The sequence below is a fragment of the Cypionkella sp. TWP1-2-1b2 genome, from assembly GCF_049896245.1.
In the GTDB taxonomy this organism is placed as follows: Bacteria; Pseudomonadota; Alphaproteobacteria; order Rhodobacterales; family Rhodobacteraceae; genus Cypionkella.
Genome location: NZ_JAFCTX010000032.1, coordinates 1 through 52,586, shown reverse-complemented (window position 1 = coordinate 52,586; position 52,586 = coordinate 1). Strand labels below are relative to the sequence as shown.

At 60.3% G+C, this 52,586-nt stretch carries 51 protein-coding genes and 1 tRNA gene; 34 read left to right on the top strand and 18 right to left on the bottom strand.

What is annotated here, in order from left to right; translation table 11 throughout:
- Window positions 1–118: 118 nt before the first annotated feature.
- Window positions 119–562 (top strand): TSUP family transporter, encoded by a 444-nt coding sequence (locus ACP7AP_RS18245; RefSeq protein ID WP_426036385.1) that lies wholly within the window; start codon window positions 119–121, stop codon window positions 560–562.
- Window positions 563–704: 142 nt separating this feature from the next.
- Here the strand turns inward: ACP7AP_RS18245 and ACP7AP_RS18240 are convergent, their stop codons facing one another.
- Entirely contained in the window at window positions 705–2,657 is a 1,953-nt protein-coding gene (locus ACP7AP_RS18240; RefSeq protein ID WP_426036383.1) for a lytic transglycosylase domain-containing protein, read from the bottom strand.
- A 174-nt stretch (window positions 2,658–2,831) separates the two neighbouring features.
- Between ACP7AP_RS18240 and dapA the strand changes: the two genes are divergently transcribed.
- The 7 genes from dapA (at window position 2,832) to ACP7AP_RS18205 (ending at window position 8,633) form a co-directional block, all read left to right on the top strand.
- Complete coding sequence (dapA, locus tag ACP7AP_RS18235; RefSeq protein ID WP_426036381.1) at window positions 2,832–3,704, top strand: 4-hydroxy-tetrahydrodipicolinate synthase; 873 nt, start codon at window positions 2,832–2,834, stop codon at window positions 3,702–3,704.
- 103 nt (window positions 3,705–3,807) lie between these two features.
- A complete protein-coding gene (locus ACP7AP_RS18230; RefSeq protein WP_426036379.1) occupies window positions 3,808–4,668 on the top strand; it encodes a DMT family transporter in 861 nt (286 codons plus the stop codon).
- 204 nt (window positions 4,669–4,872) lie between these two features.
- A complete protein-coding gene (locus tag ACP7AP_RS18225; protein ID WP_426036377.1) occupies window positions 4,873–5,463 on the top strand; it encodes a Hint domain-containing protein in 591 nt (196 codons plus the stop codon).
- A 103-nt stretch (window positions 5,464–5,566) separates the two neighbouring features.
- Entirely contained in the window at window positions 5,567–6,052 is a 486-nt protein-coding gene (gene smpB / locus ACP7AP_RS18220) for an SsrA-binding protein SmpB (RefSeq protein WP_426036375.1), read from the top strand.
- Between the two features lie 137 nt (window positions 6,053–6,189).
- On the top strand, window positions 6,190–6,483 hold the full coding sequence (locus tag ACP7AP_RS18215) for a hypothetical protein (protein WP_426036373.1): 294 nt from the start codon (window positions 6,190–6,192) through the stop codon (window positions 6,481–6,483).
- Between the two features lie 107 nt (window positions 6,484–6,590).
- Window positions 6,591–7,451, top strand: a complete 861-nt coding sequence (gene sseA / locus ACP7AP_RS18210; protein WP_426036371.1) for a 3-mercaptopyruvate sulfurtransferase — start codon at window positions 6,591–6,593, stop codon at window positions 7,449–7,451.
- Window positions 7,452–7,454: 3 nt separating this feature from the next.
- A complete protein-coding gene (locus ACP7AP_RS18205) occupies window positions 7,455–8,633 on the top strand; it encodes an aromatic amino acid transaminase (protein WP_426036369.1) in 1,179 nt (392 codons plus the stop codon).
- A gap of 140 nt (window positions 8,634–8,773) precedes the next feature.
- Here ACP7AP_RS18205 and ACP7AP_RS18200 read toward each other — a convergent pair whose 3' ends face one another.
- Both ACP7AP_RS18200 and ACP7AP_RS18195 read right to left on the bottom strand, forming a co-directional pair.
- Complete coding sequence (locus ACP7AP_RS18200; RefSeq protein WP_426036367.1) at window positions 8,774–10,186, bottom strand: ammonium transporter; 1,413 nt, start codon at window positions 10,184–10,186, stop codon at window positions 8,774–8,776.
- Between the two features lie 13 nt (window positions 10,187–10,199).
- A complete protein-coding gene (locus tag ACP7AP_RS18195; RefSeq protein WP_054008213.1) occupies window positions 10,200–10,538 on the bottom strand; it encodes a P-II family nitrogen regulator in 339 nt (112 codons plus the stop codon).
- A gap of 252 nt (window positions 10,539–10,790) precedes the next feature.
- On the opposite strand from ACP7AP_RS18195, the gene ACP7AP_RS18190 reads away from it, so the two are divergent.
- Window positions 10,791–13,007, top strand: coding sequence for a transglycosylase domain-containing protein (locus ACP7AP_RS18190; protein ID WP_426036364.1), 2,217 nt, complete (start codon window positions 10,791–10,793; stop codon window positions 13,005–13,007).
- A gap of 390 nt (window positions 13,008–13,397) precedes the next feature.
- Here ACP7AP_RS18190 and ACP7AP_RS18185 read toward each other — a convergent pair whose 3' ends face one another.
- A complete protein-coding gene (locus tag ACP7AP_RS18185) occupies window positions 13,398–13,988 on the bottom strand; it encodes an MlaC/ttg2D family ABC transporter substrate-binding protein (RefSeq protein ID WP_426036387.1) in 591 nt (196 codons plus the stop codon).
- 10 nt (window positions 13,989–13,998) lie between these two features.
- Window positions 13,999–14,676 (bottom strand): MlaA family lipoprotein, encoded by a 678-nt coding sequence (locus tag ACP7AP_RS18180; protein WP_426036362.1) that lies wholly within the window; start codon window positions 14,674–14,676, stop codon window positions 13,999–14,001.
- A 294-nt stretch (window positions 14,677–14,970) separates the two neighbouring features.
- Here ACP7AP_RS18180 and ACP7AP_RS18175 point away from each other — a divergent pair, with 294 nt between their 5' ends.
- From ACP7AP_RS18175 to ACP7AP_RS18150, 6 genes are all read left to right on the top strand, one after another.
- Window positions 14,971–16,707: a type I secretion system permease/ATPase gene (locus tag ACP7AP_RS18175; protein WP_426036360.1), complete on the top strand. Its 1,737-nt coding sequence runs from the start codon at window positions 14,971–14,973 to the stop codon at window positions 16,705–16,707.
- Window positions 16,704–18,074 (top strand): HlyD family type I secretion periplasmic adaptor subunit, encoded by a 1,371-nt coding sequence (locus tag ACP7AP_RS18170; protein WP_426036358.1) that lies wholly within the window; start codon window positions 16,704–16,706, stop codon window positions 18,072–18,074. Before ACP7AP_RS18175 ends, ACP7AP_RS18170 begins: the two co-directional genes overlap by 4 nt.
- Before the next feature lie 257 nt (window positions 18,075–18,331).
- The gene (locus ACP7AP_RS18165; protein ID WP_426036356.1) at window positions 18,332–18,793 is read left to right on the top strand and encodes a RidA family protein; all 462 of its coding nucleotides are present in this window, start codon (window positions 18,332–18,334) and stop codon (window positions 18,791–18,793) included.
- On the top strand, window positions 18,793–19,563 hold the full coding sequence (locus tag ACP7AP_RS18160) for a glycerophosphodiester phosphodiesterase family protein (RefSeq protein WP_426036354.1): 771 nt from the start codon (window positions 18,793–18,795) through the stop codon (window positions 19,561–19,563). The genes ACP7AP_RS18165 and ACP7AP_RS18160 overlap by 1 nt, the downstream gene beginning before the upstream one ends.
- 94 nt (window positions 19,564–19,657) lie before the next feature.
- Window positions 19,658–20,806: a GNAT family N-acetyltransferase gene (locus ACP7AP_RS18155; RefSeq protein WP_426036352.1), complete on the top strand. Its 1,149-nt coding sequence runs from the start codon at window positions 19,658–19,660 to the stop codon at window positions 20,804–20,806.
- An 11-nt stretch (window positions 20,807–20,817) separates the two neighbouring features.
- A complete protein-coding gene (locus tag ACP7AP_RS18150) occupies window positions 20,818–21,183 on the top strand; it encodes a 4a-hydroxytetrahydrobiopterin dehydratase (protein ID WP_370651143.1) in 366 nt (121 codons plus the stop codon).
- Window positions 21,184–21,234: 51 nt separating this feature from the next.
- Here the strand turns inward: ACP7AP_RS18150 and ACP7AP_RS18145 are convergent, their stop codons facing one another.
- Window positions 21,235–21,723 carry a peroxiredoxin gene (locus ACP7AP_RS18145; protein WP_426036350.1) on the bottom strand — a complete coding sequence of 163 codons (489 nt, stop codon included), beginning with the start codon at window positions 21,721–21,723 and terminating at the stop codon, window positions 21,235–21,237.
- 78 nt (window positions 21,724–21,801) lie between these two features.
- Here ACP7AP_RS18145 and ACP7AP_RS18140 point away from each other — a divergent pair, with 78 nt between their 5' ends.
- From ACP7AP_RS18140 to ACP7AP_RS18130, 3 genes are read left to right on the top strand one after another with little or no spacing between them, the layout of a single operon-like run.
- Complete coding sequence (locus ACP7AP_RS18140) at window positions 21,802–23,010, top strand: NAD(P)/FAD-dependent oxidoreductase (protein ID WP_426036348.1); 1,209 nt, start codon at window positions 21,802–21,804, stop codon at window positions 23,008–23,010.
- Window positions 23,007–23,564, top strand: a complete 558-nt coding sequence (gene rsmD / locus ACP7AP_RS18135; RefSeq protein WP_426036346.1) for a 16S rRNA (guanine(966)-N(2))-methyltransferase RsmD — start codon at window positions 23,007–23,009, stop codon at window positions 23,562–23,564. The genes ACP7AP_RS18140 and rsmD overlap by 4 nt, the downstream gene beginning before the upstream one ends.
- Window positions 23,561–24,199: an HAD family hydrolase gene (locus ACP7AP_RS18130; protein WP_426036344.1), complete on the top strand. Its 639-nt coding sequence runs from the start codon at window positions 23,561–23,563 to the stop codon at window positions 24,197–24,199. Before rsmD ends, ACP7AP_RS18130 begins: the two co-directional genes overlap by 4 nt.
- A gap of 8 nt (window positions 24,200–24,207) precedes the next feature.
- On the opposite strand, the gene map is transcribed toward ACP7AP_RS18130, so the two are convergent.
- Window positions 24,208–25,017 carry a type I methionyl aminopeptidase gene (gene map / locus ACP7AP_RS18125; RefSeq protein WP_426036342.1) on the bottom strand — a complete coding sequence of 270 codons (810 nt, stop codon included), beginning with the start codon at window positions 25,015–25,017 and terminating at the stop codon, window positions 24,208–24,210.
- A 175-nt stretch (window positions 25,018–25,192) separates the two neighbouring features.
- Between map and ACP7AP_RS18120 the strand changes: the two genes are divergently transcribed.
- The 3 genes from ACP7AP_RS18120 to ACP7AP_RS18110 are packed head-to-tail and all read left to right on the top strand — an operon-like array spanning window position 25,193 to window position 27,635.
- A complete protein-coding gene (locus ACP7AP_RS18120) occupies window positions 25,193–25,912 on the top strand; it encodes a competence/damage-inducible protein A (RefSeq protein WP_426036340.1) in 720 nt (239 codons plus the stop codon).
- Window positions 25,909–26,616: a GNAT family N-acetyltransferase gene (locus ACP7AP_RS18115; RefSeq protein WP_426036338.1), complete on the top strand. Its 708-nt coding sequence runs from the start codon at window positions 25,909–25,911 to the stop codon at window positions 26,614–26,616. The genes ACP7AP_RS18120 and ACP7AP_RS18115 overlap by 4 nt, the downstream gene beginning before the upstream one ends.
- A 20-nt stretch (window positions 26,617–26,636) precedes the next feature.
- Window positions 26,637–27,635 (top strand): OmpA family protein, encoded by a 999-nt coding sequence (locus ACP7AP_RS18110; protein ID WP_426036336.1) that lies wholly within the window; start codon window positions 26,637–26,639, stop codon window positions 27,633–27,635.
- Between the two features lie 44 nt (window positions 27,636–27,679).
- On the opposite strand, the gene ACP7AP_RS18105 is transcribed toward ACP7AP_RS18110, so the two are convergent.
- From ACP7AP_RS18105 to ACP7AP_RS18095, 3 genes are all read right to left on the bottom strand, one after another.
- Window positions 27,680–28,585 (bottom strand): LysR family transcriptional regulator, encoded by a 906-nt coding sequence (locus tag ACP7AP_RS18105; RefSeq protein ID WP_426036334.1) that lies wholly within the window; start codon window positions 28,583–28,585, stop codon window positions 27,680–27,682.
- 154 nt (window positions 28,586–28,739) lie between these two features.
- Window positions 28,740–29,825 carry a sensor histidine kinase gene (locus ACP7AP_RS18100; protein ID WP_426036332.1) on the bottom strand — a complete coding sequence of 362 codons (1,086 nt, stop codon included), beginning with the start codon at window positions 29,823–29,825 and terminating at the stop codon, window positions 28,740–28,742.
- Between the two features lie 245 nt (window positions 29,826–30,070).
- Complete coding sequence (locus ACP7AP_RS18095) at window positions 30,071–30,244, bottom strand: DUF1328 domain-containing protein (protein WP_426036330.1); 174 nt, start codon at window positions 30,242–30,244, stop codon at window positions 30,071–30,073.
- Between the two features lie 367 nt (window positions 30,245–30,611).
- Between ACP7AP_RS18095 and ACP7AP_RS18090 the strand changes: the two genes are divergently transcribed.
- Together ACP7AP_RS18090 and ACP7AP_RS18085 are read left to right on the top strand one after the other, a co-directional pair.
- Window positions 30,612–31,139, top strand: coding sequence for a hypothetical protein (locus ACP7AP_RS18090; RefSeq protein ID WP_426036328.1), 528 nt, complete (start codon window positions 30,612–30,614; stop codon window positions 31,137–31,139).
- Window positions 31,140–31,193: 54 nt separating this feature from the next.
- A complete protein-coding gene (locus tag ACP7AP_RS18085) occupies window positions 31,194–31,997 on the top strand; it encodes a hypothetical protein (RefSeq protein WP_426036326.1) in 804 nt (267 codons plus the stop codon).
- 178 nt (window positions 31,998–32,175) lie between these two features.
- Here ACP7AP_RS18085 and ACP7AP_RS18080 read toward each other — a convergent pair whose 3' ends face one another.
- Genes ACP7AP_RS18080 through ACP7AP_RS18070 form a run of 3 tightly spaced genes read right to left on the bottom strand, consistent with a single transcriptional unit; the run spans window position 32,176 to window position 34,666 of the window.
- Window positions 32,176–33,915 carry a sensor histidine kinase gene (locus tag ACP7AP_RS18080; RefSeq protein ID WP_426036324.1) on the bottom strand — a complete coding sequence of 580 codons (1,740 nt, stop codon included), beginning with the start codon at window positions 33,913–33,915 and terminating at the stop codon, window positions 32,176–32,178.
- Window positions 33,912–34,487: an RNA polymerase sigma factor gene (locus tag ACP7AP_RS18075; protein ID WP_426036322.1), complete on the bottom strand. Its 576-nt coding sequence runs from the start codon at window positions 34,485–34,487 to the stop codon at window positions 33,912–33,914. The genes ACP7AP_RS18080 and ACP7AP_RS18075 overlap by 4 nt, the downstream gene beginning before the upstream one ends.
- Entirely contained in the window at window positions 34,484–34,666 is a 183-nt protein-coding gene (locus tag ACP7AP_RS18070) for a NepR family anti-sigma factor (protein ID WP_426036320.1), read from the bottom strand. Before ACP7AP_RS18070 ends, ACP7AP_RS18075 begins: the two co-directional genes overlap by 4 nt.
- A gap of 84 nt (window positions 34,667–34,750) precedes the next feature.
- Here ACP7AP_RS18070 and ACP7AP_RS18065 point away from each other — a divergent pair, with 84 nt between their 5' ends.
- On the top strand, window positions 34,751–35,572 hold the full coding sequence (locus ACP7AP_RS18065) for a response regulator (protein ID WP_426036318.1): 822 nt from the start codon (window positions 34,751–34,753) through the stop codon (window positions 35,570–35,572).
- Between the two features lie 47 nt (window positions 35,573–35,619).
- Here ACP7AP_RS18065 and ACP7AP_RS18060 read toward each other — a convergent pair whose 3' ends face one another.
- Window positions 35,620–36,390 carry an FkbM family methyltransferase gene (locus tag ACP7AP_RS18060; RefSeq protein WP_426036316.1) on the bottom strand — a complete coding sequence of 257 codons (771 nt, stop codon included), beginning with the start codon at window positions 36,388–36,390 and terminating at the stop codon, window positions 35,620–35,622.
- Between the two features lie 241 nt (window positions 36,391–36,631).
- On the opposite strand from ACP7AP_RS18060, the gene rpsT reads away from it, so the two are divergent.
- From rpsT to gyrB, 7 genes are all read left to right on the top strand, one after another.
- Window positions 36,632–36,907: a 30S ribosomal protein S20 gene (gene rpsT / locus ACP7AP_RS18055; RefSeq protein WP_426036314.1), complete on the top strand. Its 276-nt coding sequence runs from the start codon at window positions 36,632–36,634 to the stop codon at window positions 36,905–36,907.
- A gap of 637 nt (window positions 36,908–37,544) precedes the next feature.
- Entirely contained in the window at window positions 37,545–38,915 is a 1,371-nt protein-coding gene (gene dnaA / locus ACP7AP_RS18050) for a chromosomal replication initiator protein DnaA (protein WP_426036312.1), read from the top strand.
- Between the two features lie 122 nt (window positions 38,916–39,037).
- Entirely contained in the window at window positions 39,038–40,156 is a 1,119-nt protein-coding gene (gene dnaN, locus ACP7AP_RS18045; RefSeq protein WP_426036310.1) for a DNA polymerase III subunit beta, read from the top strand.
- Between the two features lie 91 nt (window positions 40,157–40,247).
- Entirely contained in the window at window positions 40,248–40,916 is a 669-nt protein-coding gene (locus tag ACP7AP_RS18040) for an NYN domain-containing protein (RefSeq protein ID WP_426036308.1), read from the top strand.
- On the top strand, window positions 40,900–42,012 hold the full coding sequence (gene recF, locus ACP7AP_RS18035; protein ID WP_426036306.1) for a DNA replication/repair protein RecF: 1,113 nt from the start codon (window positions 40,900–40,902) through the stop codon (window positions 42,010–42,012). Before ACP7AP_RS18040 ends, recF begins: the two co-directional genes overlap by 17 nt.
- Window positions 42,013–42,031: 19 nt before the next feature.
- Entirely contained in the window at window positions 42,032–42,658 is a 627-nt protein-coding gene (locus tag ACP7AP_RS18030) for a LysE family translocator (RefSeq protein ID WP_426036304.1), read from the top strand.
- Between the two features lie 74 nt (window positions 42,659–42,732).
- Window positions 42,733–45,183 carry a DNA topoisomerase (ATP-hydrolyzing) subunit B gene (gene gyrB, locus ACP7AP_RS18025; RefSeq protein ID WP_426036302.1) on the top strand — a complete coding sequence of 817 codons (2,451 nt, stop codon included), beginning with the start codon at window positions 42,733–42,735 and terminating at the stop codon, window positions 45,181–45,183.
- 42 nt (window positions 45,184–45,225) lie between these two features.
- Here gyrB and ACP7AP_RS18020 read toward each other — a convergent pair whose 3' ends face one another.
- Complete coding sequence (locus ACP7AP_RS18020; RefSeq protein WP_426036300.1) at window positions 45,226–45,786, bottom strand: dimethylsulfonioproprionate lyase family protein; 561 nt, start codon at window positions 45,784–45,786, stop codon at window positions 45,226–45,228.
- Between the two features lie 40 nt (window positions 45,787–45,826).
- Window positions 45,827–45,903 (bottom strand) — tRNA-Arg (locus ACP7AP_RS18015).
- A gap of 335 nt (window positions 45,904–46,238) precedes the next feature.
- Here ACP7AP_RS18015 and ACP7AP_RS18010 point away from each other — a divergent pair.
- Window positions 46,239–47,270, top strand: a complete 1,032-nt coding sequence (locus ACP7AP_RS18010) for a LacI family DNA-binding transcriptional regulator (protein ID WP_426036298.1) — start codon at window positions 46,239–46,241, stop codon at window positions 47,268–47,270.
- 138 nt (window positions 47,271–47,408) lie between these two features.
- Here the strand turns inward: ACP7AP_RS18010 and ACP7AP_RS18005 are convergent, their stop codons facing one another.
- Window positions 47,409–47,678 (bottom strand): hypothetical protein, encoded by a 270-nt coding sequence (locus tag ACP7AP_RS18005; protein WP_426036296.1) that lies wholly within the window; start codon window positions 47,676–47,678, stop codon window positions 47,409–47,411.
- A gap of 201 nt (window positions 47,679–47,879) precedes the next feature.
- Between ACP7AP_RS18005 and ACP7AP_RS18000 the strand changes: the two genes are divergently transcribed.
- Window positions 47,880–48,446, top strand: coding sequence for a glutathione peroxidase (locus ACP7AP_RS18000; protein WP_426036294.1), 567 nt, complete (start codon window positions 47,880–47,882; stop codon window positions 48,444–48,446).
- 69 nt (window positions 48,447–48,515) lie between these two features.
- On the opposite strand, the gene ACP7AP_RS17995 is transcribed toward ACP7AP_RS18000, so the two are convergent.
- Window positions 48,516–50,516 (bottom strand): FAD-dependent oxidoreductase, encoded by a 2,001-nt coding sequence (locus tag ACP7AP_RS17995; protein WP_426036292.1) that lies wholly within the window; start codon window positions 50,514–50,516, stop codon window positions 48,516–48,518.
- A gap of 231 nt (window positions 50,517–50,747) precedes the next feature.
- On the opposite strand from ACP7AP_RS17995, the gene ACP7AP_RS17990 reads away from it, so the two are divergent.
- Window positions 50,748–52,400 carry a glycoside hydrolase family 3 N-terminal domain-containing protein gene (locus ACP7AP_RS17990; RefSeq protein ID WP_426036290.1) on the top strand — a complete coding sequence of 551 codons (1,653 nt, stop codon included), beginning with the start codon at window positions 50,748–50,750 and terminating at the stop codon, window positions 52,398–52,400.
- Window positions 52,401–52,586 lie beyond the last annotated feature (186 nt).

The following is a 52,586-nucleotide window of genomic DNA, read 5'->3' as shown; positions in this document are numbered from 1 at the left end:
AACGTACCAAGCCCTCTGGACCGCCGTCGGTGCAGTCTGCGATCTATTCCATAGCCAGGAATGCAGAAACTACTTCAAAGCCGCAGGATATGGTCCCGATTGAAGGTGACTTGCTCTAATGCTGGGCATCGCGGCTGTGTTGGTTTTCGGCCATGACACAACCACAAGCCAACCGCTTCTGATCGGTGCGGCGCAAGCCGTTTCAGGTGTGATCTTGGGCTTTGGGATCGGCATTGTCGCCGCATTGATGGGGGTAGCGGGCGGAGAACTGCTGATCCCCACGCTCGTTTTGCTGTTCGGGGTCGATGTAAAATTGGCCGGCTCGCTCTCCCTTGCAGTCAGCTTGCCAACGATGCTTGTGGGTTTTGCGCGCTACAGCCGCGATCAAAGTTTCACCGTATTGCGGCGCAATATGGTCTTTGTCGCTGTCATGGCACTGGGTTCGATTTTAGGCACTTTTATCGGCGGGCATCTGCTGGGTGTAGTGCCAAGCACCCTCTTGCTACCTGCGCTTGCGATTATCTTGCTGATTTCATCCATCAAGATTTGGCGCCATACATAGCTCCTCACCTGATTCGCTCAAATGGTTAATAACCCCCACCACGCCAATAATATGGCCCCATCCCATACCAAAAATGGCCGCTTTCTGGTCCCTTAACAATTCGGAAATCGGCCAATGAACCAAGCGCTCTCAACCCCACGCCTCACCGCCCCGTCAATTCCGCCGAAATCCGCACCGGCCCCGCCACGCCTTTCAGCTTGGCGCGGTAGATCACCACCCCCTCCGCCACCCGCATCACATAGGTGCGGGTTTCGGCAAACGGGATCATCTCGACCCAATCCACCACATCGACGCTATCCTTGCGCGGATCGCCAAACTGCGTGATCCATTTCCGTGGCCGCCCCGGCCCGGCATTATAGCCCGAGGCCACCAGCGCCACCGAAGGCCCGAATTCCTCAATCATATGGCTGAGATAGATCGACCCCATCCGCACATTGAACGATGGATCAGCGGTCAATCGTCCCGCCGAAGAAGTCTCCCCCAACCCCTTCGCCACATGCTCGGCGGTCGCGGGCATCACCTGCATCAACCCCCGCGCCCCGGCCTTGCTTTGCGCAGCAGGATCAAACTCACTCTCCCGCCGCGAAATCGACAACGCCAAGGCGCGGCTGACCGCCAAGCCATCCGGCACCATCGCGGGCATCGGATAATAAGCGCGCGGCAAGATCACCCCCCGCTCTGCCGCCTGCTTGGCCACCAGCAAAGCGATATGCGGCTCATCAATCCGCAACGCCAGATCGGCCAACTGCTGCAACCCCTTGGCATCCAAGCCCTCGGCCACCTGCAAGAAAAACCGCTTCGCCGTCGTGCGATCCCCCGCCTCGGCCAAAGCCATCCCCGCCGCCAAAACCGAAGACCCAGCAAATCCCGAAGTCCGCCACGCCGCGTTCGGCTCGCCCACATTCACCAAACCCGGATCAAGCGGCAACCCGATCTTCTCAGACGCCAGCATCCCATAATACGCCGTCTGATTGCGCGCCGCCCGCGCATAGGCCGCATCCGCCCCGGCGCGGTCGCCCTTGGCCTCCAGCGCCCGACCCATCCAATATTCCGCCCGCGCAACAGAGATCGGCGTCGCCACGGCTTCCTTCAAATGCGTGAAATGCTTGATCGCCACTTCCGGATCGCCTAATTTCCGCAGCGCGATAAACCCAGCCAGAAACTCCAGATCAACATAGTCACTGCCCTTGCTCATCTGATGGTTCGCCGCCACCCGCAACGCCAGCTTCGGCTCGCCCTGCCGCAGCAAAACCCGCGCCAAATCCGCACGCCGCTTGCCCCAAGCCTCGAGGTCACCCAGACTGGCCGCCGACTTGCTGCGCTCTAATATCAGCGTCGCGGCATCATCATACCGATCCGCCCGCATCCGGTAGGTGAAGCGCTCATAGGCCAGCCCCGGATCGCCCAGCAGGGATTTCGGCACCGCATCGACCAAATCCACCGCCGCCGCATTGTCCGCCCGCAACGCCATCCGCGCCACCGCCAAGGCGCGCCAGTCTTTTGAGACCCGCGGCAGCATCCGCTCGGCCTCGGCCTTTCGCCCGCCGTCCCACAGGATGCGGTCCAGCCGCACCTCATGCGCCACCGCCAAGGGGGCTCCCATGATGCCCAACATCGCCGTCTCATCTACCGCTTCAAACTTCAGCGTGGTCCAAGCCCGAAACGCCTCCGCCTCGGCCCCGTCAGATCGCCCCAAGGCGACCAGCGCCGTGACCAAAGCCACCGACCCCGCCCCGGTCTTCGGCTTGTCGCGGCCAAAATACGCCACCACCCGCGCAGGGTCCGTCGAGCGCGCCACCGCGACCTCGCCCTTTTCGCGCAGCAATGCCAACCCCGGCCAATCCGGCCTGCGGGCAATAAACCCCTCGTAGTCGCCCAAGCGGCCCTGACCGTCGCGCAGCCATTGCCACAGGATCACATCACCACCGATGGCCCCCGCCCCCTGCGCCGCCGTCAACGCAGCAGGCCAATCCTTGGCCTCTGCCGCTTTCAACGCGCTTGAGAACGACGCGGCCTGATCGGCCCGCGCCATAGGAGACATCACCAGTGCAACGCCGATTATGATCGCTTTTGCGATCTTCCTTATTCTGCTCATCGCCGGATTTTGCCCTATGCCCCGGATTCCCACAACCCAAAACCCCGTGAGCCCAGCAATTCGCCGCCTACGCCCCAGCCTTCACCCATACTTGGCAAAACGCCGCTCCCCGGTTAGGTAGGCAGCGCTTACACAACGGCGATTCCTGATCGCCCCCCAGAGGAGACGCGCACCATGATCAAAGGGTCCATTCCCGCACTGGTTACGCCGTTCAAGAACGGTGAACTTGATCTGGTGACGCTGAAGAAGCTGGTCGAGTGGCATATCACCGAGGGCTCGACGGGCCTTGTCCCAGTCGGCACCACCGGCGAAAGCCCGACGCTTTCACACGAAGAACACCAGAAAGTCATCGAAGTGGTGGTGCAAACCGCCGCTGGCCGGGTGCCGGTGATCGCGGGGGCCGGGTCGAACAATACTTCGGAGGGCATCTCGCTGATCCGCTTCGCCGAGAAAGTCGGCGCGGATGCAGCCCTTGTGGTGACGCCCTATTACAACCGCCCGACCCAAGCCGGGCTGGTGGCGCATTACACCGCCTTGCATGATGCGTGCCAACTGCCGATCATCATCTACAATATCCCCGGCCGCTCGGTCGTTGATATGTCGCCCGACACCATGGGCACATTGGCGAAACTGCCGCGCATCATCGGGGTGAAAGACGCCACCGGCAAAATCGAGCGTGTCTCGATGCAGCGCGCCACCTGTGGTGCCGATTTCATCCAACTGTCGGGCGAAGACGCCACCGCTTTGGGCTTCAACGCCCACGGCGGCATTGGCTGTATCAGCGTGACGGCCAACGTCGCCCCCCGCCTCTGCGCGGACTTCCAAGCGGCGACGCTGGCAGGCGACTACACCAAGGCCTTGGCCTACCAAGACAAACTAATGCCGCTGCATGAGGCGATCTTCCTTGAGCCCGGTCTGGTCGGCGCAAAATACGGCCTGTCGCTGCTCGGCCTTTGTGCCGAAGACGTCCGCCTGCCGCTGGTTGGCCTGACCGATCCCACCAAAGCCCGCGTCAAATCCGCAATGCAGCACGCGGGCCTGATCTAACGCTTTCATCTTGGCTTAAATATCCCAGCCGGAGGCACCTGAGGCCAGCCCCCGGAGCCTCCGGCGGGAGTATTTAAAAAAGAGCAAATCCCAGAAAGTCCCGATGACCCCCAACCTGCGCGGCAGCCTTTACATGACCGCCTCGATGGCGGGCTTCGCGGCAGAGGACAGTTTCCTGAAAGCCGCCAGCCAGTCCATTCCGGTGGGCGAGGCGATTTTGATCATGGGGCTGATCGGGATTGCCGTCTTCGCAGCCCTCGCAATGCGGGCCGGCGATCCACCGATCCCGCGCGCAATGTTCACCGGCACAATGGCGCTGCGATCAGGCTTTGAGATCACCGGGCGGCTGTTCTATGCTCTCGCCATCGCGCTGACACCGATTTCCGTCGCCTCGGCGATCCTGCAAGCCACTCCCTTGGTGGTGGTGCTGGGCGCCGCTGTGATCTTTGGCAAAACCGTCGGGCTGAAACGCTGGCTGCTGATCCTGCTCGGCTTTATCGGCGTGCTGATTATCCTGCGCCCCGGCCCGTCCGGCTTCTCGGCCCTGTCCCTGCTCGCCCTCGTCGCCATGCTAGGCTTCGCAGGCCGCGACCTTGCCACCCGCGCAGCACCCCCGGCGCTGTCAAACGCACAACTCGGTGTCACCGGATTCATCATGCTGACACTATCCGGCGTGATCATCACCGTCGTCACTGGCAAGGCCGTCCTGCCCACCCCGCCAACCCTTGGCCTGATCGCCGGAGCAGCTGCTTTCGGCATCGCCGCCTATGCCGCGCTGACGACCGCGATGCGCAGTGGCGAGATCGCCGTGGTCACGCCGTTCCGCTACACCCGGCTGTTGTTCGCCATGGTCCTCGGCGTCACGGTGTTTGGCGAGCACCCCGACACCGCCACCTTGACCGGCGCTGCGATCATCGTCGCCTGTGGCGTGATCATCCTCGGCCAGAACCGCCGAATCAGCTAAATCTGCCCCGAATTGTTGCTTAACAAACCCCTAATGCGTCGCCGATCCCGGTGATTCAGTCGCGACTCCGCGATTATTGTTTCGCCAAACGCCACAATGACAAACCCTTGCCGCACGCGTGTCGAAAAAATGGCGAAATTCCGGTGCTTATTGGGCCGCAATCAGACACCTCCGCCACAGATCTTAACGCAAAGGGCTAACACCATGTTCATGCAAGACATTTCCCGCAGCGCCTCCGCCATCTTCCCGGTGGAAACCCTGCTTTCTCCTGTCATCACCGGCATCGTTGCGGGCACTTTGGTGGAAACCACTGCGGGTTGGCAGCCGATTGAGGCGCTGCGCATCGGCGATTGTGTTCAAACTTTGGACGGCGGGCTGGCGAAGATCCTGCATCTCGACCGCCGCGCCCTGCAGCCCGAGCTGGTAACCACACTACTGATGCTGCCCGGCGGCCAGTATGACGCCTGTTCCGATCTGCTGCTGCTGCCCCGCCAGCACCTGCTGATCGACACGCTGGACGATGCCGAAATCGACGGCGCACCCTTTGTGCTGATCCCAGCGCTGGCGCTGTTGCATGGCCCCGCCCGCCGCCATCGCACGGCGCAACCCACCCAGATCGTCACACCGCTTTTTGCCAGCGAGGAAGTGATCTACGCCAACTCCGGCGTCTTGCTGCATTGCCCCGGCCTGTTGGATGGTGCGAACCGCTACCCCGAAGACAGTTTCTTCCCCCGTCTTGACGCCCCCCGCGCCCGCGCCTTTCTTGCCCGCCGCGCCGAACGCCTTGTGGCCTGAGTGCTGCGGTGGCGGGCAAACCGTCGCTTCGCCACCACGCGGCACAAACTTCGCCGCCCGAAAGCTGGACTCTGCCGCGCCTAACCCCTATTTCCAGCGCATTATGGTAGAAAAATCAGACCCAAACTCCAAACTGATCGCCGAAAATCGGCGCGCCCGCTTCGATTTTGCCATCGAATGGGATCTGGAGGCTGGCATCATGCTGCACGGCTCCGAGGTGAAATCCCTGCGCAAGGGCGGCTCGAATATCGCCGAAAGCTATGCCTCGGTTGAGGGTGGCGAGTTGTGGTTGATCAACGGTTATATTGCGCCCTACCTGCAAGCGGTGATGTTCCCGCATGACGAACGCCGCCGCCGCAAGCTGTTGGTAAACAAGAAGGAACTGTCGCGCCTGTGGAATGCAGTCGGTCGTGAAGGCATGACTATCGTGCCGTTGAAAATGTATTTCAACGAGCGCGGCATGGTGAAGCTGAAGCTCGGCGTCGCCAAGGGCAAAAAGCTGGCCGACAAGCGCGCAAGCTCGGCCAAGCGCGATTGGGATCGGCAAAAATCACGCATTATGAAAGAAGGCATGAAGGCAAAACTTTAGCACTTTGCTGAAAACATTGCCTAAATGCCTAGATTGAGGCATAATTCTCCCTATCCGGTCCTAGATCTCCGGGTCCAGAAATGGCCGGGAAATGTCACGACGCAACGGCGGGCATCATGTAGGGAAGGAATGAGTATATGGATATGGCCTTTATCATCCAGCTGATCGCAGGCGCACTGGGTGGCAACGCGGCAGGCGCGGTGCTGAAAAACCTGAACCTCGGTACGTTGGGCAACTCAATCGTCGGGATTGTCGGCGGCGGTCTGGGCGGCACGATCCTGTCAATGCTGGGCGGCGCAGGGGCAACTGCGGCGGCCACCGGTGCCACCGACATGACGTCGATCATCACCTCAGTGCTTTCGGGCGGCGTCGGCGGCGGTGTGCTGATGGCGATTGTCGGCGCGGTCAAAAATGCGATGGCGAAAAGCTAATATTCTTGCGCGGGCGTGCCAATGCGCGCCCGCGCTCTCTTGTCTGGCAGCCTGCTTGGGTTTAACTGCATCGGCATCCCCGCCGATTTCGCAGCCCGAGGCCCCAGATGACCCCATCCCCCGCCGATGATCCGAAAACTTTGGTCAGCACCGCTTGGCTGGCCGCGCACCGCGCCGACCCTGATCTGCGGCTGATTGACGCCAGCTGGTATCTGCCCGACGCAGGCCGCAACGCGAAGGCCGAGTATCTGACCGCCCATATCCCCGGCGCGCGGTTCTTCGACATTGACGAGATCACCGATCACCGCTCGGCCCTGCCGCATATGGCCCCACCGCCCGAGAAGTTCATCTCGCGGCTGCGCGCCATGGGCATTGGCGACGGCCATCAGGTGGTGATCTATGACGGCTCCGGCCTGTTCTCGGCCGCCCGGGTGTGGTGGACCTTCCGGCTGATGGGCAAGACCGATGTGGCCGTGCTGGACGGTGGCCTGCCGAAATGGCGGGCTGAGGGGCGTGAGATCGAAGACATGCCGCCCATCGTGCGCGACCGCCACATGACCGTCAGCCGCCAGAACCACCTGGTGAAAGATGTGACGCAAGTGGCACATGCCGCCAAGCTGGGCGAGGCCGAAATCATCGACGCCCGTGGCGCACCCCGCTTCAAAGGCGAAGTGCCAGAGCCGCGCCCCGGTCTGCGTTCCGGTCATATTCCGGGTGCCAAAAACGTGCCCTACAGCACGCTGTTGAACCCCGATGGCACGATGAAATCTCCCGCCGATCTGCGCGCGGTGTTCGAAGCCGCAGGCGTGAACCTTAACAAACCCGCGATCACCTCTTGTGGCTCGGGTGTAACCGCCGCGATCCTCAGCCTTGCACTGGAACGCATCGGCCATCGCAACCATGCGCTGTATGACGGCTCTTGGGCCGAATGGGGCATGTATGACGACCTCGCGGTCGAAAAAGGATAAGCTATGTTAGAAGCCTTGAACCCGCAGCCGCAGGACAAAATCCTGCAACTGATCCAACTGTATAAAGACGATCCGCGCGAGGGTAAAATCGACCTCGGTGTCGGCGTTTACAACGACGCCACCGGCCTGACCCCGGTGATGCGCGCGGTGAAGGCTGCCGAAAAGCAACTTTGGGAAACCGAGACCACCAAGACCTATACCGGCCTTGCAGGCGAGCCCGCCTATAACGCCGCCATGGTCAAAATGATCCTCGGTGAGGGCTACACCGACCGTGCCGCTTCCGTCGCTACTCCGGGTGGCACCGGCGCGATCCGCCAGGCGCTGGAGCTGATCAAACTGGCCTCGCCCAATGCAACCGTCTGGCTGTCAAACCCGACTTGGCCGAACCATCCTTCGATCATCAAATACCTCGGCATGAAGCTGGCCGACTACCGCTATTTCGACGCCGAAACCCGTGGCATCGACTTCGCCGGACTGATGGAAGACCTCAAAGGTGTTAACGCAGGCGACGCCGTCCTACTGCACGGCTGCTGCCACAACCCAACCGGCGCGAACCTGAACGCCGATCAATGGGCTGAAGTCGCGAAACTGCTGCTGGCCAAGGGCGCTATCCCGTTCGTTGACCTCGCCTACCAAGGCTTCGGTGATGGGCTGGAAGAAGACGCCGCCGCGACAAGGATGATCGCCCAGACCTTCCCCGAAATCCTCATCGCCGCCTCCTGCAGCAAAAACTTCGGCATCTACCGCGAGCGCACGGGTATCCTGATCGCACTCGGCGACCCCGCCCGCAAGACCGTGACCCAAGGCAACCTCGCCTTCCTGAACCGTCAAAACTACAGCTTCCCGCCCGATCACGGCGCGCGTCTTGTGACGATGATCCTTGAAGACGACACCTTGCGCGCCGACTGGAAGGCCGAGCTCGAAGAAGTCCGCCTCAACATGCTGACCCTGCGGCAAAGCCTTGCCGATGAACTTCGCCGCGCCACCAATTCGGATCGGTTTGATTTCGTCGCCTCCCATCGCGGCATGTTCAGCCGGCTTGGGCTGACCGAAGCGCAGGTCAACATCCTGCGAGACCAGCACGGCATCTACATGGTTGGGGATTCCCGCATCAACATCGCTGGCCTGAACGCCAAAACCGTGCCGATCCTCGCCAAAGCCATCGCCCAACTTACCGCGTAACCGGAAAATTCAAATTTTCCGGCACGATTTTCGCTTCGAAAATCGCCCGCCAAATAGAAACGGCCCGCAGGGGGAATATCCTGCGGGCCGTTCGCTTATCAACACCCGGCGGGGAGGACCGCCGGACGTTGTCTTACGCTTTAGACGTTGTAAGCGCTTTCGCCATGCGAGGTCTGATCCAGACCTTGGCGTTCGTCATCGGCGGTCGGACGCAATCCGAACACCATGTCAATGCCTTTGAACAGGATGTACGAGACAATGCCTGACCAAAGCACGGTGACGGCAACAGCCTTGAACTGCGTGATAACCTGCGCAGTCATGTCATAAACACCCGGAACAGCTGGGAACACCGTGTAGTCGATCCAGCCCTGCCCACCCAACGATGGGTCAGCAACTATACCAGTAGCAATCGCGCCGATGATACCGCCGATGCCATGCACGCCGAACACGTCAAGGCTGTCGTCATACCTTAGCTTGGCCTTCACCGTCGAGACGAAGAAATAACATACTGGCGAAACCACCAGACCCAGCACAATCGACGTCATCGGTGTCGCGAAGCCCGAAGCCGGGGTGATCGCCACCAGACCGGCAACAGCACCCGTCACGGCACCCAGCAGGGACGCCCTGCCATGCTTCAGCTGTTCCACCAGCACCCAAGACAGCGCCGCAGCAGCCGTCGCCACGAAGGTGTTGATGAAGGCCAAAGCCGCGATGCCATTGGCTTCAAGGTTGGAACCCGCGTTAAAGCCAAACCAGCCGACCCACAGCAGGGATGCGCCGATCATCGTCATGGTCAACGAATGTGGCGCCATGTTTTCTTTGCCAAAGCCCACACGCTTGCCGATCACAAAGCAACCGACCAAGCCCGCGATACCAGCGTTGATATGTACAACCGTGCCACCAGCGAAGTCCAAAGTCCCCATGCCCCACAGCAGACCAGCATCAGCGGTGTTGTCGGACAAAAAGTCTGGTCCGCTCCAGTACCACACCATATGGGCGACCGGAAAATACACCAAGGTGACCCACAGCAGCGCAAACAGCATCAGGGGCCAGAACTTGATCCGCTCGGCGAAAGCGCCGACTATCAGGCCGGGGGTGATGCAGGCGAAGGTCATCTGGAAGATGACAAAGGTATATTCCGGCAGATAGACGTTGTTAGAGAAGGTCGCGGCGAAGGTGCCGGTGTTCACACCGGCCAGAAACGCCTTCGAGAAACCGCCGATATAGGGCGAGCCCCCGGTGAAGGTGATCGAATAGCCGTAGACCACCCAGACCACGGCCACCATGGCCACGATCATGAACACCTGCATCAGCACCGACAGCATATTCTTGGTGCGCACAAGCCCGCCATAGAACAGCCCAAGCGCCGGAATTGCCATCAGCAAAACCAGCGCCGAGGATACCAGCATCCAAGTGGTATCGCCCTTGTTGACCATTCCCGCCATTGCTGCGGCATCCGGCGCTTTGATTGGCCCCGCGGCCACCACTTCCTGCGCCAAAGCGGGCAAGGCCGCCATGATCGCTGCCGCAGTCAGTCCTAGTTTCTTCAGCATGTTCTGTCCCCTCTCACAGCGCATCGTCATCGACATCGCCGGTGCGCACCCTCAGGGCGCTTTCTACATTCAATACGAAAATCTTGCCGTCGCCGATCTTGCCAGTGCGGGCGGTTTTGGTGATCGCCTCCACCACCGCGTCGGCCAGCGCATCGGTCACCACGATTTCCAGCCGCATCTTTGGCACGAAGTTCACCGCATATTCTGCACCGCGGTAGATTTCGGTATGGCCCGACTGCATGCCGAAACCCTTGATTTCTGTCACCATCATCCCCTGCACGCCGATCGCGGTCAGCGCTTCGCGGACCTCGTCCAGCTTGTAGGGCTTGATGGCGGCTATGATCATTTTCACGATGCACCCCTTTGTTTCCCAAGGCCCTTGCCGACCCTCATGTGCGATCAGGCGGCCTTCGCATCTGCAGCACAAGTTTCAGATGGCGTAAAAATTGGGCGCAGGGGGTTAATGCCTACTATTTAATCACACGTCCGTACCTGCGATGTAAAATTAAGCGGCAAGGAACCGCGAATCGGCAGCACCGCCGCTTCGCATTTCCCAGTGAACCGAGTAGAGTGGTAAAAACCGCTTAAAAGGGCAAAAACAGGCATGGCGACATCGGGCAAAGGCGGCAAATCGCTGGTGGCAGACCGGCGATATATCGCGCAAAAAGCGGCTACCACAGGCGGGCGCGGCACCACGCCACCCCGCAAACCAGCGCCGCGCAAGGCCGCGCCGAAGCGTTCGGGTAACTTGCTGACCCGCTTCATCACGGGCATCTGGCGGATCATCTGGGGCACGTTCTGGCGCGTTGGCGCGGTCTGCGGCATGGTGCTGGCGGGCATCGTGTTCTATTTCTACCAGCAACTCCCCCCGGTGAACGCGCTGCTCGATGGTCGCGCCAAAGGCTCTGTCACACTGCTAGACCGCAACGACACCGTCTTCGCTTGGCGCGGTGAGACCTTTGGCGGCCAGATCACCGCCGACACCGTCTCACCCTACCTGCTGCACGCCGTCATCGCGACCGAAGACAAACGGTTTTACCAACATTTTGGCGTCAGCCCCCGCGGCATCGCCAGCGCCATCAGCATCAACCTTGCCGCGGGGCGCGGGCCGCTGGAGGGCAACGGCGGCTCGACCATCACCCAGCAGGTCGCGAAACTGCTTTGCCTCGGCGTGCCCTATGACCCGAAACAGTGGAAATCTGAGGCCGATTACGAGGCAGACTGTCGTGGCGGTGGCGTCAAGCGCAAGCTGAAAGAGATCCCCTATGCCATTGCGATGGAAGCGAAATACACCAAAGAAGAAATCCTGACGATCTATTTCAACCGCGCCTACTTAGGTGCCGGTGCAAGGGGTTTTGAGGCCGCAGCCCAGCGCTATTTCGGCACCTCTGCCAATGATCTGACCCCCGCCCAAGCGGCGATGCTGGCAGGCCTGTTGAAAGCCCCGTCGAAATATGCCCCCACCAACAACCTGAAACGTGCGCAAGACCGCGCCAATGTGATCATCGACCTGATGGCCGAACAGGGCTATCTGACAGCCGAAGAAGCCGCTGACGCCAAAGCCAATCCGGCACAGCTTTCCGACGCGGCGCAGACCAAATCGGGTGGGTTCTTCGCCGATTGGGTGATGGAAACCGCGCCAGATTTCCTGACCTCGACCACCACCGAAGACGTGATCATGCGCACCACGCTGGATCAGAAACTGCAAAAGGACGCCGAAGACGCCCTCGCTTGGGTGTTTGACAACAAGGTCGCCAAAGGCTCGAAAGCCCAAGCCGCGATTGTGGTGATGAGCGCGGACGGTGCCGTGCGCGCCATGGTTGGGGGGCGCAAAACCGAAAACGCAGGCGCGTTCAACCGCGCGACGCAAGCCCTGCGTCAAACCGGGTCTTCGTTCAAACCGTTCGTCTATGCCGCAGCACTTGATCTGGGCTGGTCGCCCTCGGATTATGTCGAAGACGTGCCGCTGACGCTGCATATCCCCGGCTCGGGGGCTTGGACACCTGACAACTACGACAAAAAGTTCAAAGGCCTGATCACCCTGACCCAAGCCTTGGAAGAAAGCCGCAATATTCCCGCCGTGCGGGTTTCCGAAGCCGTCGGGCGGGAGGCGGTTGCAAAGGTCGCCAAAGGCTTTGGCATCCTGAACGACATCGCCCCCGGTCCGGCACTGGCACTCGGGGCCTCGGAATCCACCCTGATCGAGATGACCGGAGCCTATGCAGGCATCCTCAACGGCGGCTCTGCGGTGACACCCTATGGTCTGGTCGAGCTTAAACTCAAGGGCGAGGAAGAAAGCCTGATGGGCGCGGGCGGCGGCATTGGCGAGCGGGTGATTTCCGAAAACGCCGCCAAACTGCTGACCTTCATGATGTTCAAAGCGGTCGAGAGCGGCACCGGCACGCGGGCACGCCTTGAGGGCCGCCCGGCGGCTGGCAAAACCGGCACCACCTCTGCGGCGCGCGATGCCTGGTTCATCGGCTTCACCGCCGATTATGTCACCGGGGTCTGGATCGGCTACGATGACAACACGCCCTTGAAAGGTGTCACCGGCGGCGGTCTGCCCGCCGAGATTTGGCATGAGGTGATGACCCGCGTCGAAGACGGCGTGCCTGTCAGCGAACTGCCGCTGATCGTGCCGGAATACCGCGCGCCACCAAATGCCGGCAATGCTTCAAACCAGCCGGTCGATCCGAACGCCGAGTTCCCGCAAGACCCTGCGGTGCAGCAACAACCTGCGGAACCCTCGGTGCCGTTGATGAACCCCAGCGATGATCAGGTTGAGGCATTGCTGAAAGACATCCTGAAAAGCGGAAATTAGAGCATTACCGCTTTCTGACACGTGAGCTAGGCCACGAAAATCTTTCCCAGCGGGGAATGACTTGTGTTTTCGGCGACGTTTTATAGTGTTTTCCACAACATGTTGTGGTTAAGTGGCTGCGCGTTTTCCATCGACGTGTCGGATCAGACCGTAGCACCGCTGTAAGACATGTTGAAAAATGGTGATGAACCGCCCCACGCCGCCCCGGACTTGATTTGGGGCCTCAAGGTACAAGCGCGACAGAAAAGGCCCCGGATCAAGTCCGGGGCGGCGTCGGATGGGTTGGTCGGGCAAAAGCATCAAACGATGGCAGCGCCATGAAAAGAGCGCCCTCGATAACCGGGGCGCTCTTTATTCTTTGCAAAAATCACCCGATCAGGAATCACCCGGTCAGGCGGTTTTCAGATCACCAATCAGCTTGTCGATATCGCCACCGCGCTTGTCCAGCATCGCGCCGATTTCGGTGCGCTCGGACGCCAGCATATTCACGCCTTCGATGATAATGTTGAAGAACAGGTTGCGGCCAGATTTATCCGACACATGCCAGCGCAGATCGAACGGCGCTTGGCCTTTCAGATGCGCCACCGAGATCACCTCGTAATAGCTTTTGATCGGGCGGGCATCGGTGACTTCAATCGAGCCGCCAATAAACTCACGGAACCGCGCGCCATATTTGCGGCTGATATAGGTCTGAAACGCCTTGGTGAGGCTGGCCATCTGCGCCGACGACGCCTTCTTGGCGGCCACGCCCAAAGCCGAACGCGCAATCGTCGGCACATCGGCATAGCGGCTGAAAATCCGCTCAAAATCGCCATACATCGCGGTCTGCGATTTGCCGCTGGCGATGGTGGTGTTGATCTCGGCCACCGCTTTGCCGATCATGTCCTTTGCATCATCCACCGTCAAAGCCAGCGACGGCAGCGGCAAAGCCAGCGCGACAGATCCCAAAGCAAAGCCAGCCGCAAAGCGACGACGTGACATCATGGAATGATTATTGTGCATAGGGGTCCTCAAAGCTTTCATCCGATGGGGCCTCGCCCAACGTGTAGTGTCGGTTTTGCAGATACAGCAGGCGCGCCTGCGCGTAGGGGTCTGCACTGTCATATAGGATCGAATCCACCGTATCGCTATGCCGTGCGCGTGATCCAACCTTATCAATCACCTTTGCGCCCGTCACATAGTCACTTTCCGGTGATTTGATCAGGAAGCGCAGCGGATTGATCGCGTAATCTACCGCGATGCCCACCGTGTCACGCTCGGTGGATGGCCCGATGATCGGCAACATCTGATATTTGCCCTCACCGACACCCCAGACATAAAGCGTCTCGCCAAAGTCGGTTTCCTGCGCAGGCAGGCCCAACGCTGTCGAGGGGTCAAACAACCCGCCGATCCCCGCTGTGGTGTTCACGCCAAAGCGCAGCGTATTTGCCGCCGCCCGCATCAACCGCCCCTGCAACACGTTGTTCACGATATCGCCGGGGGTATCCAAATTGTTGGCGAAATTATGCACTCCGGTCAGAACAGGCCCGCGCCCACTGCCCGCCACGCCCGATACCGGCTGCAAAACCACCTTGTCCACTGCAACGTTGAACGCAAACACCTTGCGGTTAAAGCCTTCCGCCGGATCGTTCACCGCATCCGATACCGGAGCTTTGGCACACCCTGCCACCGCGAGTGTTAATGCAATCCCAACACAACCCGCGCTAAATCGGCCGATTGTTTCAGAAAGAGATGGAATCACTTGCGCCATACTTCTACATTCCCGCCGAGGTTCACGCGTCTCACATAGATTTTGTCGGTGAAAGACAAGGGATAAGCGGCGCGGCGATTTAAGACAACGGCCAAACGTGGCCAAGCGGTGACGCTGGATGATTTCCGCCGAGCCTTTTGGTTATAAAAATGGGCTGCGGGACAAAAACAAGCTGCAAAGCGAAGCAGCCTGCGGGCAGGAACGGAGATGGCGATGAGCCAAACAGACAACCGTCGTGGTGAAGCAGAGCTTCACGCGGCACGGGCCGATCAACGCGGCCTATTGTGGGCCGTGGCTTTGTTCTCGGTCTTCGCCAACGCACTACAGCTTACCGGCTCGCTCTACATGCTGCAGGTCTATGACCGTGTGCTGGGATCGCGCTCTGTGGCCACCCTTGTCGCACTTTCTGTACTGGTGACCTTCCTGTTCCTCGCCCTTGGCATCCTCGACAACGTCCGCGCCCGGGTTATGGCGCGCATCGGTGCCAAAATGCAGGATCGGCTTGACCGCCGGGTGTTCTCCGCCGCGATGCGCCGCCTGACCCTGCAACCGAACGAGCCCACCGCCATCGCCGCCCAGCGCGACCTTGAAGCGATCCAGCGGCTTTGGGCGTCGCCTGTCTTGCTGGCCCTGTTCGACCTGCCGTTCATGCCGCTGTTTTTCATCGCGATTTACATCTTCCACCCCTATCTGTTCGCGCTTTCGCTGGTTGGCGGCATCATTCTTGTCATCGTCACCATTCTGAACCAGCGCCTCACCCTCGCCCCGCTGACCCGCACCAACAACCTCACCTTGGGGGCCGAGCGGATGTCTGATCTGATCAAGGGCGAATCCGAAACCGTGCAGGCGTTGGGCATGACCACCGCCACCTTCGACCGCTGGCAAAAAGCCCGCGGTGCAGCCCTCGCCGCCAGCATCAAGGCGGGCGACCTTGCGGGCAGCTTTGGCGGCATCAGCAAAACCTTCCGGGTGTTCCTGCAATCGGCGATGCTGGGCCTTGGCGCATACCTTGTGCTGCAAGGTGAGCTTTCCTCGGGCGCGATGATCGCAGGCTCGATCCTGATGGGCCGCGCCTTGTCACCGATCGAGCAAGTCATCGGCCAATGGGCCATCATCACCCGCGCGCAGGAAGCCAACCGCCGCCTGTCCGACCTGCTGACCAAGATGCCCGAAGAACCGCCGCGCACCGCCTTGCCGCATCCCAAGGCGGTTCTCGAAGCACAAAACCTTACCGTCATTCCGCCGGGCGAGCAGCAAGCCGTGCTGCGGGCGATCAACTTCCGGCTGGAACCCGGCCAAGCCCTTGGCGTGATCGGCCCGTCAGGCGCTGGCAAATCTACCCTCGCCCGCGCGTTGATCGGGGTGTGGAAGCCCGCAGGCGGCAAAGTCCGCCTCGATGGCGCAACCTTGGATCAGTACGACCCCGACATCCTCGGCAGCTATATAGGCTATCTGCCGCAGCGCATCACCTTGTTCGATGGCACGATTGCCGAAAACATCGCCCGCCTGCAAGACCACGCCGATGCCAGCAAAATCGTCGATGCCGCCAAACGCGCGGCGGCGCATGAGATGATCATCAAACTGCCCGAAGGCTATGACACCCGCATCAGCCAGATCGGCGGTCGGCTTTCGGGTGGCCAAATCCAGCGCATCGGCCTTGCGCGTGCTTTATACAACAACCCGGTGATCCTTGTGCTGGATGAGCCGAACTCTAACCTCGACAACGACGGCACCGTGGCACTCAACACCGCGATCCGCACCACCAAAGAGGCAGGCGGTGCCGTGCTGATCATGGCGCACCGCCCCGCCGCGATTCAGGAATGTGAACTGCTCCTCGTGCTGGAAGATGGCATGCGCCGCGCCTTCGGCCCCCGCGATGCCGTGCTGCGTGAGATGGTGAAAAACCACAGCCAGATCACCCAGGCGACAGCCCCCGGAGGCGTATCATGACCCAACTTCCCGCCGAACGCCCGCATGGCACAGAACTGCAAAAACCTGCCCCGAAAAACCCGCCCTCCAGTCTCGCCCCGGCTTGGTCCGCCCGCCGCCCGGTGATCATCGGCCTGACCACCGTGGCGCTTTTGGTGTTCGGCTTTGGTGGCTGGTCGCTGACCACAGAAATCGACGGCGCGATTGTGGCCAATGGCCAGCTTGAGGTTGAAAAGAACAAGCAGATCGTCAACCACCCTGATGGTGGCGTCGTCGCCGAAATCGCGGTGAAAGAGGCGCAAGCTGTGAAGGCTGGCGATTTGCTCATCCGCCTTGACGGCAACCTGCTGCAATCGGAACTCGCCATTGTCGAGGGTCAGTTATTTGAAATGCTGGCCCGCAAAGCCCGTCTGGAAGCCGAGCGTGACGACAAAGACGCGCCCAGCTTTACGGGTGAAATCTTCGAACTTGCCAAAACCCGCCCCGATGTCGCCGAACAAATCGAAGGCCAGCGCAACCTGTTCTTCGCCCGCAAAGAAAGCCTCGCGCGGCAAGGCGATCAACTGGGCAAACGCGCGGGCCAAATCACCTCGCAGATCCAAGGCGTTGATGCACAAATTGATGCGCTGAAACAACAACTTGCGCTGATCGAACAGGAACTGACCGCCCAGCAAACCCTGCTCGACAAGGGCCTTGCCCAATCCAGCCGCGTGCTGGAACTAGAGCGCAACAAGGCCTCGTTGCAAGGCAGCATGGGGGAGTTGATTTCCTCAAAGGCGCAAGCTGAGGGGCGCGGCACCGAGATTGATCTGGAAGTGTTGCGCTTGGCCGCCGTGCGCCGCGAAGAAGCCAGCACCCAGTTGCGCGACCTTGGACCGCAAGCGCTGGAACTGGTCGAGCGCCGCCGCGCTTTGATCGAACGCATCGCAAGGCTGGATATTCGCGCCCCGGTGTCGGGCCTTGTGCTGGGCCTGCAAGTCACCTCACCGCGTTCGGTTTTGCGCGCGGCGGAACCCGTGCTGTACATCATCCCGCAAGACCGCCCCTTGGTGATCACCGCGCAAATCCAGCCGATCCACATTGATGAGGTGCATGTCGGCCAACGCGTGCGGCTCGCCTTTCCGGCGTTTTCGGCCCGCACCACGCCCGAGATTTTCGGCCATGTTGCCACGATCTCGGCTGATGCTTTGGTCGATCAGCGCACCCAAGCCAGCTATTTCCGCGCCGAGATCCTGCTGGATGAGGGCGAGTTGGCCAAGCTGAAAACCCAAACTCTGCTGCCCGGTATGCCGGTGGAAGCCTTTATCGAGACCGGCGCACGCTCGCCGATGAGCTATCTTCTGAAGCCGTTCACCGATTACTTCAAACTGGCGTTCCGCGAGGGGTGATGAAAGCCGGGGAGGGCCAAGCCCCCCCCGGACCCTCCCTGCGCCCAGATTTCCACGCGCCCCGCCTGCCATCGGTTTTGCGCCCGCGCAAGTGCAAAAATCGAGGGCTACGGCCAATTCGTTAACAATCCCTTACCTTGGACATGTCAACCTATTGAAATATAAGGCTTCAAAAAGGTCCCGAGTTGGGACCAGCCAAGTCTTGCCCCCATGCCCTGCCCCGGATAGCCTGCGCCAAACCAGATCAGGAGCCGAACATGTCCAGCATCGAATCCCGCCTCGCCGCGCTTAACGTCACCCTCCCCGACGCCCCGGCCCCGGCGGCCAATTACGTGCCCTTCGTGCAGGTAGGCTCCCTCGTCCATATCTCCGGCCAGATCAGCCAAACCTCGGCTGGCCTGATCAAAGGCAAAATCGGCGCGGACGTGACGGTCGAAGCCGGGGCAGAAGCCGCCAAAGCCTGCGCCATCTCGCTGTTGGCGCAACTGAAGAAGGCCTGCGGCGGCGATCTTTCCCGTGTGGTCCGGGCGGTGAAACTGACAGGCTTCGTCAATTCCACCGCCGATTTCACCGACCAACCATGCGTCATCAACGGTGCCTCCGATTTCCTCGTCGCAGTCTTGGGTGACGCCGGCCGCCACGCCCGCTCCGCCGTTTCAGCCGCCTCGCTCCCCTTCGGCGTCGCGGTGGAAATCGAAGGCATCTTCGAGATCAACTGATGCGCGTCGCCCTGCCTGCGGCGTTCCTGACCGCCCCCCTCGCCCACCGCGCCTATCATGACCGTAGGTTGGGTCGCCCCGAAAACTCTCGGGGCGCGATTACGGCTGCGATTGCGGCAAGCTACGGCATCGAGATTGATCTGCAACTGTCCAGCGATGGCGTCGCGATGGTGTTCCATGATGAGGCGCTGGATCGCCTCACCACCAGCACCGGCCTGATCAAACACCACACCGCCACAGCCCTTGCCCAGATCAAACTGCGCGACAGCGACGAAACCATCCCGACCCTGGCCGAAATCCTCGCCCTCGTCGCAGGCCGCACCCCGCTGCTGATCGAGATCAAAGACCAGACCGATACCATGTCCGAAACTGACGGCCGCTTAGAATCCGCCACCGCCAGCCTGCTTGCAACCTACCAACGCCCCGCCGCCGTGATGTCGTTCAACCCGCATGCCATCGCCCATATCGCCCGCCTCGCCCCGCACATCCCACGCGGCCTGACCACCTCGGCCTATGACCCCACCGATTGGGCTCCACTCGCCGCAACAACCTGCGATCGGCTGCGCGGCATCCCCGATTACGACCGCACGCTTTCCAGCTTCATCAGCCACGAAGCTGCCGACCTCGCCCGCCCCCGCATCGCCGATCTGAAATCCCAAGCTGCCGCAATTTTGTGCTGGACGATCCGCAGCCCTGCGGCTGAGGCTGAAGCCCGCAAAATCGCGCAGAATATCACCTTCGAGGCTTACGCCGCCGCGCTGCCCGCTTGACGAAATCCGTCACCAACCCACCTTCTCATCGGCAGCAATACTCTCGGGGGTCTGGGGGGCAAACGGCCCCCAGCCTTACCGCAAACACAGGCGGATGATGCAAGCAGAGCTTCTCAACGGCATGTCTGACGTGACGGCGGCAGAGTGGGATGCGCTCGCCTGCCCCGAAGCGGGTCGCCCGCTTGACCCCTTCACCACGCATCGGTTTTTATCTGCGCTGGATCGCTCACATTCCACCGGCAAAGGCACCGGTTGGCAACCGCGCCCGCTGATCTTGCGCGATCAAACCGCCGTCGCCGCCCTGCCGCTTTACGTCAAATCGCACAGTCAGGGCGAGTATATCTTCGATCACGGCTGGGCGCAGGCACTGGAGCGCGCAGGCGGCAGTTATTACCCGAAACTGCAAGCCGCCGTGCCGTTTACGCCTGCTTCGGGGCGGCGGTTTCTGGGCGATGCCGCCTTACGCGAAACCCTGCTGGAAGCCGCCATCGGCATCACTGATCAGAACAACCTCTCCTCGCTGCACATCACCTTCTGCACGCCGGATGAGGCGGACTCACTGGCGGGAAAGCACGGCTTGCTGCACCGGATCACCCAACAGTTTCATTGGGAAAATCGCGGTTATGTCGGTTTCGATGATTTCCTCGCCGACCTCTCCAGTCGCAAGCGAAAAATGATCCGCAAGGAACGCGAAACCGCGCGCGCCTCTGGTCTGACCATCCGCAGCCTGACCGGAGATCAAATCGAACCCGCGCATTGGGATGCGTTCTGGATTTTCTACCAGGACACCGGCAGCCGCAAATGGGGCACGCCCTACTTAACCCGTGCGTTCTTCGATGAAATCCAAGCCACGATGCGCGATGACGTGCTGCTGGTGCTGGCGTTCAAAGGCGAAACCCCCGTGGCCGGGGCGCTGAATTTCATCGGCCGTGACACGCTTTATGGTCGCTATTGGGGCTGTATCGAGGATTACCCCTGCCTGCATTTCGAGTTGTGCTATTACCAAGCCATCGACTGGGCCATCGCCCACGGCCTGTCGCGGGTAGAGGCGGGGGCGCAGGGCGAACATAAACTCGCGCGCGGCTATCTGCCGATGCCGGTACATTCGCTGCACTATATTGCAGATCGGTCTTTCCGTAACGCGGTGGCGCGGTATCTTGTGGAAGAGCGCCGCGCGGTGGACGAGGAAATTGAGGTTCTGACCGCCTACGGTCCGTTCCGGCGTGTTGCGTCGGAAGATTGAAAGGAAACACCATGGCTGAGCTGTTAAGTACGGAAGACCGCGTCGCTTTGCCCGCTTTGGGGGAAACCGGATGGGGGGCGGTTCCAGACCGAGATGCGATCCGCAAGGTATGGAAATTCAAGAATTTTTCCGAAGCCTGGGGCTTTATGACCCGCGCGGCCTTGGCGGCAGAAAAGCTGAACCATCACCCCGAATGGTCGAACAAATACAACATCGTCGATGTCACGCTTGTCACCCATGACTGCAAGGGTCTGTCAGCTTTGGATATCACCTTGGCCAAGCAGATGGACAAGATTGCCGGCGAAGCAGAGGTGGTTCACAATCATTCCGAGCCGATCTCCTGCCTGTGCGAAACCCACGCAAACCGGATCGTATAGAGTTTGTGACTTTGCATTCACATCAATACGAATGCAAAGTCACATACCAAGTCAGATTGCCGCCAGCATCGCTTCGCCGCCGGAGATATCGCATTGACCGGCATTTTCTTCGGCGTGCAGCACCTTCACCACACCATCAACCGCGTACAAAGCATAGCGCTTGGAGCGGTCAAAAAAGCCAATCGCGGGCACCGAAAACTCCATGCCAATCGCTTTGGTAAAGGCTGCATCAACATCACCGGCCATGGTGATGCCCGCCGTGTTTGCACCGGTCGAATCGCCCCAGGCTTTCATCACAAACGCGTCGTTGACCGACAGACAGATCACCTCATCGACGCCCTTAGCCGCCAGTTTTTCCTTGGTGCGAATGAAACTGGGCACATGTGCCGTGGTGCAGGTGCCGGTATAAGCGCCGGGAAGTCCGAAGATCACTACGTTGCGCCCGGCAAGTCTTGATGCCAGCGACACCGCCTCCGGCCCATTTCCGCCCATAACTTGCACAGAAGCATCCGGCAGTTTGGCCCCAACAGAAATCGTCATAATCTATCCCTCTCGCGTTGCGTTACCCGTCCTGCGGGATATAGGGTCCGCGCGAACATTCGACCAGAGGGAGCGCACATGATGGACGTCGTTGTAATCGGGGCCGGACAGGCCGGAGCCGCCTTGGTGGCAAAACTGCGCGCATTGGGGCATGAAGGCAGCATCACTTTGATCGGAGATGAAACCGCACCACCCTACCAGCGCCCGCCTTTGTCAAAGGCCTATCTGCTGGGTGAGATGGAGGAAGAACGGCTGTGGCTGCGCGGCCCGGATTTCTACACCGAACACAATATCACCTTGAAATTGGGTGATAAAGTCTCGGCGATTGAACCGATCACCCGCAAGGTGATGATCGGCAATGACATCATCCCCTATGACGAGCTGGTGCTGACCACCGGCTCTTATCCGCGGCGTTTGCCCAGCAATATCGGCGGTGATCTGGCCGGGATTTACACCGTGCGCAGTTTGGCGGACGTGGATGCAATGAAGCCCGAATTCGCGGCTGGGCGGCGTTTGGTGGTGATTGGGGGTGGCTATATCGGGCTTGAGGCGGCAGCGGTGGGCGCGAAGCTCGGCCTCGATGTGACCGTGATCGAGATGGCACCGCGAATCCTGCAACGGGTGGCCGCGCCGGAAACCAGTGATTACTTCCGCGCCTTGCATACCGCGCATGGGGTGAAAATTCTGGAATCGACCGGGTTGGAGCGGATTTTGGGCGAAGGCCACGTCTCGGGCGTGCGTCTGAGCGATGGCTCAGAACTGCCCGCCGATTTCATCATTGCAGGCGTGGGAATTTTGCCCGGCACAGGTCTGGCCGAGGCGGCTGGTTTGGCGATTGAGAACGGCATCAAAACCGATGAATTTGGCCGCACCTCGGACCCGCATATCTGGTCAGCGGGCGACTGCGCCAGTTTTCCGCATAAAGGCGGGCGTTGGCGCTTGGAATCGGTGGGCAATGCTATCCATCAGGCCGAAACCGTGGCCGAAAACATCATGGGCGCGGGCGTGGTTTATGAAGCCCAGCCGTGGTTCTGGTCGGATCAATACGATTGCAAACTACAGATTGCGGGCCTGAATGTCGGTTATGACAACATCGTCACGCGCGGCCCGGATGGGGGCAGCGTCAGCTTCTGGTATTTCCAGGGCGATACCCTGCTGGCTGTCGATGCGATGAACGATCCGCGCGCCTACATGGTGGGTAAGCGCCTGATCGAGAATGGAAAGTCGCCCTCTAAGGCGGCATTGTCCGATCCCGCAACCGAGATGAAAGCCTTGCTGAAAGCATGAGGATTATCGGCGGCAGCGCGCGGGGTTTGCATCTGACTCCGGTGGGGATCGGTGACGCGCAAGCGCATCTGCGCCCCACTTCAGACCGCGTGCGCGAGTCGATTTTCAACCTGCTGATCAATGGCGGTTATGGCAATCCCTTGCGCGACGCTCGCGTGCTGGACGTGTTCGCGGGCACCGGCGCCTTGGGGCTAGAGGCTTTGTCGCGGGGGGCAGCCTCGGCGACATTTCTCGAAAACGGGGCGGCGGCGACAGCACTTCTGAAGCGTAACATCGCACTGATGCGGGCGGAGGGCGCATGCGAAATCCTGCGCCGCGATGCCACCAAGCCCAGCCTGAACCCCGGCGCGGCGTTCGACCTGATTTTCCTCGACCCGCCCTATGGCAAGGCGATGGGAGAGGTGGCGTTAACCGCCCTGACCCCATGGCTGGCCCCAGAAGCCCTTGTTATCTGGGAGGAAAGCACCAAGCCCATCCCTCCCGCCGGATTTGAACTGCTTGATCAACGCAAATACGGCGACACGCTTGTCACCCTGCTGAAAGCGCCTGCATGACTCCCAAAGCCGTAATTTTCGATTGCGACGGCGTGGTCGTCGACAGTGAACCGATGCTGTTTGATCTGCTGGCCGCCGATCTTGCGCAACATGGCTTGCCGATGGCAGTGGAGAGCCTGCACCACATCTTCCTTGGCATGACCTTGGAAGGCTTGCGCGAGAAAGCCAATGTGATGGGCGCAAGCCTGCCGTCCGACTGGTGCGATGATTTCTACGCCCGGCTTTATGCGCAGCTGCGGCTGGGTACGCCCTTGGTCCTGGGGATTTTGACCGTGTTGGATGCGCTGGATGCGGCGGGGATTCCCTATGCGATGGGCTCGAATGGCTCGGCAGAGAAAATGCAGATCACCTTGGGGCAGCACGGGCTGATCCCGCGCTTTAAGGGGCTGTTTTCGGGGCAATCTTTGGGTAAGCCGAAGCCTGCGCCCGATCTTTACCTACACGCTGCGGCGGCTTTGGGGGTTGGTCCAAGCGATTGCATTGTGATCGAAGACAGCCCAACCGGCGCGCGTGCAGCCCAAGCGGCTGGGATGCGCTGCATGGGCTATGCGCCGCAGGGCAGCGCAGCACTGGTGGCAGAGGGAGCCATTCTTTTCAGCGATATGAAACACTTACCCGCATTGCTGGGGCTTTAACCCGGCAATCAACCCCAAGTCGGGTGAAACTTGCCTGCCGGGGACAAAGTGAAAATCTCGCACCCCGTCGCGGTCACGCCAACCGAATGTTCAAACTGCGCCGACAGGGATTTGTCGCGTGTCACCGCCGTCCAGTCATCGGCCAGCACTTTGGTTTCGGGGCGGCCCAAGTTCACCATCGGCTCAATGGTGAAAATCATGCCTTCCTCCAGCACCGCCCCGGTGCCCGGACGCCCGTAATGCAGCACGTTTGGCGGTGCGTGGAACACCCGACCAAGCCCGTGACCGCAGAAATCGCGCACCACCGACATGCGGTTCAATTCGACAAAGCTTTGAATTTCATAGCCAATATCGCCAAAGGTATTGCCCGGCTTCACCGCCGCAATGCCGCGCATCAACGACTCGTGCGTGATCTCAATCAGCCGTTCGGCCTTACGCGGCACCGCCCCCGCCACATACATCCGGCTGGTATCGCCGAACCAGCCGTCAACGATCACCGTCACATCGACGTTCAGAATATCGCCGTCTGCCAAGATCTTAGCACCCGGAATTCCGTGGCAGACCACATGATTGACGCTGATACACGAGGCGTGCTGATAGCCTTTGTAGCCGATCGTTGCGGAAACCACGCCACGGCGCTCGATCTCGTCGCGGATGAAATCGTCAATCACCGCCGTGGTCACCCCCGGCTTGACATATTCTGCAACCATATCAAGGATTTCGGCAGCGCATCGCCCAGCCGCATGCATGCCTGCGAAATCCGCATCTTCATAGATGCGGATGCCATTCTTGGTGACGCGGCCACGGATGTCTTCCACGGGTAATCCTCCGGTTTGGCCTTAAATAAGCGATGTGCTGTGGCTTTGCCAGAGGTGGAGTGCCGCGCAATCGCCCAAGGACCCGATCCGTGAAGGTCGCCAATCTGTGAAGACAGCCCTCTGGCCTGTTGCCCCGGCTTTGGCCTATGTTGTCGACAAGAGAAGGAGCGCCCAAATGCCCAACCCAACCGCCGCGATGCTGGTGATCGGCGATGAAATTCTGTCGGGCCGCACCCGCGATTCCAACCTGCACTATATCGCCTGCGAATTGACCAAGCATGGCATCACTTTGGCCGAAGCGCGTGTGGTGGCCGATGATCATGCCGAGATCGTGGCGGCAGTGAACGCCTTGCGCGGCAAATATGACCATCTGTTCACATCGGGCGGTATTGGCCCAACGCATGACGATATCACCGCTGATGCCATCGCGGCGGCGTTTCAAACCCCGATCAGCCACCGCGCCGATGCGATGGCGCTGATGGCTGCGCATTATGATCGCCAAGGCTTGCCGTTCAACGAGGCGCGGCAGCGGATGGCGCGGATTCCAGTTGGTGCGGTGCTGATCGAAAATCCGGTGTCGATTGCGCCGGGGTTCACCTTGGGCAATGTGCATGTCATGGCCGGGGTGCCGAAGATATTCGAGGCGATGCTGGCCTCGGTTCTGCCCACCCTGACCGGCGGGCCGCCGCTACTGAGCCAAAACCTGCGGGTTTTGCGGGGTGAGGGCGAAATTGCCACCGATTTCGGCGCTTTGGCCGCCGAATTTCCCGATCTGTCGATGGGCTCGTATCCCTTCACCCAGAACGGCGCTTTTGGCACCAATTTGGTGATCCGGGGCACCGATCCGGGGCGGGTGAGTGCCGCGATACTGCGGTTGACGGAGTTGTTCGGATGACGCCGGAGATGCTTTTGGAGGTGATGGAAGCCACTTGGGGGCCAGCCTCTGCCACGCGGCAGGGGCCATGGACGGTGCGCAACGGTCTGGGGGGCGGAAAGCGCGTGTCGGCGACAACTGCCGAGAGCGATTGGCAAGATACCGATATTCCGCAGGCCGAAGTCGCGATGGCCAGCTTGGATCAGCCAGCTTTGTTCTTAATCCGCGACGGCGATGGCTTGCTTGATCAAGCGCTGATGGCACGCGGCTACCGCATCACTGATCCGGTGGTAGCCTATGCCGCCCCGCTTGTGTCACTGCCGCAGGCACCAGACCACATGACCACCTTCCCGCATTGGCCGCCGATGGCGATTGCAGCTGATCTGTGGGCCGAGGGCGGCATTGGGCCGGCGCGGCTGGCGGTGATGGAAAGGGTGCAGGGGCCGAAAACCACCATTCTCGGCCGCGCACAGGATCGCGCAGCAGGGACTGCCTTTGTGGCGATCCACGAAAACATCGCCATGCTGCACGCGTTAGAGGTCACGCCAAACCAGCGTCGGCAGGGTTCCGCGCACAATATCTTGCGGGCGGCGGCAGCTTGGGCGCAACAGAATGGGGCGGATACGCTATCTTTGGTGGTCACTGTCGCCAATGACCCTGCCCGCAGGCTTTATGCTTCCTTGGGGATGCAGGCTGTGGGACAGTATCACTATCGACAGAAATGAGCCCAGCAGAGGCCAGACCCGTGAAAACTTCAGCGTTCCGAGTGGCCTATTGCCTTGCCGCCCTGCTGTCAGCCACATCTGCGCAGGCGGCCCCGCAGTTGAAGCTGCAATTCCCCGGCCCCTCCGAGACAACCTTGCAACGCACTGAGGCTTTGGCCTCGTTCCGCCTTGCTGTGGGGCCGTATCAGAGCGGCAAGATTGCCACTGAACTGACCGAAGGCGCTTTGGATCAAACCGCGTGGCGCATCGCCGTGCCGGGGTCTTCGACGCTGCAGATGATCCAAACCCTGCGCGCGCAGATCGCAAGTGCGGGCTTCAAGGTGATCTTTGAATGTGAGACCGAAGCCTGCGGCGGCTATGATTTTCGCTATGGCACCGAGGTGGTGGCCGAACCCGATATGCATGTCGATCTGGGCGATTTTCGCTATCTGGCGGCGGAACGCATCGGGCCAAACGGCAAAGAATACCTCAGCCTGGTGGTGAGCAGATCGCCCGAAAACGGCTTTGTGCAACTGACGCAAATTGGTGGGGAGGCTTCGGGCGGATTTAAGGCCGGCGCCGATACAAGCGCGCCTGCGGTGCCGTCCACCTTTGCGCTAAAGCCCGTGGTCGCCGCCGACGCCGCGCCAAAAGTTGTGACTGACTTGGATAAAACCCTTGATCTTGGCCAATCGCTGGTGCTGGAGGATCTGGTGTTCGGCTCTGGTTCCTCGGCGCTGAGCGACGGCACTTATGCCTCGCTCACCGCGCTGGCGGGCTGGTTGCAGGCCAATCCGACCAAAACAGTCACGCTGGTCGGCCATACCGATGCCTCGGGCGGGCTTGCCAGCAACATCGCGCTGTCAAAAAAACGCGCGGCAAGCGTGCGGCAAAACCTGATCGCGCAATATGGCGTGGCAGCGGGCCAAGTCAGCGCCAATGGCATCGGCCCGCTGGCACCCCGCTCCAGCAACCTGACCCCCGATGGCCAGCAGCAAAACCGAAGGGTCGAAGTGGTGCTCACCTCGACCCCCGATTAACTATGGCACCATTTACAAACTCTGTTGGCGCTTGAAGCCCGATCTCACCAGATATCCGGGCCCTTATCCAGATAACGGCGCGCCAGAAAGTCGATGAAGGCGCGCACTTTCGGCTGGGTAAAGCGCCCCGGCGGATAGACCGCGTAGATGCCAAGCGTCTCGACTGGCAGGCCGGGAATAGCTTCTTCAACCTGACCGTTTTTCATCGCATCAGCGTAGAGAAAGCTGGGCAGATAGGCGATGCCAAGCCCGGAAATCGCCGCATTCAGCAGGCTTTGACCATCGTTCACCGTCAGCCATCCCGCCGTGCGCACTTGCCGCTTCTCGCCCGAGGGGGCGCTGACTTTCCACACATTGCCGTTGGCTTGGTTGGAATAATGCAGCAGCTTGTGATCGTTCAGATCGTCAATTTTCAACGGTCGGCCGTATTTCTGGAAATACGACGGGCTGCCGATCATCCGCTTGGAGGTGTCGGTCAATTTCCGGGCGCGCAGTGAGCTGTCTTCGAGGTCTCCAACCCGAATGGCCATATCAAAGCCTTCGCTGATCAGTTCGACATAGCGATTGTTCAGCACCATGTTGACCGTGATATCGGGGTATTCCAGCAGGAAATCCCCCAAAATCGGTGACAGCAGATTGACGCCAAAATCCGTGGCAACCGAGATCCGCAACAGGCCCGAAGGTGCCGATTGCATCGAGGTCACCAACGCATCCGCCTCGCCCGCATCGTTCAGGACCCGCCGGGCGCGGTCGTAATAAGCAAGGCCGATCTCGGTTGGAGAGACGCGGCGTGTGGTGCGGTTCAGAAGCCGCGCACCAAGGCGGGCCTCCAGCGCAGAGACGTGTTTCGAAACGGCAGATTTCGAAATCCCCATCTTCTTCGCAGCATCTGTAAAGCCGCCTTGGTCTACGACCGTGGCAAAAGCTTCCATTTCAGTAAGTCGGTCCATTGTTTTCCCCAAGCGAGCAGAGTGGGCAGATATGACCTTATTGATCGCCAAATCGGGCAGGATCGGGGCGCGCTTGCGTTCTATGCGGGGTATTACTGCGCATCGTTGATGGCACGGAAACACCGGAACAAGGGATTAGCCGCGCCAAGCTGCCTTAATTCTCAAACTGCAGCCGCGAAATCGCCCCACCATCGGGCGCATTGAACAGGCTCAACTTGCCCGACAACTGCAAGGCAAACTGCCGCGCAATGCTGATCCCAAGGCTTTTCGAGGCCTCCACATCAAAGCCCTCGGGCACGCCTTTGCCAGAATCATGCACATCCAGCGTCACGAGCTGCGTCCCGGTCTCGGTCGGCTCTTGCGAGAGTAAGATCGTGATCACCACCGCTTCTGCAGCGCTGTCCTGCGCTGCCGCACTATGCTCTGCCGCGTTCATCAAAAACTCGCTGACGATCAATCCCAGTGGAATCGCCTTTTCATGCACCACCTGCACCGGGGTCAGCTGAAATTTCAGCACTACATTTGCCCCGGCACCAGCCGAATCGATGGTATCAGCAGCCATATCGCGGATGAAATCCGCCACAGCAACCGATTGAAGGTTCGGCGAATGCAGTCGTCGTTGCAGCCGCGCGATCGTATCAATGCGCACCTGCGCCACCGACAGCACCTGTTTGGCCTCGGCATCGGTGGTCTGTCCCGCCTGCAAGCGCAAAAGCGCCGCCACCGTCGCCAGATTGTTCGACACCCGATGCTGCAATTCTGAAAACATCAGCGCACTGGATGTCGCCAGATCAGCGCTGCGCTGTTGTGCCGCCCGCAGTCGCAGCAGTACCTGCTTCACCGCACTGATCAGCAAAATCTCGGTCAGCACAACCAATGCGTAAAACCCCATCGCCACCGCAGATGCGCCGTTCAGGCTAAGGGTTTCGACCGGTGCGATAAAGAAATAGCGCGCGGCCAGACCACTGGCCACCGCCACCACCACCCCGGCCCGCACCGAAGCGAAAGCCGAACTCAACAACACTGCCGGAAAGAACGTCAAAAACGGGAAGCCGGGCGGCAGCATCGGATCAGAAATAAAACGGATATACAAAGCCAGTGCAAAAGCGCAGGCCGAGAAGGCCACCTCATACCAAAAGCTACGCTTGGCCAGCGTCATCTCGGTAACCCGTGCCAACATACCCTGCGGCGCATCACCTTGGCTCGGCCAAACCTGTGAGGGGGTTTCGATCCCGTCCATTGCCCGATACCTTGTACCTAAAGCCGCTTCACTTGCGCATCCTGCCGCATAAATGGGACGAAAGTTGCCATTTGCAAATAATCTATATCTATTTTGGAAACCGTTCAGGTCAACTGTTGGCGGACTCATGTGCATCGGCCACACTTTGCCGAAATACTTTGAAATACATAAAAAAGACCGCAGGGCGAACCTGCGGTCTGAGGTGGCCTTCAGGGAGAAGAAGGCAGGGAACGTCAGAAATGCCGTCAGAGTCGCGATTTGCCGTTCAAAAGCCGCGCAATCAGCGAAATCACGAACAGGGCAAGGAAGATGAAAAACAGGATTTTAGCGATACCGGCAGAGGTGCCAGCGATGCCGCCAAAGCCCAAAGCGGCGGCGATCAATGCGATGACCAGAAAGGTCAGGGCCCAACTCAGCATGGTGTTTCTCCTGTAAAATTTGCCAGCTGTAAGATTTAGCGACGCATCGCAGTGGCTGTCGTGGATATGATGTTGGATCAACGCGCCTCGCAGGCTCTGGTTCCCGGTTATTTTGCGACCTTGCAAAATGGATAAACTGCGGAATTTTCATGTGGCCGAATTTTTTCGGGAACCAACCTCAAGCCGCCTGCGTTGTTCCGGCAGAGATGCGATGACGGCACAGCTATGGGTTACGCGCCCAGCCTGAGCCAGCCGGTATCCCGGTGGCAAAGCGTGGCCTTGCTGCTGACGTTCAAACCCGATTTGCTGCCTGATCGTCTGGGGCCTCTCCAGACGCCTGGCCGCGCTATAAGACAAAGGACAGATGATGAACGCGAATACCCTGAAAGATACCGTCTCGAACGCAAAAAATGCCGCTGACGAGGCAACTGATCAAGCTGCGGATAAAGTATCGCAACTGGGCCGCAAGGCACGCGACACTGCGACCGAGGCTTTGGATGATTCGAAAGACCTTGGCCAAACCTCCGCGCGCAAGCTTAAAGCACAGGCTGCCGAGGCTGCCGCTGCTGCCGAAGATCGTCTGGATGATCTGAGCGATGCGGCGCAATCGGGTTTCCGTTCGGCCAAATCCAAACTGTCGGATGGCGGCGATCGTCTGGCCAAAGCGCTGCATGATGCGGCGGATGGCACACGGGCGGCTTCGGGCCGGGTGGTCGAGGCTGTGTCGGATGCAGCCGATCATCTGCGCGCGGGTTCGATCAGCGATCTGGTCAGCAGCACCAAAGCTTATGCGCGCCGCAACCCCGGAACCGTTGCCGCTGGTGCCGCCGTGCTTGGCTTTGCCTTCGCGCATTTGATCCAATCGCAGACCCGCAATCGCAACCGTCGCGGGTGATCCCGCACAGAATAGGCCCAAACGAACGAGGCCCCAACCAAATAGGAGAGCCTGATGCGAATGGACAATCTTAAACCTGACCTGATCGAGCGCCAGCTGCAGCAAGACCGTGCGGCGCTGAAAGCCTCGTTGGCGAAGATGAGTGATCGTTTCACGCAGCAAGGTGTCAGTGGTGATCTGCTGGCGCATGCGCAAACGCTGGGCAAAGTCGCCCGCGCCAACCCGGTGCTGGTCTCGGTGGCTGGGGCCGGTCTGGCGTGGTATCTGCTGCGCCGCACCTCTGCCGCCTCCGAGACGGATGGCCTCAGCGGCACCGCTTATGAGGCACAGGCGCGTTGGGAAGATGAAGGCGGCCCGACGCAACCGCTGGAAGATGACGATCTTGACTGGATCGCCGAGGCTGAAGCCCTGCGCACCCAGGCCAATGCCAGTCTGCACAAGCTAGAGGCGCTGGCGCTGGATGGTCTTGAATACGCCAAACAGCGTGCCGCCGTGCTGGCCGACCTGGCGCGCGATGTGCGCAAAAGTATGCGGCGGGGCTTGGATCAGCTTTCCACCGCCGCACAGGATCGTATTCTGGCAGCGCGCGAAGCGGCCTATGAGGCGCAACTTTCGCTGCGCGCCTCGACCGCCAAGGCGATCAATGATCATCCGGTCGCCATCACCGGGGCTGCCTTGGCGCTGGGGGCTGCGGTGTCAGCCGCCTTGCTGCGTCGCCCCGCGCATGATCGCAAACTGGCGCAAGAACGCGACCGTTTGTTAGAAGAAACTCGGCGTCTGCTTGCGCATGAACGTCGCCGCGCCAATGAGGCGATGGACATTCTGGCCGGAAGCCACAGCCTGCGTAACTCCTCGTAGCGTAGGTTGTTAACTTCTAGGTCCGAAAAGGCGTCGCTGTCGCAAGACAGCGACGTTTCCTTTTATCTGCGATCAACCAACAAGGCCTGAACCGGTTTGCGATCTGTCTCAGACAAACCGTAGCAAAATTCGCGCAGGTCTTGGCGCGAATTCCGGTGCAAGGTAAGCGCAAACCGCTCTAGGGATCAAAGCCTTCGCGGATTGGGAAATCCACCGTCACATCCACCACATCGGGCGTATTTGCGACAACGACCGCGCCACCGATCTGCTGGGCAAAACCGCGCACCAGCTGGCTGCCAATCGCGGTCGGGGTTGGTTGATCCGAGGCCGCCGTGCCCAAACTCGCCGGACCTTTGATATGCAACCGCGCCTTTTGCTGTCCTTCCAGCAATCGCAGCGAGACCTCTACCTGCCCAATCTGCGCCTCACTCGCAGGCATACTGGCCAGCAATTCGGTCAACAGCAGCGCCAATGGCACCGCCTGATCCGGGATCAGCTGTATCGGCTCAAAATCCGTGGCGATCTGCGGCTTCTTGCTGGCTTTCTTACCCATGCCGCTGATCTGCCGGATTACCCCGGAAAACAGCGCGTCCATCTTAACGTCTTTCTGCCCTGCGGTCTCATAAAGCCCCACATGCACCGTCGCCAACGCCATCACCCGGTCATGCAGCCCTTCCAGAATACTACGCACTGCGTCAGATTTCTCCTGCCGGATGTGAATCCGCATGATCGAGGCGATCAGTTGCAAACTGTTGCCAGTGCGGTGATGCACCTCGCGCAGCAGCGTTTCCTTTTGCCGCAGCATGTTTTCCAGCTCGGCTTCATCATGTAGGATGGTTTCGGTCAAAACCTCATAGGACCGCCCGAGTTCGATGATCTCTGCCGGGCTGCGCGACAGATCGAGCGCCACCCGCTTGCGATCCCCGCCGGCAAACGCGGTCATGGCGCTGCCCAAATGCCGCATGTGCCGCGCGACCAAAGTCTCGGCTCCCAGCAGCGCCACACACATCGCCGCCAGCCACATCAACAGCGTAAACACATAGGGGCTGACGTTATAGCCCAGCACAAACACGCTTTCGGCCCGGCTCCATGAGCCCAGCACAAACAGCCCCTCGGCAATCGGCACCACCGAGAAAATCCGCTGCTCGCCACCCACAGTACGGGCCATGAATGTCTGCGCCCCACCAGCGGCCAGATCCTTCAGCGTTTTATTAAGCGGCACACTGTAAGGCGCATTCGTCAGCCCGACAGATGAGGTCAGCACCGTGCCATCGCCGTCAAAGGTCAGCAAAGCCAACGGATCGCGCGGGCTGGTATCGGCCACGAGGATACCGACATCTTCAAGCGCCTTATGCGGCATCGACGCCGAAACAAACCCAATCCGCGTGCCATTGGCATCATAGACCGGATGCGACACCCCCAACACCGAAACCCCCGAAACCGGCCCTTTCGGGTTGACCGAAAAGCCGGGGTGATCGAGCTTCGCCACCCTTGGGAACCGCGGATTGGTAGAAAAATCAAAGTCTTTCCCGGTCGAGGCGCAGGTCATTTTGCCCGACAGCGGCACATAGGCCACCAAGGACAGCGCAGGTTCTTGTGCCGCCATCGCCGCCATCAAACGCCGACAGGCGGCGGTATCGGCCAAAACCGGTCCCACGCTCTGCGCCAAAGTCGCCACCATCACCTGCGCAGATTGGATCAGCCTGATCTCCGGCGCCGCCGCGCGGGTGGTTTCATCCATGATCGCCAGATTGGCCCGCTGTTCGGATTCGCTGTTGGCCGCCTGCGATTGCACCAGACCCAGAAACCCCAAAGGCAGCATCGCAAGCGCCACCATCAATGCCAAGCGCACGCCAAGCCGTTGGTGAAACGGCGGGCGCGCATCAAGGAACGGCGGGGGAGGGGACGGTTCTGTCATCCCATCGCGGCCGCGGCCCGTCCAATCACCGCATCGGTTACAGCATCAATCCCCGAGAACATGCCTTCGCCCTCTGCCAGACCCAGCAGATGTGACAACCGCTTGCGCGCCCGCGACGCCCGGCTTTTCACCGTGCCCGCCGCTACACCCATCATCGCGGCGGCTTCTTCGGTGGTAAACCCCGAAGCCCCGACCAGAATCAACACCTCGCGGTGTTCATCCGACAACGCATCAAAAGCGCGCAGGAAATCGGTGAAGGCCATGCGCCCGTCGTGGTCGGGCTTGACGCTGAGGGTGGCAGCGTAGGCCCCATCCGGGTCAGCAACCTCACGACGCGATTTGCGCAAGGACGAGTAATAGGTGTTGCGCAAAATGGTGAACAACCATGCCTGCAAATTGCTGCCGCGTTGGAATTTGTCGATACTGGCCCAAGCCTTCAGAATGGTTTCCTGCACCAAATCATCCGCCGCCGTCACATTGCGCGTCAGACTGATCGCAAAGGCCCGCAGCGGGCGAAGATGCTCGACCAACTGGTCGCGCGGATCAATATCCGTGGCCACCGCAAGGCTCATTTCTGCACCTCGTTCTGCTGCGCCTCTTTGTCTTTCAACTGCTGCAACAACAGCTTAAAGCGGTCAGGCACCTCCTCGACCAGCGCCGACTGGTATACCCGCTTGAGGTTTTCTTCGATTTGAGCCTTGATCTGATCGGCTTGACCATCCTGCTCCGGTTTCGATCCCTGATTACGCATTTTCACAATTTCCCGTCCTGCTCACGGAACCAAACGCGCGGCCATGCGTTTGGTTCCCAAGAAAATCTATGAGGAAGTAAAAAAATGAGCACTGATGCCAGCGCAAATCTTTCCGATCTGGTCGCCCTACATTTGCCCAGCCTGCGCCGTTATGCGCGCGCTTTAACAGGCAATCAAACCAGCGGCGATCAGTATGCACTGGCCGCTTTGGAAACTATTTTGGCTGAACCTGCACTGATTGCAAATGCAAGCGATGCGAAAGTGGCTCTGTTCAACGTGTTCCACATGGTTTGGGCCAGTTCTGGCGCGCCTGTCGCGCAAGCCGACAACCGCCTGTCTGCCGCAGCCCAGGCACATATGGCCGAATTGACCCCAAACAGCCGCGAGGCTTTGTTGTTGCATTTCGTCGAAAGTTTCAGCTTGGACCAAATCGGCGCGATCATGCAAATCGACGCCGAAGAAGCCCAAGGTCTGATCACTTCGGCCCTACATGAGATGACCGGCACCGTCAGCGGTCGCGTCATGGTGATCGAGGATGAAGCCATCATCGCAATGGATATCATCGCCATCGTCGAGGGCATGGGTCACCAGATTACCGGCGTGGCCCGCACCCGCAAAGAAGCGGTGGCACTGGCGAAAGCCGATATGCCTGATCTGATTCTGGCCGATATCCATCTGGCCGACGCTTCGTCTGGCATCGACGCGGTGAACGAAATCCTTGGTGGGTTTGAGCAGATTCCGGTGATCTTCATCACCGCTTTCCCCGAACGCCTGCTGACCGGGCACCGCCCCGAGCCTGCCTTCCTGATCAACAAGCCCTATACCGAGGAACAGGTGCGGTCGTCGGTCAGTCAGGCGATGTTCTTCGCCTCGACCGAAACCCTGATGACCAAAGAAAACGCCTGATCCTCACCTGAGCTTGAAGGCCGCTGCGACCCCTCGTGGCGGCCTTTTTACGACACCAACGGCCCCAACAGCACATTGCGGTTCATTTTGAACGACCGCCCCTCGACCAGCACAGTGTAACCCAGCCCTGCCGCCCAAGCCATCAGCGCGTCATTGTTCTTGTGATCGACCTCCAGGAAAATCGACGGGCGCGCGGCGGCTATGGTCTGCTCAAAGCCACGCAACACCTCCAATTCCATGCCTTCCACATCGACCTTCAGAAAGTCAATCCGCGCGCCATCCAGCAGCGCATCGCCCGTGGCCATGCTGATCTGGCCTTCGTCCGAGGCCACCAGCCGCGTCGCCCCCAGATTTTTCTCGCGCGCCTCAAGGCTCATCGGCGGCGCATCGCTGCGGTCCGACAAGCCATAGCCCAGCGTCGACAGGTTCACCCGGTCCAGCACGCCGTTCAGGATCATATTCGACAGAAACAACTCATACGCCGCCGGATTCGGTTCAAACGGGATGCTGACCGAGGCCCCCAGCAGCTTCAGCGCATAGATCGAATGGTTGCCAATATTCGCCCCGGCATCGCAAAACACCCCACCACGCGGGAAATGCTGCGCGATCAGCTTCAACTCCTCCGGCTCATAAAACCGCCCCTTGGCATGGCGCGCCTGAATCCGGTCCTTGCGATCCGCCACGGTGAAGAAAATCGGCACGCCGTCATAGACCGAGCGCGTCACCTGTGTGCGGCGCGGATTGGTGAAGATATCCGGGCTTGCGATCATCGCCAAAGCCGTCGCAGACAGAGGGGCGGGCGGGCGGGTCATATCCATCAGCAAGGGTCCATTCAGTCAAAGCGGGCAATCGTTGCGGTCAACATCACCCGCAGCGCGCGAAGGGTCAACGGCCCGCAACGCCGCCGCAGATTTGCTGTTCCCTTTCGCAGCCCTTTCCCCTATAGGCCTGCGATACATGCGTGTGAGCCCGCTCTAGGCAGAATCATCCCTTCATCTATGAGGGGGCCTTGGGGCTTTTGCGCGACATATTTGAATTGACCCCAAGGATACCATACCGATGGCAAACACTGCCCAGTCCAAAAAGCGCGCACGCCAAGCCGATGCCCGTCAAGACATCAACAAAGCACGCCGCTCGCGCATCCGCACCTTCCTGCGCAAAGTCGAAGAAGCGCTGGCTTCCGGCAACCAGGACGCCGCTGCTCTGGCGCTGAAAAACGCCCAGCCTGAACTGGCGCGTGGCGTCTCGAAAGGTGTCATGCACAAAAACACCGTGTCGCGCAAAATCTCGCGTCTGGCTTCGCGCGTCAAAGCGCTGGCAACCACGGCAGCCTAACACGCTCGGCTGACCAGCCAAGCTGACCTTACGTCATGATAGGGGGCGCGCCGAAAGGCCGCGCCCTATCGCATTTCCGCACAGATACCCCGCTGCAGAATCGGTCACCTCCGCTGTCCTGATTTCCGAAAACGCAAGCCGCTTGCCGATTCCGAGCGCTGATTTTCGAACCTTTCCGCCCGCAGCGTTGCCGAATTGCAAGCTCCGGGGGATTCGCGAAAGCAAACTCCTGTCAAGCAACAAGATCGGTTGCAGGGCCCTGCGGCGGCTTGCTAACTTGCCCAAGCGATTCACTTCGTCTGGGGGACATGACGCCGTCAAAGCAGAATAATCAGGGGCGCAGCTGCCAAGCCAAGCGTAAAACAACCTGAAATTATCCTTTGCCGTCCGAATGTTACACTGCTTGCGCCGAGATTCGGCCAACAGAGGCATCAAACACCGCCACCGGGTCACCCGGTTGCGGTTGTCACAGTTTTGTCCCCGCCACCGGGCCGGGACGCTCAAGCAGGCATGGTGGTTTCACCTGCCTTCCTTGGGTGTTTTACCGGTGGAAACAGTCGTGCTGAACCGCGTGGGTACGTGGGACAACTAGAAAGCGCCATCGGGTCTCCGAAAGGCGCTTGGGGAAGACGAGACAATGACGCATGAGGCTTGGGGCAAGGTACGCGAGACGCTGGCAAAGCGGATCGGCAAGAACAATTTTACCAGTTGGATCGAGCCCTTGCGCTGGGCTGGTCTGACCAATGGCGTCGCACGTTTCGAAGTGCCGACAACGTTTTTCGGCGACTGGGTGTCGCGCAACTATTCCGACCATATCCTTGGCTTGCTGAACGCCGAAGGCCATGCCGCAGGCCGCACCGAATTCTTCGTGCCGATGGTGCAGGCAGCCAACGCTCCGGCGGCCCCGCTCGCCGCCGACAAACCCGCCCGCGCGCCCAAGCCCAGCCGCGCCCGTTCGGATGATGAGCTGCCCGGTGCGACTTTGGACACCCGCTTTACCTTCGACAGCTTCGTTGTCGGCAAGCCAAATGAGTTGGCCCATGCCGCCGCGCGTCGTGTGGCCGAAGGTGGCCCGGTCACTTTCAACCCGTTGTTCCTTTATGGCGGCGTCGGCTTGGGCAAAACCCACCTGATGCATGCGATTGCCCACGAACTGCAATCGCGTCAGCCGCAGCTGCGCGTGCTGTATCTGTCAGCCGAGCAATTCATGTATCGCTTCGTGCAAGCCCTGCGTGACAAACAGATCATGGATTTCAAAGAGCTGTTTCGCTCGGTTGACGTACTCATGGTCGATGATGTGCAATTCATCGCGGGCAAAGACAGCACCCAAGAGGAATTCTTCCACACCTTCAACGCTTTGATTGATCAGAACAAACAGATCGTGATTTCGGCAGACCGCGCGCCGGGCGAGATTAAGGATCTGGAAGACCGCATCAAATCCCGCCTGCAATGCGGCTTGGTGGTCGATCTGCACCCTACAGACTACGAACTCCGCCTTGGTATCCTGCAACAAAAAGCCGAGTATTACCGCCAGCAATACAAAGGCTTGGCGATATCAACCGGAGTTCTCGAATTCCTCGCCCACCGCATCACCACAAACGTCCGCGTGCTGGAAGGCGCTTTGACCCGGCTGTTCGCCTTCGCCTCGCTGGTGGGCCGCGAAATCACACTGGAACTGGCGCAAGATTGCCTCGCCGACATCCTGCGCGCCAGCGATCGCAAGCTGACCATCGAGGAAATCCAACGCAAGGTTGCCGAGCATTACAACATCCGCCTGTCGGATATGATCGGCCCGAAACGCTTGCGCAACATTGCCCGCCCACGTCAGGTCGCGATGTATTTCTCCAAACAACTGACCTCGCGCAGCCTGCCCGAGATTGGTCGCCGCTTTGGCGGTCGCGATCACACCACGATCATGCACGGCGTGCGTAAAATCGAAGAGCTGATGACCGTGGATTCGCAGCTTTCCGACGATCTGCAACTGCTGCGGCGTCAGTTGCAGACCTAAAGCGGGGTCCGCAGGCTTGACGACTTGCGTATTCAACCGCAAAGTCCCGAAAATGCTTGTGAACCGGCCAAAACCGGATAGTTTCGACGTCCCTGCACGGGGGCGCCACCAAGGGGAACGACATGAAGATCAGCATCGAACGCGCAACTCTGCTTAAGGCGCTGGCACAGGCGCAATCGGTGGTCGAGCGCCGCAACACCATTCCGATCCTCGCCAACGTGCTGATCGAGGCCGAGGGTGACACCGTGTCGTTCCGCGCCACCGATCTGGATATCGAAGTGGTTGACCGCGCCCCCGCCATGGTGGAACGCGTCGGGGCCACCACGGTGTCCGCCGTGATGCTGCACGAGATCATCCGCAAGCTGCCCGATGGATCATTGGTGGCTTTGACCGAAGACGCCGCCACCGGCCGTCTGACCATTGCCGCAGGCCGGTCCACCTTCAGCCTTGCCACCCTGCCGCGCGAAGATTTCCCGGTGATGGCGACCTCGGAATATTCCTCAAACTTCGCGGCCCCCGCCCCGGTGCTGCGCCGCCTGTTTGATAAAGCGAAATTCGCGATTTCCACCGAGGAAACCCGCTATTACCTGAACGGCGTCTACATGCATGTCTCGACCGGAGACGTGGGTGCCGTGCTGCGCTGTGTGGCGACCGACGGCCACCGCTTGGCCCGCATTGATGCGCCCTTACCGGAAGGCGCGCAGGGCATGCCCGGCGTGATCGTGCCGCGCAAGACTGTGAACGAATTGAAGAAACTGCTGGACGATGATTCCGCAATCATCGCCGTATCGGTGTCGGAAACCAAGGTGCGCTTCGCCACCCCCCTGATCACCCTGACCTCAAAAGTCATCGACGGCACCTTCCCCGACTACACCCGCGTCATCCCCACCGGCAACACCCGCCGCTTGGAAGTGGACGCGTCTGAGTTCGCCAAAGCCGTCGACCGTGTGGCCACGGTGTCGTCGGAACGCTCGCGCGCCGTGAAGCTTTCTTTGGACGAAGACCGCCTGATCCTCTCGGTCAACGCCCCCGATTCCGGTGCCGCCGAGGAAGAACTCGCCGTGGCTTATTCCGATGAGCGGCTGGAAATTGGCTTCAACGCCAAATACCTGCTGGAAATCGCCAGCCAAGTAGATCGCGAAAACGCGGTGTTCCTGTTCAACTCGTCAGGTGATCCGACGCTGATGCGCGAAGGCAATGATATGTCGGCGGTCTATGTCGTCATGCCGATGCGGGTTTGATAAAAAATAACCCCGCAGACCGTGGTCTGCGGGGGGGCTGTTGGGCGGACCATCCAGCGGTGCAAACGCAATATGCGCACAAGGAGTTAAGATGTCAATAACGCGCCGCTTACGAGGAGGCGTCTATATTGATGGATTTAACCTTTACCATGCCATTGCTGATCTAAACCAACCCTATTTGAAGTGGCTCAATCTGAGACGGCTTGCTGAACGTTTTGCGCGTGGCCACGCGCATTCGATTGATCACATTGTATTCGGAACGGCCTATTTTCCGAGTGATTTTGACAAGCGCAAGCGCCACGAAACATATAATGCGGCACTTGAAGCGACAGGCCTCAAGGTCCTTCTAGGTCACACCACCAAGGAGCCCGCCAACTGCAAAAAATGTGATCACCGCTGGGATCAACCGCGAGAAAAAGAGACGGACATCAACGTCGCACTCTCGGCATTTCACCACGCGATAGCTGGTGAGATTGATGTCATGTTCCTGATCTCTGCCGATACCGATCAAGCTGCAACGCTCAGATCCTTGCGCGATAGCTGTCCGACGGTAAAACGGGTTGTTGTTACACCACCAGGTAGAGAAAAGTCCAAGCATTTGCGTGACTTGTCAGACGCCAACATTGGTCTGAGCGTGACCGATCTGGATGCATCTGTCTTCCCGGCAATGTTCAATGCCCCTAGCGGGAAATTACTGGTTCGTCCCCAAAGTTACGCGCCACCGATAGGTTGGGTGCATCCAGATGACCGCCCCCAATAGCCTGGCTATTACCGCGCTCACCCTCTCGCATTTCCGCAGCCACAAAGCCGCGCGGCTGGCCTTTGATGGCCGCCCGGTGGCGATTGTCGGCCCCAATGGCGCGGGCAAGACCAATATCCTGGAGGCGGTGTCGTTGCTGTCGCCCGGTCGGGGGTTGCGGCGGGCAACAGCCGATGAAATTGCCCGCAAGCCGGAAGCCTTAGGCTGGAAGGTCACCGCCGATCTGCGTGGTTTTGGGGCCGATCATCAGGTCGAAACCTGGGCCGAGGGCGGCGATACCCGCTCTGTCCGCATCGACGGCAAATCTGCCACCCAAACCGCCTTGGGCCGCATCGCCCGCGTTTTGTGGCTGGTGCCCGCGATGGACCGTTTGTGGATCGAGGCTGCCGAGGGTCGCCGCCGCTTCCTTGACCGCATGACGCTGTCTTTCGCCCCAGACCATGCCGAGGCGGTGCTGGGTTATGAAAAAGCCATGCGCGATCGCAACCGCCTGCTGAAGGATCAGATCACCGACCCGCATTGGTACGGTGCGCTGGAATCCCAAATGGCCTTTGCTGGCGCGCAGATCACCGGCAACCGTCAAGCCGCCCTGACCCGGCTGCGCCAAGCCCAGCAGGATGCCGAAACCGCCTTCCCCCGCGCCGATCTGACGCTGATCGGCGAGGATGCCGATGACCTTGCCACAGCCCTGTCGGAAAACCGCCGCCGCGATATGGCCGCAGGCCGCACGCTGGTCGGCCCGCACCGCGCCGATCTGTCAGCGATCTTTGCCGCCAAAGCCGTGCCCGCCGAGCAATGCTCGACCGGAGAGCAAAAGGCGCTGCTGATCAGTCTGATCCTCGCCAATGCCCGCGCGCTGGCGACCGACCTTGGCGCAGCCCCCATCCTGCTGCTGGATGAGGTCGCAGCCCATCTCGACATCGACCGCCGCGCCGCCCTTTACGACGAGCTCTGTGCTTTGGGTGCGCAAGCCCTGATGACCGGAACCGAAGCCGCCCTGTTCGACAGCCTTGGGCCAAGGGCGCAAAGCTTTACCGTGGCCGAGACGGGTGGCATATCGCAGGTCAGAAGCGAACGACCCACCACTTCGCCCTAACCACCAGAAAGCCAGCGTCATGACCGTTTCCCTGTACGAACTGATCCTTTACGCAGGCGGCATGGCGCTGTTGTGGGTGATCCCCGGTCCGGTCTGGGTGGCGCTGACCGCCCGCGCCTTGTCGGGTGGTTTTGCCAGCGCTTGGCCCTTGGCAATAGGCGTCGCCTTGGGCGATCTGATCTGGCCGATGGCCGCGATCTTTGGCCTGACATGGATCGTCTCGGTCTACGCCGATTTCCTGCACGCCCTGCGCTGGGTCGCCGCTGTGGTGTTCATCGTCATGGGTATCCTGCTGATCCGCAAACCCGCCGTGGCCCCCACCACCGATGGCCACATGACCAAACCCGGCATGTGGGCGGGCTTTGCGGTGGGTGTGGCGGCGGTGATCGGCAACCCAAAAGCCATCCTGTTCTACATGGGCGTGTTGCCGGGGTTCTTCGATCTTTCCCGCGTCAAAATCCCCGACATTGTCGCAATTCTGCTGATTTCCGCGCTGGTGCCGATGCTTGGCAACCTCGGCCTTGCGCTGTTTCTCGACCGCGCCCGCAAACTGCTGTCCAGCCCGGAAAGTGTCCGCAAACTCAATCTGATTTCGGGTATTTTGCTGATCGGCGTGGGTCTGGTGATTGCGGCGTCAAACCGCTAAATCTTGTGCCCAAGGCGTGACATCCCCCCCCTGAACCGCTATATTGCGAAGGTAATTCAAGGGGTGAAAACCACATGGCCGAAGAGCCCAAGAAGACTGAATCCTATGGTGCCGATTCTATCAAAGTTCTCAAGGGCTTAGAGGCTGTTCGCAAGCGTCCGGGCATGTACATTGGCGACACCGACGATGGCTCGGGCCTGCACCACATGGTCTATGAAGTCGTCGACAACGGCATTGACGAAGCCTTGGCCGGACATGCCACGGCGGTGACGGTAAAAATCCACGCCGACAGTTCGGTTTCGGTGCGCGACAATGGCCGTGGCATCCCGGTGGATATCCACAAAGAGGAAGGCGTTTCCGCCGCAGAGGTCATCATGACCCAGCTGCACGCGGGCGGCAAATTCAACAACACCGACGAGTCCGGCAACGCCTACAAGGTTTCCGGCGGCTTGCACGGCGTTGGCGTTTCCGTCGTCAATGCGCTGTCGGAATGGCTGGAATTGACGGTTTGGCGCAATGATACCGAATACCGCGCCCGCTTTGAGCATGGCGAATGTGTGGTGCATGTCTACGAGGTTGGCCCCGCCCCCGGCATGCGTGGCACCGAAGTGCGCTTTCTGGCGGCGGCCAAAACCAACATCCCGGACGGCACGTTTTCCAATCTGGAATACAGCTTCAAAACGCTGGAGCATCGGTTGCGCGAGCTGGCGTTCCTGAACTCGGGCGTGCGGATCATCATCGAAGATGAACGCCCCGCCGAACCCCTGCGCACCGAGTTGTATTACGACGGCGGCGTGAAGGAATTCGTGAAATACCTCGACCGCTCCAAAACCTCGATAATGGCAGAGCCGATCTATATGATTGGTGAACGCAATGGCATCGTAATTGAAGTCGCGATGTGGTGGAACGACAGCTACAATGAAATGGTGCTACCCTTCACCAACAACATCCCGCAGCGCGATGGCGGCACCCATATGGCGGGCTTCCGCGGCGCTTTGACCCGCACCATCAACGCCTATGCGCAGTCGTCTGGCATCGCCAAGCGCGAGAAGATCGACTTCACCGGCGATGATGCCCGTGAAGGCCTGACCTGCGTGCTGTCGGTGAAAGTGCCCGATCCGAAATTCTCCAGCCAGACCAAAGACAAACTGGTCTCAAGCGAAGTGCGCCCGGCGGTCGAGAATATGGTCAACGAAAAGCTGTCGGAGTGGTTTGAAGAAAACCCGCAGAATGCCAAGATCATTGTCGGCAAGATCATCGAGGCCGCCATGGCCCGCGAAGCTGCCCGCAAGGCACGGGAGTTGACCCGTCGCAAGAGCGCATTGGATATCTCCAACCTGCCCGGCAAACTCGCCGATTGTCAGGAAAAAGACGCCTCGAAGGCCGAGATTTTCCTCGTCGAGGGGGATTCGGCTGGTGGTTCCGCCAAGCAAGGCCGCTCGCGCGCCAATCAGGCTGTGCTGCCGTTGAAAGGCAAGATCCTGAACGTCGAACGCGCCCGGTTTGACCGGATGCTCGCCAGCCAAGAAATCGGCACGCTGATCACCGCCCTTGGCACCGGCATTGGTCGGGATGAGTTTGATATCAAGAAGTTGCGTTACCACAAGGTCGTCATCATGACCGATGCTGACGTGGATGGCGCGCATATCCGCACCCTGATCCTGACCTTCTTCTTCCGGCAAATGCCGCAGCTGATCGAAGGTGGCTTCCTCTATATCGCCCAACCGCCGCTTTACAAAGTCGCGCGCGGCAAGTCCGAGGTTTACATAAAAGACCAAGCCGCGCTGGAAGATTACCTGATCGACATGGGCGTCGAAGGGGCGGTTCTGGCGCTGCCGACGGGTGAAGAAATCGCTGGCGCCGACCTGCGCCGCGTCATCGACGGCGCGCGCCAGTTCCGCCGCGTTTTGGACAGCTTCCCGACCAACTACCCGCGCGGTATTCTCGAACAAGCCGCCCTCGCAGGCGCTTTCGACCAAGGCCAAGCCGACGCCGATCTGCAAGCCGTCGCCACCACCGTCGCCACCCGCCTGAACCTGATCGCCCCGGAATACGAAAAAGGCTGGAGCGGCCGCATCACCCAAGACCACGGCATCCGCCTGTCCCGTGTGCTGCGCGGCGTCGAAGAACTGCGCACTTTGGACGGGGCCGTGCTGCGTTCCGGCGAGGCCCGCCGACTGGCGGCAATCTCACGCGAGACCCGCGACCACTACCGCGACCCGGCCCGGCTGAGCCGCAAAGACCGCGAACAACTGGTGCACGGCCCGATTGACCTGCTGAAATCCATCTTGGCCGAGGGCGAAAAGGGCCTGACCCTGCAACGCTACAAGGGTCTGGGCGAGATGAACCCGGAACAACTTTGGGAAACCACCCTCGACCCCGAAGCCCGCACCCTGTTGCAAGTCAAGGTCGATGATCTGGCGGAAGCCGATGACATCTTCACCAAACTGATGGGCGATGTGGTGGAGCCCCGGCGCGAATTCATCCAAGCCAACGCGCTGAACGTCGAGCATCTCGACGCCTAAAATCAGGGGCCCGCACCACAGCGGGCCCGGCCTAAGCCTCGGTTAAATCGGCAAAAACCACAGCGCCAGAAACGGCTCCGGCCCCGCCCGCATCGCATGCAAAATCCCCGGCGGGTTGTAGATGAATCCCTGCGGCCCCGGATCGGTCCAGGCCATCCCGGCGTTCCACCACTCTCCGGCGCTCAGCGGCAGATAGACCTCGGCAGGTGGATGGCTATGATCGGGATACAAAGTGCCCGGTACCATCACCGTCACCCCCAGCCAGACATCATCCCGCTCCTCCAGCCCGCCCGGCCCAAGCACCAGCGCATTGGCGTGCCCGTTCCAGAACGCCGCATCGCGTGGGTCCGCCGAAGCCCGCCGCTGCCAGCGCAACCCCGGTGCAAGCTTGGCAAAACTCTGCGCCAAAGCCCCCGGATGAGCCGCCACAGCCGGGGCGATCCAATCGCACACAGGCAATCTTTCCGCCCCACCCCGCGGCCCACCAACCCGACCCTGCCACCGCGTCACCACCTCGGCGGCAACCAACGCAGCCGCCCCCGTGGTCACGGCAAGCCCCACTGCGGCGGCATCCAGAAAATCGCTGAGAACCTTGTCGCGCATCGCCACGCCCCGTCCTTTTTAGCTCCGCCCTGATTAGGAATGGTGACCCCGGCGTGATTCGAACACGCGGCCTACGGTTTAGGAAACCGTCGCTCTATCCGGCTGAGCTACGGAGTCACGCGATCCTACATGCGAAAAATCCTGCACAGATGCAACAGGCTTGGCGCAGCACAGCAATAGGAAATTAAGGGGGAGTGACTTTTGGCCCACCACTCCCCCTCGGGTCCGTCGCGTCTGGGTTGAGAGCTTGCAGGACGCGCCGAATGTCGCCAGCATGAATGCCGTTACCGCTAACATATCGCAGCCCCGCCCTCGGAACAAGCATTATCTTGGTATATCTGCCGCGCAGTCCCGCCCATCGGCAGAGCGTTCTGCCAAGGATTTGGACGGGGGCTTGGACATATGCGGAATAGACGATAACAAGATAGAAATCCTTTCACAGGCCATTCCCCTTGAGCAAACCCCCGACCCACGAGCCACGCCGCACTCTGACCCTCCGCGATGTCTCCGAGGCCTCGGGCGTCAGCGAAATGACCGTCAGCCGCGTGCTGCGCAATCGTGGCGATGTGTCCGACAGCACCCGTGAGCGCGTGCAGGAAGCCGCCCGCCGCTTGGGCTATGTGCCCAACAAGATCGCAGGGGCTTTGGCCAGCCAGCGCGTCAATCTGGTCGCCGTGATCATCCCATCGCTGTCGAACATGGTGTTCCCCGAAGTGATGACGGGTATCTCTGACACGCTAGAAGATACCGGCCTGCAACCCGTTGTTGGCGTTACCAACTACTCGCCAGACCGCGAAGAATCCGTGCTCTATGAGATGCTGTCGTGGCGGCCCTCGGGCGTGATTATCGCCGGGTTGGAACATACCGAAGCCGCCCGGGCCATGCTGGGGCAAGCCGGGATTCCGATTGTCGAGATCATGGATATCGACGGCAACCCGGTCGATTCTGCCGTCGGCATCTCGCACCGCCGCGCCGGCCGTCAGATGGCCGAGGCGATCATCGCCGCAGGCTATCGCAACATCGCCTTTCTTGGCACGATGATGCCGCACGATCACCGCGCCCGCAAACGCCTTGAAGGCTTTGAAGAAGCCCTCGCCAAAGCTGGCCTGTCGCTGATCGACCGTGAGTTTTATTCCGGCGGCTCCGCCCTGCTGAAAGGCCGTGAGATGACCGAAGCCGTGCTGACCCGCAGCCCGCAGGTCGATTTTCTGTATTATTCCAATGACATGATCGGCGCAGGTGGCTTGCTTTATTGCCTGCACAAGGGCCTCGATGTGCCGGGCCAGATCGGGCTTGCGGGGTTTAACGGCGTCGAATTGCTCGACGGCCTGCCGCGCAAACTGGCCACGATGGATGCCTGCCGCTTGGAAATCGGCCGCGTTGCCGCCGAAATCATCGCGGGCAAGCACTCCTCCGGCACCATCGGCGGCGAGGTGATTGAGCTGTTCCCAACCCTGCAAAAAGGCGACACGATTCGGGGTTGAGGCGTGTTTTGGCCCGATTTTGCAAATGCAGGTTTGTTGGACAGCGCAGCTTGGTCAACATTCCGGTTGTCAGATGAGTCCCAAGCTTCATTGTCTCTGATCTCGCTGAGGACCATGCTCAGGTGTGTGATACGGCGGCTATTTGAGTTGTTGGATAGGAAACGGGGCTCTGGCCATTTCAGCATAGCGCCAGTTGTGAATGTTACCAAAGGATTGGATGTCGGGATTCTCTGCCAGCAAGTCTAATGCCGAGTTAACGACGGCGCAGTTGGTGGAGTTTTCTAGGTTCTCCAAATCGGGAAGATCGCGCGTTGCTAGGCTGACGATCATTGCGATCTTTCTTCGCGAGCCGACAGGCAGGTTCTGCAACATCCTTTTGGCCAGTTCCGCATCGGATATTATACTCATGAGATCCTCTCAATCTGGCATGTTGAAAGGGTGCAAGACAGGCTGAGGGTCTGCAATAGATCATCTACCAATCCACTACCCAAGGGCAATCTTTGCCGCTGGCGTAAGTCGTTTCCCTTGCCCCCAACACCTCGACCCGTCAACGATTGATCCAATCTCTCCGTCAAAACGTATCTACGTTAAACCGTAACGGAGGCTAGCATGACCCTGCAAAGCTCACTTGTGTTCAGCACCCTCTTGGCTGCATCCTTGCTGATGATCCAACCCGGAGCAACCCAGATGGCCAAAGCCGCAGATGCCGCCCCAAGCTTTCAGTTCACCTCGATTGACGGCGGAAAATACGACACCGCGAAATGGCGCGGCAAGCCTGTGCTGGTGGTCAACACCGCATCAATGTGCGGCTTCACCCCGCAATACACTGATTTGCAGGCACTTTCCGACTATTACGGCGACAAGGCCGTGGTGCTCGCTGTGCCCTCAGACGATTTCAATCAAGAGCTCGCCTCAAACTCCGAGGTGAAAGAATTCTGCGAGCTGAACTACGCCCTGACCCTGCCGATGACCACAATCGCTCATGTCGCGGCGGGTGAGGTCGATCCGTTCTACGCATGGGTCAGTGACACGCAGGGTTTCGTGCCGGGTTGGAATTTCAACAAAGTGCTGATCGGGCCAGATGGCAATTTCGTGCAGGCTTGGGGATCGAACGCGAAACCAATGGGCGCTGTCAAAGACGCGATGGATGCTATTCTGCTGGAGGGCAAGTCTTAACAAGCCGTTAACAGACCCTCGTTAAGTCATTGAAATCATATGATGCTGTAAGTGTCCACGCGTGGGTACTTACAGCCGCGCCGCCAACCGCGCGCCCTGATCAATCGCCCGCTTGGCATCCAATTCCGCCGCCACATCCGCCCCCCCGATCACATGGGCGGCAATTCCAGCCTCGGCCAACCGATCCGCCAGACCCCTTTCAGGCACCTGCCCCGCACACAGAACCACCTGATCCACCGCCAGCAATTCCTCAACCCCGTCCCGAGAAATCCGCAGCCCCCCAGCCTCGATCCCCAAATAACTCACCGCGCCCCACATCTTCACCCCCTTCATCTGCAAAGCCGCGCGATGGATCCACCCCGTCGTCTTCCCCAACCCCCGCCCCGGCTTCTCGGCCTTCCTTTGCAGCAACCAAACCTCGCGCGCCGGCGCGTCGGGCGCAGGCTCCGCCAGCCCGCCAGCCGTCACTCCCGGATCGCCCACCCCCCACTCGCGCCGCCATTGCTCGGGATGCTCGGTCACCGAATGGCCTCCCGCCACCAGAAACTCGGCGACATCAAAGCCAATTCCCCCCGCCCCGATCACCGCAACCCGTCGCCCAACCGGGGCACCCCGCAGCACCTCACTATAACTCAACCCGCGCTCTTGCCCGGCAATCCCCGGATCACGCGGGCGCACCCCGGTGGCCACCACCACCTCATCAAAGCCGCGCAGGTCTTCAACCCCCGCCACCTGCCCCAGCCTGAGCTCAATCCCCGCCTCGGCCACAGAAGCCGCGAACCACTCCACCAACCCGTTGAACTCCTCTTTCCCCGGCACCAACCGCGCCAGATTCAACTGCCCACCCAACTGCGCGGCCCGGTCAAACAACGTGACCCGATGCCCCCGCCTTGCTGCGACCAGTGCCGTCATCATCCCCGCAGGCCCGGCCCCAACCACCGCGACCCGTTTTGAAGCCTTGGCAAGGTCGTAGGTCAGCACGGTTTCATGGCAGGCGCGCGGGTTGACCAAACAAGAGGTCAGCTTGCCGGAAAAGGTATGGTCCAGACATGCCTGATTGCAGGCAATACAGGGGGCTATCTGCTCCGCGCGGCCCGCCGCCGCTTTGGCGACGAAATCCGGGTCGGCCAGAAACGGCCGCGCCATCGACACCATATCGGCGGCACCGGAGACCAGCAAAGCCTCGGCCACCTCAGGCGTGTTGATCCGGTTCGAGGTGATCACCGGGATCGAAACCTCGGGCCGCAGCCGCGCGGTCAGATGCGCGAAAGCGGCGCGGGGGACCGAGGTGGCGATGGTCGGCACGCGAGCCTCGTGCCAGCCGATCCCGGTGTTCAGGATGCTCGCTCCCGCCGCTTCAATCGCGCGGGCCAATAGAACGACCTCGTCCCAAGTTGAGCCATTCGGGATCAGGTCGATCAGGCTGATGCGGTAGATCAGGATGAAATCCGGCCCCACGGCGGCGCGGACCCGACGGACCACCTCGACAGGCAGGCGCATCCGGTTCTCAAAGCTGCCGCCCCAGCAATCTTCGCGGTGGTTGGTGTGGGTGACGAGGAACTGGTTCAGGAAATACCCCTCCGACCCCATCACCTCGACCCCGTCATAGCCCGCCTCACGGGCGCGGCTGGCGGCGGTGGCGATGTCGGCGATTTGTTTCTCGATGCCTGGCTCATCCAGCGCGCGCGGTGGGAAGGGCGAGATCGGGGATTTGACCGAGGAAGCCGAGACGCAGTCTTTCGAATAAGCATAGCGGCCCGCGTGCAGGATCTGCATGGCGATCAGGCCGCCCGCTTGGTGAACTCGGTCCGTCACGATGCGGTGGTTTTCGATATCGTTGGGCGTGAACAAGCCAGCAGCACCGGGGAAAACGCCGCCTTCGCGGTTGGGGGCCATGCCGCCCGTCACCATCAATCCGACCCCTCCCCGCGCCCTAGTGGCGTAGAATTCCGCCACCCGGTTCCAGTCGCCAGTCTCCTCCAGCCCGGTATGCATCGAGCCCATCAGCACCCGGTTCTTCAGGGTGACATGACCCAGATCAAGCGGGGCAAGCAGGTGGGGATAGGGCATATTAGTCCTCCGGGTTCGGCGCAGGATGGCGGTGATTTGGCAGTTTGTCATTGAAAACGCGGCGTCACGTTTGGCCGTGTCCTCGCGTAGACAGGTTTTCTGCCAAGCAAAATCAATATGTTAGCATGGGTGCATTTACACTTTCTTCATGCCTTGCCACAGCGCCGCAAAATCACATTGCAACGCCGCATCCTCGGCTGCAATCCTTGGTCATGCAACCCGGTGGATATGATGACCCAGATCGCCCGCATCACCAATCTTGTCGATGCCATGACGCTGGCCGAACAGGTCAGCCTGCTGTCGGGCGCGGATTTCTGGAGCCTGCCGGGCGTGGAGCGGCTGAACATCCCGAAGCTGCGCGTCACCGATGGGCCGAACGGTGCGCGCGGCGGTGGCAGCTTGATTGGCGGGGTGAAATCGGCGGCATTTCCGGTGGGCATCGCGCTGGGGGCGACGTGGAACCCGGATTTGCTGCGCGAAATCGGCGGGGCTTTGGCCGAGGAAGTGAAGTCGAAAGGCGCGCACGTGCTGCTGGCACCGACGGTGAACATCCAGCGCAGACAGACCAATGGCCGGAATTTTGAGTGTTGTTCGGAAGACCCGATCCTGACCGCAGAGCTTGCGGTCGGCTATATCACCGGGCTGCAAGCGCAGGGCGTGGCGGCGACGATCAAGCATTTTGTCGGCAATGAATCCCAGATTGAGCCCATCTCGATCTCGTCCGAAATTGATGAGAGGACACTGCGTGAGGTCTATCTGGTGCCGTTTAAAGCGGCGGTGAAGCAGGCAAACACTTGGGCGGTGATGAGCAGTTACAACCGCTTGGGCGGGATTTTCACCAGCGCACATACATGGCTGCTGACCACCGTGCTGCGCGGCGATTGGAGCTTTGACGGGGTGGTGCTGTCAGATTGGTTTGGCAGCCATTCCACCATTGAAACCGTCAGTGCGGGTTTGGATTTGGAGATGCCGGGGCCGTCGCGCGACCGCGGGGCCAAGCTGAGTGCAGCGGTTGCGGCGGGCGAGGTTTCGGCGGATCTGGTGCGCGAGCGCGCGCTGAACGTACTGCGCCTGATGGCGCGAACCGGGGCGTTGGAGGATCATTCCGAATGGACGGAGCGCGCCGATGATCGCCCCGAACACCGGGCTTTGATCCGGCGCGTCGGGGCGGATGCGGCGGTTTTGTTGACGAATGACGGGGTGTTACCGCTTGTCGGCAGCAAACTGGCGGTGATCGGTCCGAATGCCAAGCTGGCACAGATCATGGGCGGCGGCTCGGCGCAGTTGAACGCGCATTACCGGGTAACGCCCTACGACGGCTTGGTCGCGGCAGGGGTGGACGTGGACTATGCCTATGGCTGCGACAATGGCAAATTCCAGCCGAACTTGTCGGGGCCATTAAAAATGGAAATGTTTTTCAATAGTGAACTTGCGGGCCAACCTGCGGCGGTGGATGAGCTGCCCGAGTCGATCGGATTCTGGTTTGGCCAGTTGAAAGGTGGCGCCGATGCGGCGCATTTCTCGGCGCGGATTTCAACGCGGTTTGAGGCGACGGCGACAGGGGTGTGGCGGTTGGGCCCGCGCGCGGCAGGGCTGGCGCGGGTGTTTGTCGATGGGGTGCAGGTGGTGGTGCAGCTTTATGTGAACCCGGTGGCCAGTGCGGTGGCGCGAGAGTTGAAAGCGTTTGCCAAGGTTGCATTGGCGGCTGGCGCCGAGCGGCGGCTGATGTTGGGCTTGACGGCGCGCGACTTTGCGTGGTTCTGCGTCGAGCGGCGGGCTCGGCTGGTCGAGGCCGGGCGCTATGGCGTCGAGATTGGGCAATCGGCGCTGGATTTGCCGTTGAAGGGCGCGGTGACGGTTGCGGCGGCGGAACTGGCGGTGTGATTTTGCTGCGCAGCGCAGCGGTGAGGATGCTGCGATTTTGCTGCGCAGCAATCTCTCAAAATCAAACGCTTAGAGCAAGTCGCCGTTCATATGATTCAGGCTTCCCATCTTGGACGGTTTCTGATTCCCTGATCTTTCCAGATATAGGGGATCGAGATGGGCAAATCACATCCTATGGAGCTTCGC

Coding starts and splice junctions, on each gene's coding strand:
- ACP7AP_RS18245 (WP_426036385.1), top strand. CDS start 119: ATGCTGGGCATCGCGGCTGTGTTGGTTTTCGGCCATGACACAACCACA.
- ACP7AP_RS18240 (WP_426036383.1), bottom strand. CDS start 2,657: ATGAGCAGAATAAGGAAGATCGCAAAAGCGATCATAATCGGCGTTGCA.
- dapA (WP_426036381.1), top strand. CDS start 2,832: ATGATCAAAGGGTCCATTCCCGCACTGGTTACGCCGTTCAAGAACGGT.
- ACP7AP_RS18230 (WP_426036379.1), top strand. CDS start 3,808: ATGACCCCCAACCTGCGCGGCAGCCTTTACATGACCGCCTCGATGGCG.
- ACP7AP_RS18225 (WP_426036377.1), top strand. CDS start 4,873: ATGTTCATGCAAGACATTTCCCGCAGCGCCTCCGCCATCTTCCCGGTG.
- smpB (WP_426036375.1), top strand. CDS start 5,567: ATGGTAGAAAAATCAGACCCAAACTCCAAACTGATCGCCGAAAATCGG.
- ACP7AP_RS18215 (WP_426036373.1), top strand. CDS start 6,190: ATGGATATGGCCTTTATCATCCAGCTGATCGCAGGCGCACTGGGTGGC.
- sseA (WP_426036371.1), top strand. CDS start 6,591: ATGACCCCATCCCCCGCCGATGATCCGAAAACTTTGGTCAGCACCGCT.
- ACP7AP_RS18205 (WP_426036369.1), top strand. CDS start 7,455: ATGTTAGAAGCCTTGAACCCGCAGCCGCAGGACAAAATCCTGCAACTG.
- ACP7AP_RS18200 (WP_426036367.1), bottom strand. CDS start 10,186: ATGCTGAAGAAACTAGGACTGACTGCGGCAGCGATCATGGCGGCCTTG.
- ACP7AP_RS18190 (WP_426036364.1), top strand. CDS start 10,791: ATGGCGACATCGGGCAAAGGCGGCAAATCGCTGGTGGCAGACCGGCGA.
- ACP7AP_RS18185 (WP_426036387.1), bottom strand. CDS start 13,988: ATGTCACGTCGTCGCTTTGCGGCTGGCTTTGCTTTGGGATCTGTCGCG.
- ACP7AP_RS18175 (WP_426036360.1), top strand. CDS start 14,971: ATGAGCCAAACAGACAACCGTCGTGGTGAAGCAGAGCTTCACGCGGCA.
- ACP7AP_RS18170 (WP_426036358.1), top strand. CDS start 16,704: ATGACCCAACTTCCCGCCGAACGCCCGCATGGCACAGAACTGCAAAAA.
- ACP7AP_RS18165 (WP_426036356.1), top strand. CDS start 18,332: ATGTCCAGCATCGAATCCCGCCTCGCCGCGCTTAACGTCACCCTCCCC.
- ACP7AP_RS18160 (WP_426036354.1), top strand. CDS start 18,793: ATGCGCGTCGCCCTGCCTGCGGCGTTCCTGACCGCCCCCCTCGCCCAC.
- ACP7AP_RS18155 (WP_426036352.1), top strand. CDS start 19,658: ATGATGCAAGCAGAGCTTCTCAACGGCATGTCTGACGTGACGGCGGCA.
- ACP7AP_RS18150 (WP_370651143.1), top strand. CDS start 20,818: ATGGCTGAGCTGTTAAGTACGGAAGACCGCGTCGCTTTGCCCGCTTTG.
- ACP7AP_RS18145 (WP_426036350.1), bottom strand. CDS start 21,723: ATGACGATTTCTGTTGGGGCCAAACTGCCGGATGCTTCTGTGCAAGTT.
- ACP7AP_RS18140 (WP_426036348.1), top strand. CDS start 21,802: ATGATGGACGTCGTTGTAATCGGGGCCGGACAGGCCGGAGCCGCCTTG.
- rsmD (WP_426036346.1), top strand. CDS start 23,007: ATGAGGATTATCGGCGGCAGCGCGCGGGGTTTGCATCTGACTCCGGTG.
- ACP7AP_RS18130 (WP_426036344.1), top strand. CDS start 23,561: ATGACTCCCAAAGCCGTAATTTTCGATTGCGACGGCGTGGTCGTCGAC.
- ACP7AP_RS18120 (WP_426036340.1), top strand. CDS start 25,193: ATGCCCAACCCAACCGCCGCGATGCTGGTGATCGGCGATGAAATTCTG.
- ACP7AP_RS18115 (WP_426036338.1), top strand. CDS start 25,909: ATGACGCCGGAGATGCTTTTGGAGGTGATGGAAGCCACTTGGGGGCCA.
- ACP7AP_RS18105 (WP_426036334.1), bottom strand. CDS start 28,585: ATGGACCGACTTACTGAAATGGAAGCTTTTGCCACGGTCGTAGACCAA.
- ACP7AP_RS18100 (WP_426036332.1), bottom strand. CDS start 29,825: ATGGACGGGATCGAAACCCCCTCACAGGTTTGGCCGAGCCAAGGTGAT.
- ACP7AP_RS18095 (WP_426036330.1), bottom strand. CDS start 30,244: ATGCTGAGTTGGGCCCTGACCTTTCTGGTCATCGCATTGATCGCCGCC.
- ACP7AP_RS18090 (WP_426036328.1), top strand. CDS start 30,612: ATGAACGCGAATACCCTGAAAGATACCGTCTCGAACGCAAAAAATGCC.
- ACP7AP_RS18085 (WP_426036326.1), top strand. CDS start 31,194: ATGCGAATGGACAATCTTAAACCTGACCTGATCGAGCGCCAGCTGCAG.
- ACP7AP_RS18080 (WP_426036324.1), bottom strand. CDS start 33,915: ATGACAGAACCGTCCCCTCCCCCGCCGTTCCTTGATGCGCGCCCGCCG.
- ACP7AP_RS18075 (WP_426036322.1), bottom strand. CDS start 34,487: ATGAGCCTTGCGGTGGCCACGGATATTGATCCGCGCGACCAGTTGGTC.
- ACP7AP_RS18070 (WP_426036320.1), bottom strand. CDS start 34,666: ATGCGTAATCAGGGATCGAAACCGGAGCAGGATGGTCAAGCCGATCAG.
- ACP7AP_RS18065 (WP_426036318.1), top strand. CDS start 34,751: ATGAGCACTGATGCCAGCGCAAATCTTTCCGATCTGGTCGCCCTACAT.
- ACP7AP_RS18060 (WP_426036316.1), bottom strand. CDS start 36,390: ATGGATATGACCCGCCCGCCCGCCCCTCTGTCTGCGACGGCTTTGGCG.
- rpsT (WP_426036314.1), top strand. CDS start 36,632: ATGGCAAACACTGCCCAGTCCAAAAAGCGCGCACGCCAAGCCGATGCC.
- dnaA (WP_426036312.1), top strand. CDS start 37,545: ATGACGCATGAGGCTTGGGGCAAGGTACGCGAGACGCTGGCAAAGCGG.
- dnaN (WP_426036310.1), top strand. CDS start 39,038: ATGAAGATCAGCATCGAACGCGCAACTCTGCTTAAGGCGCTGGCACAG.
- ACP7AP_RS18040 (WP_426036308.1), top strand. CDS start 40,248: ATGTCAATAACGCGCCGCTTACGAGGAGGCGTCTATATTGATGGATTT.
- recF (WP_426036306.1), top strand. CDS start 40,900: ATGACCGCCCCCAATAGCCTGGCTATTACCGCGCTCACCCTCTCGCAT.
- ACP7AP_RS18030 (WP_426036304.1), top strand. CDS start 42,032: ATGACCGTTTCCCTGTACGAACTGATCCTTTACGCAGGCGGCATGGCG.
- gyrB (WP_426036302.1), top strand. CDS start 42,733: ATGGCCGAAGAGCCCAAGAAGACTGAATCCTATGGTGCCGATTCTATC.
- ACP7AP_RS18020 (WP_426036300.1), bottom strand. CDS start 45,786: ATGCGCGACAAGGTTCTCAGCGATTTTCTGGATGCCGCCGCAGTGGGG.
- ACP7AP_RS18005 (WP_426036296.1), bottom strand. CDS start 47,678: ATGAGTATAATATCCGATGCGGAACTGGCCAAAAGGATGTTGCAGAAC.
- ACP7AP_RS18000 (WP_426036294.1), top strand. CDS start 47,880: ATGACCCTGCAAAGCTCACTTGTGTTCAGCACCCTCTTGGCTGCATCC.
- ACP7AP_RS17995 (WP_426036292.1), bottom strand. CDS start 50,516: ATGCCCTATCCCCACCTGCTTGCCCCGCTTGATCTGGGTCATGTCACC.
- ACP7AP_RS17990 (WP_426036290.1), top strand. CDS start 50,748: ATGACCCAGATCGCCCGCATCACCAATCTTGTCGATGCCATGACGCTG.